Genomic DNA, 54,413 nt, shown 5'->3' on the forward strand with positions numbered 1-54,413 from the left:
CGCCAGCGTTCGTCCTGAGCCAGGATCAAACTCTCCATAAAGTGTTTGACTTGCTCGTTTTTGTGACTAAAAGTCACGTTGACGAAGCTCGCGCTTCATTCATTGTTTGTATCCGAAGATACGTTTTTTGCCTCATCGTTCAGTTTTCAAAGTCCGATATGTCATTTGACGACTTTTAAATCTTACAGTAAAGTATTAACTGATGTCAATTCTTTTTTATAAGTTTTTTTCGTTGTATGACGCTCGCTTTCGGTGTGTGCCTCAGCGACATGTATTAATATATCAACTCTTGTTTTTCACGTCAACTGTTTTTCTAAAAAAACTTTTAAAAAAGATGGACTCGATGGAATAGGTCAGAACAACCATCCCTCGAGTCCTTTTCTTATGCCTGTTTTTGCGACTGTACTTTCGCTGGAGCAGGCTTTTCTTGCAGGCGATGCAACATCAGGATTTGATACGCATTACAAACCAAGAGTGTCGCCAGTGCGGCCCAAAGCATCCGCTTGTCTTGCGTTGCCTGAAGAGCTGGTACCCATTCAATCAACGTGATGACCGTCATTAAGAATAACGTCGGGATGAAAGCACTGAAATTTGTTTCACGGGCTTTCGTACGCGCGACGAGAAATGCGACGAACAATAAGACAACCATTTCACCAATATAGAGGCTTGTTTTATCGAATCCGAACGCAAGTCCACGTAAGTAGACGCCGTCAAACAAGGCGAAGGCAATCAAAACGACCTGAACCCGATTCCATAACTTTGCGCCGCGGAACAGATCAAGTCCGACCCGGTGCAAAATCAAATAAGAGAAAAAGCCCATCAGGCTGATTGCCGTCCATGTACTACTGTATGCCAAGGCCGTAATGTATCCGCTAATCGATTGATTGCGGACGTACCCTGGTTCAGCGACAAGGTTAAACACGAAGCCGGCTAGCGTCCCAATTAGGAGCGTCATCCAGAACAGCTTCAAAAATCCTTTAATCTTCATGTATTATCCCTCTACTTTTTCGATGACACGCGCTGCGAGTTCATTATAGTGTGTTTCAAATGGATGGTCATCGCGATAAATCGATGGTGCAAAGTCCGATTCATTCGCATATGGTTGTCCAAGTGGAATCTTAGCTAGAATATCTGTTTTTAGCGCTTCTGACAACTTCTCTCCGCCACCTGATCCGAAGACATACTCTTTTTCACCGGTTACCTTGCTTTCGAAGTACGCCATATTTTCAATGATACCGAGCAAACGGTGGTTCGTCTTAATCGCCATCGCACCGGCACGAGCTGCAACGAATGCCGCTGTCGCATGTGGTGTCGTGACAATCAATTCCTGACAGCTTGGGAGCATCGAGTGAATATCAAGTGCGACGTCACCCGTTCCTGGCGGCAAATCGAGCAAGAGGTAATCAAGATCGCCCCACTCAACATCCGAGAAGAAGTTATTGAGCATCTTCCCGAGCATCGGTCCACGCCAGATGACGGGTGCATTGTCTTCGACGAAGAAGCCCATCGAGATGACTTTTACGCCAAACCGCTCTGGCGGAATGATCCGGTCATTGACGACGGTCGGTCGTGTTTCAATTCCCATCATATCCGGAACACTAAAACCATAGATATCCGCGTCGATCAAACCGACTTTTTTACCTGCCCGTGCAAGGGCAACTGCGAGGTTGACGGAAACCGTCGATTTTCCGACGCCCCCTTTACCAGAAGCGATCGCGATGAACGTCGTCCCTGACTCCGGTTTAAGAATCGATGGTGTCGTCGCTGCCTGAATCCCGTGATCGCCGAGTGCCTCGAAACGAAGTCCGACCGTCTTGAAGCCTTTTTCTTTTAACTCTTTAACGATTTCTTGTTGTAACGTCAACTGTTCACCTGAACCTGCTTGCGCAAGTGCGATTTTCAGGCTGACGTAGTCTCCTTTGATTCGGACATCACGAATCCCGTTCGTATCTGCAAGCGAGCGTTCGATCGTCGGATCAATTAACTGTCCGACTACCTCGCGAATTTCTTGTTCATTCAACATAGTGCCTTCCCCCTGAGAACGTTCGATTTATTCCATTTCAGTATAACAAAAATAAGATAGCGCTTGCACATTTCGACTCGGAAAGGAGAATATTTCCTGAAGTTTTCGTACTCAGTGAAAGACGACTCGCTTTATGATCGAAAAAGACTACTCTCCTTCGGCATACCCGCAGAAAGAACAGTAGTCATTTCATTAAAACATTCGATTCCAGGTCGCTGGTCCGACAACACCGTCAACCGCAAGCCCTTGCCGTACTTGATAGGCTCTCACCTGCCGTGCCGTCGTCTCGTCAAACCTTTTTGTAACGGGTGCCTTCACAGCGCGCTGGATTCGCTCGATGTCACGTTCATTCATCCCGATCGCCCCCCGGTACAGTGGACGCCCCGGATACGGGACGAGAACATCCGTCGTTGCCTTGAGTAGTTCAAAGTGAGGGTAATCCTGAAACGTCACCCAATCACCGCCCCAAGAAAAGCCTTGCTCTTTCATTGCCTGGACGATTTGTTGAAAGTTGGCATCGGTATTAAAGATCGCTTCCGTTCCGTCCATGGAGTATTGAAACAGATCAACGGCAATCCCGCGGTTATGATTTGATTGTCCTCCACGGGCATGCGTGACAATCGCTCCCGGCGTCGTTCGTCCTTGCGCATAGAGTTTCTCCTGCTCGGCATAGGAACGGAAGCCTTGGGCCACTCCGACATAAATTCCTTTGACATGGAGTTCCCGGATGACTTGGCGTGTCTTTCGGGCGACTTCCGGCGAGAGTCCGGGAACATTCAGTTTTCGATTGGCTCGTTCGAGCAACCAACTGACTGATAGTGTCATCTTTCACCACACTCCTTTCTCCTCTGTTCCCGAAAACAGAATCCGGTATACTTAACGATGGACTTATCCTCACCAAGCATTCGGAAAAAGGAGTTTTTTGATGAAAAAAATGTTAGTCTTCGCAAGCGTCATCACAGTCTTCTTACATATCGGCTATGCGATTTACTTTTATGCAGGGCATGAAGCAAATGTAGCTTATCAACCCGCTCTCCCTGAAAACAGCACGGTGTTAAGTCAGGAGACGTCTTTTACCGGTACAGTCGGTTCACAGACGGCGAATGATCCTCTTGCATTTTTACAGCATCTGTTCCTCTGGAGTATCCCGCTGACGTTTGTTGCTCTCACAGCACTCTTATTCCTCATCCGAACAATACGACGACGTACGTTTTGAACGGCAGACAGTTGCTTGACCGCTTTTTTAATTAGAGAGCGGTCTTTTGGCATAAAAAAACCTCCCACCCGTAAGGATGAGAGGTAAAAACGATTAACGTTTTGAGAACTGAGGCGCACGACGTGCTGCTTTAAGACCGTATTTCTTACGTTCTTTCATACGAGCATCGCGTGTTAAGAAGCCTTTAGCTTTAAGTGTTCCACGGAAATCTGGATCCGCTTGAAGAAGTGCACGTGAGATACCGTGACGGATAGCGCCTGCTTGACCAGTGAAGCCGCCGCCTTTGACCGTTACCATGATATCGTATTTACCTTCTGTTTCTGTGAGTACAAGTGGTTCTTTTGCAGTCATGATTAAAGTTTCATAACCGAAGTATTCGCTGATATCGCGCCCGTTAACTGTGACTTTACCGTCTCCAGCAACGAGGAAAACGCGAGCTGCCGCGTGTTTACGGCGACCAGTGCCGTAGTAACGTACATCTGCCATCGTGTAGTTCCTCCTAAATTCGTATTAACCGCGAAGTTCGTAAACTTCTGGTTGTTGTGCTTCTTGCTTATGAGTATCTCCAGCGTAAACGTGGAGTTTGTTGAACATTTGACGACCGAGGCTACCTTTTGGAAGCATCCCTTTGATCGCGAGTTCAAGCATACGCTCAGGTTTGTTAGCGAGTAAGTCGCGTGCGACAGTCTGCTTCAAGCCGCCTGGATGACCAGAGTGACGGTAGTAGACCTTTTTGTCGAGTTTGTTACCAGTTAATACGATTTTCTCAACGTTGATGAGGATAACGTGATCCCCACAGTCAACGTGTGGTGTGAACGTAGGTTTGTGCTTACCGCGGAGAAGTGAAGCCACTTCGCTCGAAAGACGACCGAGTGTTTTGCCTTCTGCGTCGATAAGGAGCCATTTGCGTTCTACATCAGTAGCTTTCGCCATGAAAGTTGTGCGCATGTAAAATACCTCCTAAGGAATTTAAAAGTTTCTTTTTTGATTTTTCATTTATTCACTGTGTGAATCTATCAGAATCTTAGGTGTACGGGGCTAAGATTGTGGTTTCATAATAAATGAAATGCCAATAAACATTGTATGTTTTTTAGCGGCTAATGTCAAATGCCTTTTTTAGACTCTGGGTAGAAAACTTCCCAAAGGTACAACCCGTGCGGTGGTGCCGTCACACCAGCGACGTTTCGATCCTTCGCGGCAAGCATCTTCTTGATGTCCGTAGCGGCAAAACGTCCGCGTCCGACATCAAACAAAGTCCCGACCATGATACGAATCTGATTATAGAGAAAACCGCTTCCTTTAAACCGAAAGATTAGCTCTTCCCCGTACTCAATCAACTCCGCTTCATAAATCGTCCGGATTCGATTATCCGTTTCCGTCTTCGCGACACAAAACGAACTGAAATCATGGGTGCCGACTAAATACGTCATCGCTTGACGCATCACGTCGAGATCAAGCGCGTACGGAATCAATACCGATTGATGACGTCGAAACGCATCTTCGGTCCAGCGTACGAAGTACCGGTACTCTTTCCCCACTACATCATACCTTGCTTCGAAGTCAGAAGCGACCTCTTTACAGTCCCGGACACGAATATCGTCCGGTAATAACGTATTTAAGGCCTTGACCATGCTGTCCGGCGCAATCGCAAGTTCCGTATCGAAATGGATGACTTGCCCCTGTGCGTGCACACGAGCGTCTGTACGCCCTGATCCAATCACCTTGACCGGGTGCTTGTGCATCCGCGCAAGCGTCTTCTCGACGACCTCCTGGATCGTTACACCATTCGGTTGGACTTGGTAACCAGAGTAACCCGTCCCGTCATATTGAATCGTACATTTAAAACGTCGCATCAGAAACCTCCCCGTAAGTAAACAAGCAGGAGCGCGACGACGACGAGGAGACCCATCAAACCGGTATCACGTGCCGTCCATTTCGATTCCCGGAGACGCGTCCGTCCTTCTCCCCCACGGTAGCCGCGTGCTTCCATCGCAATCGCGAGGTCCTCTGCCCGCTTAAAGGCCGAGATGAACAATGGAATCAAAAGTGGGATGATTGCCCGCAGACGCTCTTTAATCGGTCCTGCCGCTAAATCAACACCACGTGCCTGCTGTGCTTTCATGATCTTCTCCGTCTCTTCTGCCAATGTCGGTAAGAACCGCAGCGAAATCGAGAGCATCAAGGCAATCTCATGCGTCGGAACGCGGACGACCTTGAATGGCTTCAAAAGCAACTCAATTGCATCTGTCAGCTCGATCGGTGACGTCGTCAAGGTGACGAGTGTCGTGATCGAGACCAAATAGAAGAAGCGGAGCGAGACGATGATGGCGAGACGCAGACCTTCCGAATAAATTTTAAACCATCCAAATTCGAACAAGACGGTTCCTTCTCGCGTAAAGAACAGTTGAACGATGAAGGTGAAGACGATTAGGAAAAGAATCGGACGTAAGCCCTTCAAGACGTAGCGGAGTGGCAATTTACTACTCGCTAACGCTAAAAACGTAAAGATGAGTAAAAAAATGTTCGTCGCTGCATTGTTCGCGAGGAACACGAGCGGGATGAAACAAAATGCAAAAATAATTTTTGCAAGCGCAGAAGAACGATGAAGATAGGACGTACCCGGAATATGTTGTCCGACGATCATATACGTCCCCCCTGTACCTGTAGAATCCAATCCACGACTTCCGGTTCCGTTCGTAAGTTCGGACGCGAAAGTCCGAGTCGGTCTGCCACCGGCCAGGCAAGTGCTAAGACGTGCGGCAAATCAAGATGGAACTGCTTCAGCAGCTCCGCCTGTTGGAATAATCCAATCGGCTCTCCATCATACGCGACTTGTCCATGCTCCATGACGACGACACGATTCGTATATTCAAGCACTTGATCCATATCATGCGTGATCAAGAGTAATGTCAAACCCGTTTCCGCATGAAGTCGGGCGAAAAGACTCAGCATTTGCTTACGTCCTTGCGGATCGAGTCCAGCGGTCGGTTCGTCGACGATCAACACGTCTGGTTGACTAGCGAGTACGCCTGCAATCGCAACACGCCTCATTTGCCCACCAGACAAGTCAAACGGCGATCGGGACCAGAAGACTTCGTCTAGCCCTACTGTGCGTAATGCCTCTTTTGCGAGCCGTTCCGCCTCTTCCTGCTCATGCCCGAAGTTCATTGGACCGAACATGACATCCTTTAAGACTGTTTCTTCAAACAGCTGGTACTCAGGATACTGAAAGACGAGACCGACACGTTTTCGTAGTGCCTTTAAATCTTGTTTTCGTTTTGGTTCAATGATGATGTCATCGACTTGGACTTTTCCTCTCGTCGGTTTCAGCAATCCATTGATGTGCTGGACGAGCGTCGACTTCCCAGACCCAGTGTGCCCTACAAACGCAACAAGCGCCCCTGACGGAATCTCAAGATTCACATCACGCAGCGCGACTCGTTCGAACGGACTATTAAGTTGGTACGTATAGTTCAATTCCTGGATTAGGATTGGCATAAGCGGTTCACCAATTCACTTTCATCTAGTATCGTGTCCCCATACGAGAGACCTCGCGCCCGCAATTGCTCCTGAACTCGAACGATGAAAGGAACATCGAGACCGATTTCTTGGAGAAACGCCGATTTCGCAAAGACTTCTTGAGGTGTACCTTCTAATACGATTTTCCCGGCATCCATCACGATGACACGACTGGCCTGTAAGACCTCGTCTAATTCATGTGTAATGGCGACTACCGCCATCGGATGTCGTTCATATAATTCTTGAACGGTCGACATAACCTCTTCACGTGCGAGTGGATCAAGCATCGATGTTGCTTCATCAAGCACGAGAACATCAGGGCGCATCGCAAGTGCCGAAGCAATTGCGACACGCTGCTTCTGTCCGCCGGATAGTTGATGGGGTTCCCGATCAACAAAATCCGTAAGGCCAACGCGCGCTAGACTGTCGTCAATACGACGAACCATTTCCTCGCGTGGCACACCCCAATTTTCAAGGGCAAATGCCACGTCGTCGCGCACGGTCGTGCCAACAAATTGATTATCTGGATTTTGAAAGACGATGCCGATTGCCCGACGCATCTCCCATAGTTGCTCCGGATTCGCACTCGAGAATGTCTCGCCTACGGTCACCGTTCCTGATTCAGGAAGCAACAAGCCATTAAACAATTTAGTCAGCGTTGATTTTCCAGAGCCGTTGTGTCCAACGATGGCGACCCATTCACCAGAATGAATCGTCAGAGAGACATCTTGTAACGCAGCTTGTTCCTGTTCCGGATACCGATACGTAACGTGATCCAGTTCAATTAGCTTCGTCATGTCTACTCCTCCTTCATCAAATCAATTAATTCCATTTGTAACAAAAGGGCAGAAGCGAGTTACGCACTGCCCTTTTATAACGAATCATTTAAAAATTAAACGAGTTCGATGATGACCATTTCTGCGCCGTCACCACGACGTGGTCCCATTTTCATGATGCGTGTGTAACCACCTTGACGCTCAGCAAAACGTGGAGCAACATCAGCGAATAATTTTTGGATCGCGTCTTGTGCTTTGCCCTCTGCGTTTTGACCAGCAGCTTCACGGCGAACGAACGATGCAACTTGACGACGAGCGTGGAGATCACCGCGTTTACCTAAAGTGATGAGTTTCTCAACGACTGGACGAAGTTCCTTCGCTTTTTGTTCTGTAGTTTGGATACGCTCATTGATGATGAGATCAGTCGCAAGGTCACGCAAAAGTGCCTTACGTTGTGAGCTTGTACGGCCTAATTTCGAGTATGCCATGGATGGATTCCCTCCTTCGTGCAATTAATAGTTTTTAGTCTTCTTTACGCAAACCAAGTCCGAGTTCGTCGAGCTTCGCTTGAACTTCTTCGAGTGATTTACGTCCGAGGTTACGAACTTTCATCATCTCGTCTTCGCTCTTATTCGCGAGTTCTTGAACCGTATTGATACCAGCGCGTTTCAAACAGTTGTACGAACGAACTGAAAGATCGAGTTCTTCGATCGTCATTTCAAGTACTTTTTCTTTTTGATCTTCTTCCTTTTCGACCATGATTTCGGCATGGAGCGCTTCGTCCGTAAGACCAACAAAGATGTTTAAGTGTTCTGTCATGATTTTCGCACCGAGTGACACTGCTTCTTCAGGGCGGATTGAACCGTCCGTCCAAACATCAAGCGTCAATTTATCGAAGCTCGCATCTTGACCGACACGTGTTTTTTCAACTTGATAGTTTACACGTTGAATTGGCGTGTAAATCGAATCAATTGGGATCACACCGATTGGCATATCGTCCCGTTTGTTATCTTCAGCCTGAACATACCCACGACCGCGACGAGCTGTCAGACGCATATGAAGTGATGCACCTTCTGCAAGTGTTGCAATGTGAAGTTCTGGGTTGAGGATTTCGACGTCGCTGTCATGCGTAATGTTTGCCGCAGTAACAACGCCAGCGCCTTGAATATCGATCTCAAGTGTTTTCTCTTCTTCCGAGTAAACTTTGAGGGCGAGTTTCTTAAGGTTCAAGATGATTTGGGTAACGTCTTCTACAACGCCATCAATCGTCGAGAACTCATGAAGAACGCCATCGATTTGGACTGCAGTGACTGCAGCACCCGGAAGTGAAGATAATAGGATACGACGCAATGAGTTACCAAGCGTTGTACCGAATCCACGCTCAAGCGGTTCTACTACGAATTTACCAAACGTAGCGTTTTCGCTTAATTCGACCGTTTCAATCTTCGGTTTTTCGATTTCGATCATCTGAACCCCTCCTTGAATATCGTCCTGTTGGCCATCGCGTTCAATCGCCAACCGTCTCGTGTACGTGTCTACTGCTTGATTTGGTCAAACGATCAACAAAAGTCTACTCGATTTCCCGCTTTGCAGTACAAGACGGGTTACACGCGACGACGTTTTGGAGGGCGGCAACCGTTGTGTGGAACTGGAGTTACGTCACGGATCGCTGTAACTTCGAGACCGATTGCTTGAAGCGCACGGATAGCAGCTTCACGACCTGCACCAGGACCTTTAACGTTGACTTCTACAGTACGCATACCGTTGTCCATTGCAGTTTTTGCAGCTGTTTCAGAAGCAAGTTGTGCTGCGAATGGAGTCGATTTACGTGAGCCTTTGAAGCCCATGTTACCTGCAGTTGCCCAAGAGATTGCATTCCCTTGCACATCAGTGATCGTAACGATTGTGTTGTTGAATGTTGAACGGATATGCACGATACCAGACTCAATATTCTTTTTGACTTTACGTTTACTACGAACGTTCTGTTTACGTTTTGCCATATTAGTTTACCCTCCCTTACTTCTTCTTGTTCGCTACTGTACGGCGTGGGCCTTTACGAGTACGCGAGTTGTTTTTAGTGTTTTGACCACGAACTGGAAGACCACGACGGTGACGAACACCACGGTAGCAACCGATTTCGATCAAACGTTTGATGTTGAGTGAGATTTCACGACGAAGGTCACCCTCAACTTTTACTTTATCTAAACCATCACGAAGTTGGTTGAGTTGTTCTTCAGTCAATTCACGAGTACGAGTATCTTCAGAGATACCAGCTTCTTTCAAGACTTTCTGAGCAGTCGTTTTACCAACACCATAGATGTAAGTGAGTGAGATAACGATGCGTTTCTCACGTGGAATATCTACACCAGCAATACGTGCCATGTGTGCACCTCCTTGTTTAATTACCCTTGTTTTTGTTTATGCTTAGGGTTTTCGCAAATAACCATTACTTTGCCTTTACGGCGGATAACTTTACACTTTTCACAGATCGGTTTAACCGAAGGTCTTACTTTCATTGTGAATACCTCCTCCTGAAAAAATCGGAGTTTTTATTTGAAACGGTATGTGATCCGTCCGCGAGTTAAGTCGTATGGTGACAACTCAACTGTTACTTTATCTCCTGGTAAGATCCGAATGAAGTGCATCCGAATTTTTCCTGAGACGTGCGCGAGGACCGTGTGGCCGTTTTCTAACTCCACCTTAAACATCGCATTTGGAAGTGGTTCGATAACCGTACCTTCCACTTCGATTACATCTTGTTTCGCCATCAATTATACCCCTTTCTCTATAAAGTTGATTGGGAGCCCAGACGATTTGTAGCGCTTAGGGGCTTTCTACAGTAGCCGTTGAGAGATCATCGGTCACAAACACGAGTGGATAGCGGCTTATAGAAAGGTGACACCAATAACGCGCACAGCTCACTCTGCATCGACCGTTAAGATCTCGTAGCCGTCGTCTGTGATGGCGATGGTGTGCTCAAAGTGGGCGCACATGCTACCGTCCACTGTCACTACCGTCCAATTGTCGGATAGTGTGCGAACATAGCGTTTCCCGACGTTGACCATTGGCTCAATCGCCAGTGTCATGCCGGTTTTCAGGCGCGGCCCTTTCCCCGGTGGTCCATAATGTGGGATTTGCGGATCTTCATGCAAATTTTGTCCCACGCCGTGGCCCACATATTCGCGGACTACAGAAAAATTCGCTGCTTCGACATGTGACTGAATCGCATGCGAAATATCTGTCAGGTGCACACCAGCTTTGGCGCGCTCCAATCCTTTATACAGAGATTCTTCAGTTACGTCAAGTAACTGCTTTGTCTCTTCAGAGATTGTACCGACCGGATATGTCCAGGCTGAATCTCCGTGATATCCATTATACTCCGCCCCGATATCAATCGAGATGATGTCTCCATCGTGGAGTACGCGGTCACCCGGAATACCATGGACAAGTTCTTCATTTACTGATGCGCAGATGCTACCAGTAAACCCATTATAACCTTTAAACGATGGTGTTGCCCCTTGACTTCGAATATAACGTTCAGCGATCGCGTCGAGTTGCCCCGTCGTGATGCCTGGACGAATGTGAGCTTTAAGCTCCTTATGCGTCCGAGCGACGATTTGTCCTGCCTTACGCATAATGTCGATTTCACGCGGCGCTTTCGTAATGATCATTACTGACCACCAAGAAGTGCTTGAACATCGGAGTAAACTTCATTAATCGGACGATCACCGTCCAAATTACGAAGATACCCTTTTTCAGCGTAAAAGTCAATCAAAGGTTGCGCTTGCGCGACGTTGACTTCAAGACGACGGCGAACCGTTTCTTCTTGATCATCTTCACGTTGAACAAGTGCTGATCCGTCGATATCACAGACACCTTCCACTTTTGGTGGGTTATAGATGACGTGATACGTTGCTCCACATGTCGGGCAAATCCGGCGGCCTGTCAAACGAGGGACAAGTTTCTCCGGGTTGACACCGATGTGAATGACGTGATCGATTTGTTTGTTAAGATCCGCAAGTAATGCTTCAAGAGCATCTGCTTGTTTCACTGTGCGTGGGAAACCGTCAAGAAGAAAACCATTTGCACAGTCTTCTTTGGCGAGACGTTCACGTACGATGCCGATTGTGACTTCATCCGGAACGAGTTCCCCTTTATCCATGTACGATTTCGCTTCCTGTCCGAGCGGTGTTTGATCTTTGATCGCCGCGCGGAACATGTCGCCTGTCGAGATGTGTGGAATGGCGTAGTCTTCGATAATTTTCGCAGCCTGCGTCCCTTTTCCAGCACCCGGCAAGCCCATCAATACAAGATTCATGTCGGTAGCCTCCACTTCTATAGACTCTATAGACACAACAGAAAGGAAAGGGATGGTCCCCTTCCTCCCGCCTTATCGGATAAAGCCTTTGTAGTGTCGTTTAACCAGTTGACTTTCAATCTGTTTCATCGTCTCAAGACCTACACCGATGACAATCAGCAAGCTTGTTCCACCAATTTGCACCGAGTTCGGTAAACCAGCGAACTTAATAAAGAACGTTGGTGTCACCGCGATGACAGCAAGGAAGAGCGAACCGAAGAATGTCAGACGATAGAGGATCTTCGTGATGTATTGTTCCGTTTGCTTACCAGGACGGATACCAGGAATGTACCCGCCTTGTTTTTGAAGGTTCTCTGCCATTTGTTCCGGGTTGACCTGAACGAATGTGTAGAAGTACGAGAACGCGATGATCAACGCAACATAAATCGACATTCCGATTGGACTCGTATAGTCGAAGATGTCACGAATTTTCGTCGCTGTTTCCGGACTCGCAAAGAAACTTGCAATCGTTGGTGGAGTCACCATGAACGACACCGCGAAGATAACTGGGATAACACCAGCAGCGTTCAGCTTCATCGGCAAGTGTGTCGATTGGCCGCCTACTGGCGCACGGTTCACCGTACGCTTAGCGTACTGAATCGGAATCTTACGTGCAGCTTGCTGCACATAGATGACACCGACGATGACCGCAATGATGATTAAAAGCAACAGTACGATATAAAGCACATTGACGAACAAAGCATCCCCTGCATTTTGAAGCTTTGTTTCGTAAATCTGGCGGAACGCGTTCGGGAAGCCTGCGACAATCCCAGCGAAGATGATCATTGATATCCCGTTACCAATGCCCTTCTCCGTAATGAGTTCACCGAGGAACATCAAGAACGCTGTACCAGCCGTCAAAACAAGTGCAATCATAACGTACGTCCAGGTGCCAAAATCTTCATTGACAAGACCTGGATAGATACGGTTAAATCCAAGCGCGATTCCAAACGCTTGGACTAAGCCGAGTACGATCGTTCCATAGCGCGTTACCGTTGCTAACTTCTTACGGCCCGCCTCTCCTTGTTTTGCCCATTCGGCAAACTTTGGAACAACGTCCATCTGTAAGAGTTGGACAACGATCGAGGCCGTAATATACGGCATGATTCCCATCGCAAAGAGTGAGAAATTCTGCAAAGCATTCCCGCCGAAGGAGTTCAAGAATCCGAGAATACCATTCTCGTCAATCTTGAATACTTCAGTGTTTACCATCGGCACTGGGATATGCGCTCCGATCCGGAACACGATAATCAGGGCCAAGGTAAAGAGAATGCGCCGACGGATGTCGGCTACGCGCCACATATTGGAGATCGCTTGAAACATTAGATCACCTCAACCGTACCGCCGGCAGCTTCGATCGCTTGCTTCGCAGCTTCGGAGAACTTGTGAGCTTTTACTGTCAGTTTCTTTTCAATCTTGCCGTTTGAAAGGATCTTAACGCCGTCTTTCATACCTTTGACTGCGCGAGTCTCGATAAGAAGTTCAGGAGTTACTTCAGTTCCTTCTTCAAAACGGTTAAGTGTGTCAAGGTTGATAACCGCGAACTCTTTACGAGTCGGGTTGTTGAAGCCGCGTTTTGGTAAACGACGGAAAAGTGGGTTTTGTCCACCTTCGAAACCTGGACGAACACCACCGCCTGAACGAGCTTTTTGACCTTTGTGACCACGGCCAGAAGTCTTACCGTTACCAGAAGACATACCGCGACCTACACGGTTGCGTTCTGAACGTGAACCAGCAGCTGGTTTCAATTCATGGAGTTTCATAGTGGGGCACCTCCTCATAAAATTATATCGTTCTATTACTCTTGAATTTCTTTAACTGTCAATAAGTGTGACACGTGGTTAATCATCCCACGCATAGCAGCGTTGTCAGGTACGACAACCGTTTGGTGCATCTTACGGAGACCAAGCGTACGAGTAGTAACGCGTTGGTTCTCCGGACGACCGATCATGCTGCGTGTGAGGGTAACTGCGAGTTTCGCCATCTGTATTCCCTCCCTTTCTTAACCGCGAAGTTCTTCGACGGTTTTACCGCGGAGTTTCGCAACGTCTTCAGCACGTTTAAGTGAAGTGAGACCTTTAACAGTCGCACGAACCATGTTGATTGGAGTGCTTGATCCAAGTGATTTCGAAAGAATGTCGTTGATTCCCGCTAATTCGAGAACCGCACGAACTGGGCCACCAGCGATGACTCCAGTACCTTCAGAAGCAGGTTTCAAGAAGACGTGACCTGCACCGAAAATTCCGTTGATTTCGTGTGGAATTGTAGTGTTAACGATTGGAACGTTAACCATGTTTTTCTTTGCATCTTCGATTGCTTTACGGATCGCTTCAGGCACTTCCTGAGCTTTACCCGTACCGAAACCTACGTGACCATTCTTGTCACCTACGACGACGAGTGCAGCAAAACGGAAGCGACGGCCACCTTTTACTACTTTCGCGACGCGGTTTACAGTAACAACGCGTTCTTCGAGTTGATCCATGTTAATTTCTAACTGGCGCATGTAGAGGTTCCCTCCTTTTCTATTAGAATTTGAGACCAGCTTCACGAGCTGCTTCAGCTACAGCTTTGATACGTCCATGATAGAGATATCCTCCACGGTCGAAAACGACTGTTTCAATACCTTTTTCAAGAGCGCGTTCAGCTGCGAGCTTACCGACTGCTGTTGCAGCGTCAGCTGTGTTGCCTTTTTCAAGATCGAGTGATGATGCAGATGCGAGTGTTGCATGTGTTGCATCGTCAATGACTTGTACGTAAATGTTCTTGTTCGAACGGAATACGTTCATGCGTGGACGTGTTGCAGTCCCGATGATTGTACGACGTACACGACCATGACGCTTTTTACGCGTAGCGTTTTTGTCTGCCTTTGAGATCATTTATGCCACTCCTTTCCGGTCAATTCGTATCAACGAATTACTTACCTGTTTTACCTTCTTTACGACGAACGACTTCATCACTGTAACGAATTCCTTTACCTTTGTACGGCTCAGGTTGACGGTACGAACGAATCAATGCAGCAACGTGTCCAACACGCTCTTTGTTGATTCCGCGGATGATGATTTGCGTATTCGTAGGAACTTCGACTTCAATGCCTTGTTCCGGAGTGTACTCGATTGGGTGTGAGTAACCGAGGTTGAGTACGATTTTGTTACCTTGCTTTTGAGCACGGTAACCAACACCTTGGATATCAAGTGTCTTAGCAAAACCGTTGTTTACACCTTCGACCATGTTCGCGATAAGCGCACGAGTCGTTCCGTGAATTGTACGGTTAGCCTTTTCGTCGTTTGGACGAACGACAGTCAATTCATTACCTTCTACGTTGATAGCCATAGTCGGGTTGAACTCACGTGTGAGTTCACCTTTAGGACCTTTTACTGTAACTGTGCTGTTTTCAACTGTTACTGTAACGCCTGCTGGGATAACGACCGGCTTTTTACCAATACGTGACATTTAAGACACCTCCGTTCTTTTTATGCGTGAATTACCAGATGTATGCGATCACTTCGCCGCCGACTTTTTGTTGGCGAGCTTCTTTGTCTGTCATAACACCTTTAGATGTTGAAACGATAGCGATTCCGAGACCACCGAGTACTTTCGGGATTTCATCAGCTTTCGCGTAAACGCGAAGACCTGGTTTCGAGATACGTTTGAGTCCAGTGATAACGCGTTCGTTGCTTGCGCCATACTTAAGGAATACGCGGAGCGTACCTTGTTTGCTGTCCTCGAGATATTCAACATCGCGGATGAAACCTTCACGTTTGAGGATTTCAGCGACTTCACGTTTGATTGTAGAAGCTGGCATTTCCAACTTCTCATGGCGAACCATGTTTGCATTACGAATGCGTGTAAGCATATCTGCAATCGGATCTGTCATAACCATGCGATGTACCTCCTTTCACAACTTTAATGAATTACCAGCTTGCTTTTTTAACACCAGGGATTTGACCTTTATGAGCAAGATCACGGAACTTAATACGGCTGATACCGAATTTACCAATGTAACCGTGTGGACGGCCAGTGATACTGCAACGGTTGTGTAAACGAACCGCTGAAGAGTTACGTGGGAGTTTGCTCAAGCCGATGTAGTCGCCTTGTGCTTTCAATTCTGCGCGTTGTTCAGCGTAGCGCTCTACGAGTGCTTGGCGTTTTACTTCACGTGCGATCATTGATTTCTTAGCCATGTGTGCGGCCTCCCTTATTTTTGGAATGGCATGCCGAGTGCTGTGAGAAGCTCACGAGACTCTTCATCCGTATTAGCAGTAGTTACGATAACGATGTCCATACCACGGACTTTAGATACGCGATCGTAGTCGATCTCTGGGAAGATCAATTGTTCCTTCACGCCTAGCGTGTAGTTACCACGGCCATCGAATGATTTCTTCGATACACCACGGAAGTCACGTACACGTGGAAGTGACACGTTGATCAACTTGTCGAGGAATTCGAACATGCGCTCTCCGCGAAGTGTAACCTTCGCACCGATTGGCATACCTTCACGAAGTTTGAAACCAGCGATTGATTTCTTAGCTTTCGTGATGAGTGGCTTCTGACCAGTGAGGAGCTGAAGCTCTTCTACTGCCATGTCAAGTGCTTTCGTGTTCGTAACAGCGTCACCAACACCCATGTTGATTACGATCTTATCGACTTTCGGCGCTTGCATTACAGAAGTATAGTTGAATTTCTCCATCATTACTTTGACGATTTCGTCTTGGTATTTAGCTTTTAAACGGTTCATCAGAAAGTGGACCTCCTTTCTTTAAATCTTCTTATTTATCTAAAGCTTCGCCCGATTTTTTAGCGATACGTACTTTCTTGCCGTCAACCACAGTGAAACCAACGCGTGTTGGAGTTCCTGTCTTAGGGTCGATGAGCATAACGTTCGATACGTGAATCGGTGCTTCTTTCTCGACAATTCCGCCTTGCGGGTTAAGTTGAGAAGGTTTTGTGTGTTTTTTGATCATGTTAACGCCTTCGACGATAACGCGATCTTTTTTAGGCATAGCAGTAAGAATAACGCCTTGTTTGCCTTTATCTTTACCAGTCATAACCTGAACTTTATCACCTTTTTTGACATGCATCGTTAGAGCACCTCCTTGTAGGAATTCTTTGGAATTAAAGTACTTCCGGTGCCAACGAGACGATCTTCATGAAGTCTTTTTCACGAAGTTCGCGTGCGACTGGTCCGAAGATACGTGTGCCACGTGGGCTTTTATCATCTTTGATGATGACTGCTGCATTTTCGTCAAAACGGATGTACGAACCGTCTTTACGACGAACGCCACGTTTAGTACGAACGACTACTGCGCGTACAACTTCACCTTTTTTGACAACGCCACCTGGTGTTGCTTGTTTAACTGTGCAAACAATTACGTCACCGATGTTAGCAGTTTTGCGACCAGATCCACCGAGGACTTTGATCGTCAAGACTTCACGAGCTCCTGAGTTGTCTGCTACTTTCAAGCGAGATTCTTGTTGAATCATACGATTGTACCTCCCTCCGGATGTTTATTCATCCGAACTAATTAGAGTTTAGATGATTACTGCTTTTTCGACGACTTCTACGAGACGGAAACGTTTGTCCTTAGAAAGTGGACGTGTTTCTTGAATGCGTACAACATCACCGATTTTAGCTGTGTTGCTTTCATCATGCGTTTTATACTTCTTAGAGTAGTTTACGCGTTTGCCGTAGAGCTTGTGCTTTACTTTAGTCTCAACTGAAACAACGATCGTTTTATCCATTTTGTCAGATACGACGCGTCCAGTTAATACTTTGCGGTTGTTAGTGCGTTCCATTGAGTGTTCCTCCTCTCAGAATCCGAGTGAATTATGCGTTGTTGATGCCGAGTTCGCGTTCACGAAGAACGGTTTTCGCGCGTGCAATCGACTTGCGCACTTCACGGATACGAGCAGGGTTCTCAAGCTGACCAGTCGCGAGTTGGAAACGAAGGTTGAACAACTCTTCTTTCCACGAACCGACTTTACCGTTGAGCTCTTCTGTAGTTTGCTGACGGAGATCAGTTGCTTTCATTCGTATCACCACCATTTTCTTCACGTTTTACGAACTTACATTTTACTGGAAGTTTGTGTGATGCAAGACGGAGAGCTTCGCGTGCGATCTCTTCCGATACTCCTGCGATTTCGAACATTACTTTCCCCGGTTTAACGACTGCAACCCAGCCCTCCGGAGCACCTTTACCTGAACCCATTCGGACTTCAAGAGGTTTTTTAGTGTATGGTTTATGTGGGAAAATCTTGATCCACACTTTACCACCACGTTTCATATAACGAGTCATCGCGATACGCGCTGATTCGATTTGACGGCTAGTGATCCAGCTAGCTTCTTGAGCTTGGATACCGAACTCGCCGAAGTGTACTGTAGTACCACGTTTCGCTTTACCACGCATGTTGCCGCGGTGAACACGACGATATTTTACACGTTTTGGTAACAACATGTTGTGTTGCCTCCTTCCCTAGACGGATGTGGATTATTGTTCGTTAGATGCTGCTTTTTTAGTAGGAAGCACTTCACCGTGGTGGAGCCATACTTTTACGCCAATTTTGCCGTAAGTTGTATCAGCTTCAGCAGTACCGTAATCGATGTCTGCACGGAGTGTATGAAGTGGAACTGTTCCTTCTGAATACTTCTCTGAACGAGCGATATCAGCGCCACCAAGACGACCAGAAACTTCAGTCTTGATTCCTTTGATACCTGAACGCATAGAACGTTGGATTGATTGCTTCATTGCACGACGGAAAGATACGCGGCCTTCAAGTTGGCGAGCGATGTTTTCAGCGACAAGTTTAGCAACTGCATCCGGGTTTTTCACTTCAACGACGTTAACGTGAACGCGTTTGCCTTTTGCAAGGTTAGTGATGTCTGTACGAAGTGTTTCGATTTCAGAACCGCCTTTACCGATAACCATACCAGGTTTAGCAGTGTGAAGTGAAATGTTCAAGCGGTTTGCAGCGCGCTCGATTTCAATTTTAGAAACACTAGCGTCTTTAAGACGTTTTTCGATATATTCACGAACTACGTAGTCTTCATGAAGGAGATCAGCATAGTCTTTATCTGCGAACCAACGTGATTCCCAGTCTTTGATGATACCTACGCGAAGACCAGTTGGGTTAATCTTCTGACCCACGGTAATCCCTCCTTATTTTTCAGATACCACGATGTGAACGTGGCTCGTACGTTTGTTGATACGGCTTGCGCGACCCATTGCACGTGGGCGGAAACGTTTGAGCGTTGGACCTTCGTTGACGTAAGCCTCTGTTACTACGAGGTTTTCGATGTTCATGTCGAAGTTGTGCTCAGCGTTCGCGATTGCCGATTTCAATGCTTTTTCAACGATTGGCGTTGCTGCCTTGTTCGTGTAAGCAAGAATCGAAAGAGCTTCGCCGATTTGCTTCCCGCGGATTAAGTCTACTACGAGACGTGCCTTACGAGGAGCAATGCGAACCATATTAGCCGATGCTTTTGATTGCATAATGAGTACCTCCCCTCAGATTAACGTTTCGTCTTCTTATCGTTACCAGCATGTCCTTTATAAGAACGAGTTGGCGCGAATTCACCAAGTTTGTGACCGACCATATCTTCTGTCACGTAAACCGGTACGTGTTTACGACCATCGTAGACAGCGATCGTGTGACCGATGAACTCTGGGAAGATTGTCGAGCGGCGTGACCAAGTTTTGATAACATGCTTGTCACCAGCTTCGTTGGCTTTATCAACCTTAGCGAGCAAATGGTGATCTGCAAATGGACCTTTTTTCAAGCTGCGACCCATAGTTGTACCTCCCTTTGGCATGATTCAGGAACGGTTCCTACGAACCGTTCAGAAATCACGTAATTATTTTTTAGAACGGCGGACGATGTATTTATCGCTCGCTTTGTTTTTCTTACGAGTTTTGTATCCGAGTGCCGGTTTACCCCAAGGAGTAAGTGGGCCCGAACGACCGATTGGAGCACGTCCTTCACCACCACCGTGTGGGTGATCAACTGGGTTCATTACAGAACCACGAACTGTAGGACGTTTTCCGAGCCAGCGTGAACGACCAGCTTTACCGATATTGACGAGCTCATGCTCTTCATTACCGACAGCGCCGATTGTAGCACGGCAAGTAGCAAGGATCATACGTGTTTCGCCTGATTGAAGACGAACAATCGCGTATTTACCATCTTTACCGAGAAGCTGAGCAGAAGTACCAGCTGAACGTACCAACTGACCACCTTTACCAGGCTTAAGTTCGATGTTGTGGATCAACGTACCAACTGGGATGTTTACAAGTGGAAGAGCGTTACCGACTTTAATGTCAGCTTCTGCTCCTGACATGATTTGCATGTCAACTTTCAATCCTTTAGGTGCGAGGATGTAGCGTTTTTCACCATCGATGTAGTGTACAAGAGCGATGTTTGCAGAGCGGTTCGGATCGTACTCGATTGTAGCGATACGGCCAGCGATGCCATCCTTGTTACGTTTGAAGTCGATGATACGGTATTTACGTTTGTGTCCGCCACCTTGGTGACGTACTGTCAAGCGACCTTGGTTGTTACGTCCGCCCTTTTTCGAAAGCTTTTCAGTTAACGATTTTTCAGGACGTGAAGCCGTAATTTCAGCAAAGTCGAGTGCAGTCATGTTACGACGACCGTTAGTGGTCGGTTTAAACTTTTTAATTCCCATCGAGAGTTCCCTCCTTTTCTACAGAGTACCGATTAACCGAGGTAATCGAGTTCTTTGCTATCTGCAGTAAGCGTGACGACCGCTTTTTTGCGGCGTGCTGTGTAACCAGCGTGACGACCTACGCGTTTTGCTTTTGGTTTTGAGATAAGTGTGTTGATTTTTTCAACTTTAACGCCGAAGATCGCTTCAACAGCATCTTTGATTTGAGTCTTAGATGCCTTCACGTCTACTTCGAACGTGTACTTTTTCTCAGCCATTTGGTTCACTGAGCGTTCAGTAATTACAGGACGTTTGATAATGTCGTGTGTATGTGCCATTATGCAAGCACCTCCTCTACTCTCGCAACTGCATCCTTCGTGAAGATGACTTTGTCGTGTCCGACAAGATCAAGGACGTTTACTCCAGCAGCGTCAACGACTGTGACACCAGGAATGTTGCGTGTTGAAAGAACGACTGTCTCGTTGTAATCAGCAGTAACGACAAGAACTTTACGTTCGATTGAAAGAGCAGCGAAGACCGAAATCATATCTTTTGTTTTCGGAGCATCGATTGTCAAACCTTCAAGAACGATGAACTCGTTGTTAGCGACTTTCGAAGAAAGTGCTGAACGTAATGCGAGACGACGAACCTTTTTAGGAAGTTTATAAGCGTACGAACGTGGTGTTGGACCGAAGACTGTTCCACCGCCAACCCATTGTGGCGAACGGATCGAACCTTGGCGTGCACGACCAGTACCTTTTTGTTTCCATGGTTTACGGCCGCCACCGCGAACTTCCGAGCGACCTTTTGTATCATGTGTACCTTGGCGACGTGAAGCTTGTTGCATGACGATTGCATCGTATACGACTGCTTCGTTTGGCTCGATTCCGAAAACGGCATCTGCGAGCTCAATATCTCCAACTTGTGTACCTGTTTGGTTAAGCAAAGCTACTTTAGGCATTCGTTATTCCTCCTTTCCTTGCAAACGGATTAGTTGCCTTTAACCGCAGTTTTGACGACAACTTGGCTCTTACGTGCGCCTGGGATAGCACCCTTGACGAGGAGTAAGCCACGTTCTACATCAACTTTTACGATTTCAAGGTTTTGAACAGTGATTTGTTCTCCACCCATGCGTCCTGGGAGCAATTTCCCTTTGAATACACGGTTTGGAGCGACAGGACCCATTGAACCTGGGCGACGGTGGTAACGCGAACCGTGAGCCATTGGACCACGTGATTGGTTGTGACGCTTGATTGCTCCAGCGAAACCTTTACCTTTCGACGTACCTGTTACATCAACCATTTCGCCTGCAGCGAAAGTATCTGCTTTAATCTCTTGACCGATTTCGAAATCTGTTACAGATGTACGGATTTCTTTAATGAAGCGCTTAGGTGTCGCACTTGCTTTCGCAGCGTGACCTTTTTGCGGTTTGTTTTGACGACCTTCTTTGATATCACCAAAGCCGAGTTGGACTGCTTCGTAACCGTCCACTTCCATTGTCTTCAATTGAAGAACAACGTTACCTTCTACTGAAACGACAGTAACTGGTACTACTTCGCCTGACTCGTTGAAGATTTGTGTCATACCGAGTTTAGTTCCTAAGATTCCTTTAGCCATGAGATACACCTCCTAATATTGAATGATTTTGATCTTCTGGCTAGTATCAACTATTTATAGAAGAAAAATTAAAGTTTGATTTCAATGTCAACGCCCGATGGAAGTTCAAGACGCATAAGCGCATCAACTGTTTTCGGTGTTGGGTTAACGATGTCGATCAAACGTTTGTGTGTACGCATTTCGAACTGCTCACGAGCATCTTTGTACTTGTGAACGGCACGAAGTACTGTGTAGATCGCTTTCTCCGTTGGGAGTGGGATCGGTCCAGATACAGTAGCACCAGAACGTTTTGCTGTGTCGACAATTTTCTCAGCCGATTGATCAAGCACGCGGTGATCGTATGCTTTCAAACGGATCCGAATTTTTTCATTTGCCATGTTGTTTCCCTCCTTTTCGCCTATTTCGTAAATAGACATTCTCCGCGGAAATTTCCACACTAGCCATGGCAATGCCGCCTGGTGTGTCATAACCTCCCGCTTCATCGCGTTGTGTTTGTGACCAACATATTCTAGTTTACTTAATTCCAAGCAAGAATGCAAGCAAAATAAATTAGAACTTGTTTTCAAGTCTCTCACCACTCGCACAAACACTTTCCTCAGTATATAAGATGTCTGACCATGTTGCAAGACTGTTTTTCAGAAAACAAAAAAAGGTCTTCCGTCACGGGAGACGGAAGACCTTTTTGCTTAAAAATTACTCAACGATTTCTGTAACTGATCCAGCGCCTACTGTACGGCCACCTTCACGGATTGAGAAACGAGTTTCTTTTTCAAGAGCGATTGGTGCGATGAGTTCAACAGTCAATTCGATGTTGTCCCCAGGCATAACCATTTCAGTACCTTCAGGAAGTTGGCACATACCAGTTACGTCAGTTGTACGGAAGTAGAACTGTGGACGGTAGTTACCGAAGAATGGCGTGTGACGGCCACCCTCTTCTTTTGAAAGGATGTAAACTTGCGCTTTGAAAGTTTTGTGCGGTGTGATTGTGTTTGGTTTCGCGAGAACTTGTCCACGCTCGATGTCGTCACGTGATACACCACGAAGAAGAGCTCCGATGTTGTCGCCAGCTTCAGCATAGTCAAGAAGCTTACGGAACATCTCTACACCAGTACATACTGATTTTTTAGTTTCTTCGTGAAGACCAACGATTTCGATCTCGTCGTTGACTTTAAGAACTCCACGCTCAACGCGGCCAGTAGCTACTGTACCACGACCAGTGATTGAGAAAACATCCTCAACTGGCATCATGAAGTCTTTTTCAGTGTCGCGAGTTGGCTCAGGGATGTACTCATCAACAGCTGTCATGAGTTCCATGATTTTTTCTTCCCATTTAGCTTCGCCGTTAAGCGCGCCGAGAGCAGATCCTTGGATAACTGGGAGGTCATCGCCTGGGAAGTCATACTCAGAAAGAAGTTCGCGGATTTCCATTTCAACGAGTTCAAGAAGCTCTTCGTCGTCAACCATGTCGACTTTGTTCATGAATACTACGATGAAAGGAACACCTACTTGACGTGAAAGCAAAATGTGCTCACGTGTTTGTGGCATTGGACCGTCAGTTGCAGAAACAACGAGGATCGCGCCGTCCATTTGTGCAGCACCAGTGATCATGTTTTTAACATAGTCAGCGTGACCTGGGCAGTCAACGTGTGCATAGTGGCGTTTTTCTGTTTCGTACTCGATGTGAGCTGTTGCGATAGTGATACCGCGCTCGCGCTCTTCTGGAGCACCATCGATTTGGTCAAACTTAGTTGCAGCTTTACCTTGTGATTTTGCAAGTACAGCTGAGATAGCTGCTGTTAAAGTTGTTTTACCGTGGTCGACGTGGCCAATTGTACCAACGTTAACGTGCGGTTTAGAACGGTCGAATTTTTCTTTACCCATTCTGAATTCCTCCTCTATGTGTCTAATAATTTTTTATAACTAGGAAGGTGAATCGTCGAATAACGTACACCTTCCTTAGCTTACACTAATCAAATAATCGTGACAACCTGTGAAGGATTAGCCGTTTGATTTTTTGATGATTTCTTCAGCAACTGATTTCGGTACTTCTTCGTAGTGATCGAAGTGCATTGAGTACGTACCGCGACCTTGTGTGCGCGAACGAAGTCCTGTTGCATATCCGAACATTTCCGAAAGTGGAATCATCGAGCGAACGACTTGTGCGTTCCCACGAGCTTCCATACCTTCAACGCGTCCACGGCGTGACGTAACGTCACCCATGATGTCTCCCATGTATTCGTCTGGGATGACGATTTCAACTTTCATCATTGGCTCAAGGATAACAGCGCCGCTCTTATCTTTAAGTTGTTTGACTGCCATTGAAGCCGCGATTTTAAATGCCATCTCGTTTGAGTCGACATCGTGGTATGAACCGAAAACGAGTGCTGCTTTAACGTCAACTACTGGATAACCAGCAAGGATACCGTTTTGAAGTGCTTCTTCGATTCCGTTTTCAACCGCTGGGATGTATTCACGCGGAACAACACCACCGACGATTTTGTTGTTGAACTCGAAGCCAGCACCTTCTTCGTTCGGCTCGAATTCTACGACGACGTGACCATACTGACCACGACCACCTGATTGACGAGCGAACTTAGAATCGATTTTCGCCGCTTGGCGAATCGTTTCACGGTAAGCTACTTGTGGAGCACCAACGTTAGCTTCGACTTTGAACTCGCGACGCATACGGTCAACGATGATGTCGAGGTGAAGCTCACCCATACCTGAGATGATCGTTTGACCAGTCTCTGGGTTTGTTTCAGTGCGGAACGTTGGATCCTCTTCAGCAAGCTTAGCAAGTGCTTGACCCATTTTATCTTGGTCGGCTTTCGTTTTTGGTTCGATTGCGACCGAGATAACTGGTTCTGGGAATGTCATTGATTCGAGAACGACGTTGTCTTTCTCAGAACAAAGCGTATCACCAGTAGTCGTATCTTTAAGACCTACAGCTGCAGCGATGTCACCAGCGAAGACCATTGGGATCTCCTCACGGCTGTTCGCGTGCATTTGAAGGATACGTCCAAGACGCTCACGTTTACCTTTTGTTGAGTTCTTAACGTATGATCCTGCCGAAGCTGTACCAGAGTACACACGGAAGAACGTTAATTTACCAACATACGGGTCAGTCATAACTTTGAATGCAAGTGCAGAGAATGGCGCTTCGTCAGTAGACTCACGAACGATCTCTTCATCTGTATCCATGTTAATTCCTGTGATTGCTTTTACGTCGACTGGTGATGGGAGGTAGTCAAGGACTGCGTCAAGCATAAGCTGGACACCTTTGTTCTTGAATGCCGAACCAACGAGTACAGGGTAGAAATCAACTGTAAGAGTCGCTTTACGGATACCCGCTTTTAACTCTTCGATTGAAATTTCCTCGCCCTCGAGGTATTTCATCATCATTTCTTCTTCGTAATCCGCAACTGCTTCGATTAATGATGCACGAAGTTCTTCAGCTTCGTCTGCGAATTCTGCAGGGAAACCATCCGTTACTTCGATATCAGTACCGATGTCGTTACCATACATGTACGTTTTCTTTTCAACGAGGTCGATGATTCCTTTGAATTCATCTTCAGCGCCGATTGGAATTTGGATTGCGTGTGCGTTCGCTTGAAGGCGATCGCGGAGCGTTCCGACCGAGTACAGGAAGTCTGCACCGATTTTATCCATTTTGTTTACGAAAACGATACGTGGTACGCCGTAAGTTGTAGCTTGGCGCCATACTGTCTCAGTTTGTGGCTCAACACCAGACTGAGCATCAAGTACTGCAACCGCACCATCAAGTACACGGAGTGAACGTTCAACTTCAACAGTGAAGTCTACGTGTCCAGGAGTATCGATGATGTTTACGCGGTTACCTTTCCATTGTGCAGTTGTTGCTGCCGATGTAATCGTGATTCCACGTTCTTGCTCTTGCTCCATCCAGTCCATTTGTGAAGCACCTTCGTGCGTTTCACCAATTTTGTGGATACGACCCGTGTAATAGAGGATCCGCTCAGTCGTTGTTGTTTTACCAGCATCGATGTGGGCCATGATCCCGATATTACGGGTGTTCTTAAGGGAGAATTCTCTTGCCATCTTTAAACATTCTCCTTTCGCATTTTAATTTAGTGTCCGTGTGTTGCCACACGTCATGACTATACCCGAAAGCCACCTCATATTTCCATATAAAATGGCATAGATGAGGTGGTTATTTCCGGATTTACCAGCGGTAGTGAGCAAACGCTTTGTTCGCTTCCGCCATTTTGTGCATATCTTCGCGCTTCTTAACAGAAGCACCAGTGTTGTTTGCAGCGTCCATGATTTCATTAGCAAGACGAGCATCCATAGTTTTCTCGTTACGGAGACGTGAGTAGTTCACGAGGTAACGAAGTGCGAGTGTCGTACGGCGCTCAGGGCGGACTTCGACAGGAACTTGATAGTTAGCTCCACCTACACGGCGTGCTTTTACTTCAAGAACTGGCATGATGTTGTTCATCGCCTCTTCAAAAACTTCCATTGCATCGCGACCTGAACGTTCAGCGATAGTTTCGAAAGCTTTGTATAAGATTTGTTGAGCAGTACCTTTTTTACCATCTAACATAAGACGGTTGATAAGGCGGGTAACGAGTTTAGAGTTGTAGATCGGATCAGCCATTACATCACGACGTTCTGCTTGACCTTTACGTGGCATTCCGAGTCCCTCCTTTCATATAGTGAGGTGATATCTTCAGATATCTAGATTATTTTTTTGCTGCTTTTGGACGTTTAGTACCATATTTCGAGCGACCTTGCATACGGCCGTCAACTCCAGCTGTATCAAGTGCACCACGAACGATGTGATAACGTACCCCTGGTAAGTCTTTTACGCGGCCTCCGCGAATAAGAACAACACTGTGTTCTTGCAAGTTGTGGCCGATACCTGGGATGTAAGCTGTTACTTCCATTGTGTTCGTCAAGCGTACACGTGCGTACTTACGAAGAGCCGAGTTCGGTTTCTTCGGAGTCATTGTACCTACACGAGTACAAACACCACGTTTTTGTGGTGAGCTGATGTCAGTACGAGCTTTAATGAAGCTGTTGTACCCTTTGTTCAGCGCTGGCGAATCTGATTTCACAACTTTTGATTGACGTCCTTTACGGACCAATTGATTGATAGTAGGCATCTTTGAGATCCTCCCTTCCTGAATTCATGACAAGTTTCAAAACCACCGAGCCGGGTGGTTCATCGAAAGTCATAATGAAACGTTTTGCGTGGCTCAGGCATTCCATCGCCACACAAAACGTATTATCAAACTTTCTTAATGGCAACAGCAGTTGCCGCGACATCGATTCCACAAACCTTACCAAGCTCAAGCTTAGAAGGCACGTTCACAACCGGAACGTTAGCTTGTTTCGCCGCATCGAGCAATGCTTGTTTTACGTGTTCATCTGCGTCATCCGCGATGATCACTTCCGACGCCTTGCCAGATCGCAATGCTTTGAGCGTTTGCTTTTGACCGACAAACTTCAAATCTGCGCCGACTACTTTTTTGTAAGACATGAAGATATCCTCCAAAATAACACGGCCGGTTGGCAACACTATATCATAGTAGCACCGCCATACCGACGTGTCAAGGCGTTTTATTCTACAGGAGAATCTGCTTCTACAGGTGCTTCACCAGCTACTTCGAGTCCGATTTGACGGTAACGTGTCATTCCTGTACCAGCTGGAACTAGTTTACCGATAATAACGTTCTCTTTCAAGCCGCGAAGGTAGTCGCTCTTCCCTTTGATTGCTGCATCCGTAAGGACACGAGTAGTTTCCTGGAACGAAGCAGCTGATAGGAACGAGTCTGTCTCAAGCGATGCTTTTGTAATACCAAGGAGAACTGGTTTAGCGGAAGCGAGTGCTTTTCCTGCACGGAGCGCTTCTTTACATGCTTCTTTAAAGGTACTGATATCAACGAGTGAACCAGGGAGAAGTGTTGTCTCACCTGACTCGATGACGCGAACGCGGCGGATCATTTGACGAACCATGACCTCGACGTGCTTGTCACCGATTTCAACTCCTTGCATCCGGTATACTTTTTGAACTTCCTGAAGAAGGTAGTTCTGAACACCAGATACACCTTTAACGTTTAAGAGTTCTTTCGGATCAATCGATCCTTCTGTGAACACTTGACCGGCAATGACTTCTTCACCGAGTTGAACACGTAGACGCGATCCGAATGGAATCGTGTATGTGCGTGTTTCGCTCAGACCTTGAATCGTCAATTCACGTTTGTCACGCGACTCTGTAAAGTCGATGACTTGTCCGTCGATTTCCGAGATGACCGCTTGACCTTTCGGGTTACGGGCCTCGAACAACTCTTGGATACGTGGAAGACCTTGCGTGATATCATCTCCGGCAACCCCACCTGTGTGGAAGGTACGCATTGTAAGCTGCGTTCCTGGCTCACCGATTGATTGTGCCGCAATGATTCCGACTGCTTCACCGACTTCAACATCGTTACCCGTTGCAAGGTTACGTCCGTAACATTTCTTACAGACACCATGACTCGTGTTACAAGTGAAGGCAGTACGAATTTCAACGTTGTCGATACCAGCGTCCGTAATTGTACGCGCGATATCTTCGTCGATGAGTTCGTTAACAGAAACAAGAACTTCTCCCGTTTCCGGGTGAACGACTTTTTCGAATGCCGTACGTCCGACGAGTCGGTCGTAAAGACTTTCGATTTCTTCCGTTCCTTCGCGAAGAGCCATGACACGGATACCACGATCCGTTCCACAATCATCTTCACGAATGATAACATCTTGCGCTACATCAACGAGACGACGAGTCAGGTAACCTGAATCGGCAGTTTTCAAGGCTGTATCGGCAAGACCTTTACGCGCACCGTGCGTCGAGATGAAGTATTCCTGAACCGTCAGACCCTCACGGAACGAAGATTTGATCGGGAGCTCGATGATCCGTCCACTTGGAGCGGCCATGAGTCCACGCATCCCTGCAAGCTGCGTAAAGTTTGACGCGTTACCACGGGCACCAGAGTCACTCATCATGAAGATCGGGTTTAGACGGTTGAGGGATTTCATCAGACGAGACTGAATTTCATCCTTCGCGTCGTTCCACGACTTGACGACACGCTCATAGCGCTCGTCTTCCGTGATGAGACCACGGCGGTACGATTTCATAACGCGATCCACGTTATCTTGTGCTTCGACCAGGATTTCCTGTTTGTCCGGAAGTACGATGATATCCGAGATACCAACCGTGATACCGGCACGTGTCGAGTGTTTGAAACCAAGGTTTTTCATGCGGTCGAGCATACGGCTCGTCTCCGTCGTTTCGAAACGTTTGAAGACTTCCGCGATGACATTTCCAAGGAATCCTTTTTTGAATGGCTCAATGATTGGACGGTTCTTGATTTCAGCAGCAACATCCGTTCCATTTTCAAGGAAGTACTTCTCAGGCGTTGCTTCCTGTAAGTTACTCATTGTTGGCTCATTCAAGTATGGGAAAGTCGTTGGGAGGATCTCGTTGAAGATCAACTTACCGACAGTCGTAACCAATAATTTCTCGTTTTGTGATTCTGTAAACGTCGGGTTCTTAAGAACGCCGGCAGGAATCGCAACACGTGAATGGAAGTGAACATACCCGTTTTGGTAGGCGATGAGTGCTTCATTCACAGTCGAGAAGATTTTACCTTCACCGATCGCGTTTTCGCGTTCGAGTGTGAGGTAATAGTTACCGAGGACCATATCCTGCGATGGTGTAACAACAGGCTTACCGTCTTTCGGGTTCAAGATGTTTTGTGCAGCGAGCATGAGAAGACGTGCTTCTGCTTGTGCTTCTGCAGAAAGTGGTACGTGGACCGCCATTTGGTCACCATCAAAATCGGCGTTGTAAGCCGTACATACGAGTGGGTGTAGGCGAATCGCGCGACCCTCGACAAGTGTTGGTTCGAACGCCTGAATACCGAGACGGTGAAGTGTCGGTGCACGGTTCAAGAGAACCGGATGCTCGCGGATGACTTCTTCAAGTACATCCCAGATTTCAGGTTGAACGCGTTCGATTTTACGTTTCGCACTCTTAATGTTTGGTGCGATACCACGTGAGACGAGTTCTTTCATAACAAACGGTTTGAAGAGCTCAAGGGCCATTTCTTTTGGAAGACCACATTGATACATCTTCAAGTTTGGACCAACGACGATAACCGAACGACCAGAGTAGTCGACACGTTTACCGAGTAAGTTTTGACGGAAACGTCCTTGTTTCCCTTTCAACATATGTGAAAGAGATTTTAATGGACGGTTACCTGGTCCAGTGACCGGACGGCCACGACGACCATTATCGATCAAGGCATCAACCGCTTCTTGTAACATCCGTTTTTCATTCTGAACGATGATGTTCGGAGCGCCAAGGTCAAGAAGACGCTTGAGACGGTTGTTACGGTTGATAACACGACGGTATAAATCGTTTAAATCTGATGTCGCGAAACGTCCACCATCAAGCTGGACCATCGGACGAAGTTCCGGCGGGATGACTGGCAATACTTCGAGAACCATCCATTCCGGGTTGTTGCCTGAGTTGCGGAAAGCATCTAAGACTTCAAGACGTTTGATCGCACGTGTACGACGTTGTCCTTGAATCATTCGAAGGTCTTCACGTAAACCAGCTACTTCTTTTTCGAGTTCAACGTCGCGGAGCAATTTACGAACTGCTTCCGCACCCATTTCAGCTGTGAATGAGCTACCGAATTTCTCACGGTATGCACGGTATTCTTTTTCTGAAAGGAGTTGTTTTTTCTCGAGTGTCGATTCGCCCGGATCTGTAACGACGTACGATGCGAAGTAAATGATCTCTTCGAGCGCACGTGGTGACATATCTAAGACAAGACCCATACGACTTGGGATTCCTTTGAAGTACCAAATGTGCGAAACCGGTGCTGCGAGCTCGATGTGACCCATGCGCTCACGACGGACTTTCGACTTCGTGACTTCAACGCCACAGCGGTCACAAATGATTCCTTTATAACGGATTCGTTTGTATTTCCCACAGTAACATTCCCAGTCTTTCGTTGGACCAAAAATCCGTTCACAGAACAAGCCGTCTTTCTCTGGCTTGAGCGTACGATAGTTGATCGTCTCCGGCTTTTTCACTTCCCCGAAAGACCACGAACGGATCTTTTCGGGGGAAGCGAGGCCGATTTTCATATATTCAAATCTATTAACATCTACCAAGGGGTGGACCTCCCTTTCGCTTATTCCTCTTCAGTAACAACTGGTGCGACAGGCGCTTGAACTTCTTCGAGTGCTGGAGTCGCGTTCGGGATGTTGTCCTCGTCGTCGTCCTTCATTTCGATCTCTTCGTCCTCAGCAGACATCATCTTAACGTCCATACCAAGTGATTGAAGTTCTTTAATGAGAACTCGGAACGATTCCGGTACGCCCGGTTGCGGTACATTTTCGCCTTTAACGATCGCTTCATACGCTTTAACACGACCGATCGTATCATCCGATTTGATCGTTAAGATCTCTTGGAGTGTATACGCGGCACCATATGCTTCAAGTGCCCAAACTTCCATCTCTCCGAAACGCTGTCCACCGAACTGGGCTTTACCACCGAGCGGCTGTTGCGTAACGAGTGAGTAAGGACCCGTCGAACGTGCGTGAAGCTTATCATCGACCATGTGGGCGAGTTTAATCATATACATGACACCGACCGAGATGCGGTTATCAAACGCTTCACCTGAACGACCGTCATAAAGAACAGTCTTCGCGTCGCGATCCATACCGGCTTCTTCAATCGTTGCCCAAACATCTTCCTCACGTGCACCATCAAATACCGGTGATGCGACTTTGATTCCGAGTTGGCGTGCAGCCATACCAAGGTGAAGCTCGAGCAACTGCCCGATGTTCATCCGTGATGGTACACCAAGTGGGTTCAACATGATGTCGATTGGTGTGCCGTCTGGCATGTACGGCATGTCTTCTTCTGGCAAGATACGTGAGATAACACCTTTGTTACCGTGACGACCTGCCATTTTATCTCCTTCGTGAATCTTACGTTTTTGAACGATGTACGCACGGATCAACTGGTTGACACCAGGAGATAGTTCGTCGCCGTTATCACGATCGAAGATTTTGACGTCAAGGATGATACCGTCGCCGCCGTGTGGTACACGGAGTGATGTATCACGCACTTCACGTGCTTTTTCACCGAAGATCGCATGTAACAGACGTTCTTCAGCTGTCAATTCCGTTACGCCCTTAGGTGTAACTTTACCGACTAAGATATCCCCATCTTTTACTTCAGCACCGACACGAATGATTCCGCGGTCGTCGAGGTTTTTCAGGGCGTCGTCACCGACGTTCGGAATATCACGAGTGATTTCTTCCGGTCCGAGTTTTGTATCGCGTGATTCACATTCGTATTCCTCAATGTGGATCGATGTGTAGACATCATCTTTCACAAGACGTTCGCTCATGATGACGGCATCCTCGTAGTTGTAACCATCCCATGTCATGAAACCGACGAGTACGTTACGACCGAGCGCAAGTTCCCCACCGTCCATTGATGGACCATCTGCAAGAATCTCGCCTTTATCGACAGGATCGCCTGCTTTGATGATTGGTTTTTGGTTATAGCACGTTCCTTGGTTAGAACGAATGAATTTTTGGATTTTATAACGATCAAGTTCACCTTGAACGATGTTGCCATCGACTTCCGTCGTACGACGGACAAGGATTTCACGAGCCGTTACGCGCTCAGCGATACCCGAGTGTTTTGCAACAACGGCAGCTCCTGAGTCTTTCGCAGACACGTACTCCATCCCAGTTCCAACAATCGGAGATTCTGGATCGAGAAGTGGTACGGCCTGACGTTGCATGTTCGCTCCCATGAGGGCACGGTTCGAGTCATCGTTCTCAAGGAACGGAATACATGCTGTCGCTGCCGAAACAACCTGTTTCGGAGAAACATCCATGTAATCGACACGTGATGGCTCAACAGACAAGTTTTGTCCACGGAAACGTGAGAGGACGTGTGTATCTTGGAACGTCTTCTCTTCCGTCAACAACATGTTTGCCTGCGCAACGACGTAGAGATCTTCTTCGTCTGCCGTCATGTAGTGAATTTCATCCGTGACAACACCCGTTTCCGGATTGACACGGCGGTATGGTGCTTCGATGAAACCATACTCATTGACTTTCGCGAACGAAGACAGTGAGTTGATCAATCCGATGTTTGGTCCCTCTGGCGTTTCGATTGGACACATACGGGAATAATGCGAGTAGTGAACATCTCGAACTTCAAAGCCAGCACGCTCACGTGTCAAACCACCGGGTCCGAGAGCAGATAGACGACGTTTGTGCGTCAACTCAGCGAGCGGGTTTGTTTGGTCCATGAACTGTGATAACTGTGAGCTACCGAAGAACTCTTTAATTGACGCGATAACAGGACGAATGTTGATCAATGCCTGTGGCGTGATCGCATTCTGATCTTGAATCGACATACGTTCCTTAACGACACGTTCCATACGTGAAAGACCAATACGGAACTGGTTTTGGAGCAATTCACCGACAGAACGGAGACGACGGTTACCGAGGTGGTCGATATCGTCTGTTGTTCCTACTTCATGCAACAAGTTGAAGAAGTAGTTGATTGCAGCAATCATGTCAGCAGGCGTAATGTGCTTGATGTCACGATCGATGTTACCGTTACCGATGATATTGATGATGCGTTCACCTTCAGCATCGTCCGGTGCGAACACCTTGATCGACTGTAAGTTGAAGGCTTCGCCTTGTGTTACGCCGCCAGTTGGCGTCGCTTCGATGTAACCGACAGATCCTTCAAGGAATGGCAAGACTTTGTCGAGCATACGACGGTCAAGAACCGTTCCAGCTTCTGCGATTACTTCACCTGTTTCAGGGTCAACGAGCGTTTCCGCAAGCTTTTGTCCGAACAGACGATTCTTCAGATGAAGCTTCTTATTGATTTTATAGCGACCAACGTTTGCCAAGTCGTAACGTTTCGGGTCGAAGAACCGTGACACGAGAAGTGCTTTCGCATTTTCAACTGTCGGTGGCTCACCCGGGCGTAGACGCTCATAGATTTCGATGAGGGCTTTTTCCGTTGATTCTGTATTATCTTTTTCAAGCGAATTCCGGAGGTACTCATCATCTCCAAGGAGATCGATGATTTCCTGATCCGTACCGAAACCAAGAGCACGTAAAAGAACCGTTACAGGAATCTTACGCGTGCGGTCGATTCGGACATATACGATATCTTTCGCATCTGTCTCAAGTTCGAGCCATGCTCCACGGTTCGGGATGACCGTTGCCGAAAATCCACGTTTACCGTTCTTATCTAACTTATTGTTGTAATACACACTTGGCGAACGAACAAGCTGAGAAACGATAACTCGTTCCGCACCATTAATAATGAATGTTCCCGACTCCGTCATAAGCGGGAAGTCACCCATGAAGACTTCTTGTTCCTTCAATTCACCCGTCTCTTTGTTTTGAAGACGGACTTTAACGCGCAGTGGTGCCGAATAGGTCACGTCGCGTTCTTTCGATTCATCAATCGAATACTTCGGCTCACCGAGCGAGTAATCGATGAATTCTAATACGAGATTTCCTGTGAAGTCGGAAATCGGCGAAATGTCATGAAACATCTCACGAAGACCTTCCCGTAGGAACCATTCGTATGAATTCGTTTGAATCTCAATTAGATTTGGAAGTTCTAATACTTCGCTGATACGTGCATAGCTTCTTCTCTGACGGTGACGACCGTACTGAACAAGTTGACCAGTCAACTGATTCACCTCTCAGACCCACTTCTTCTTCTAGAGAAGGACGGGTGTAATATCGAACATTGAAGCCATTTTTTGACCGATAAGCGCAAAAAAGCGACGTCTTGTCTACTCAATCATCTGTAGTCGAGAACGCCAGCTACTTTCAACCTGCTTATCCAAAAATCACTCCAATGGCATTTTATAATACTATCATAGACACAACACAAGGTCAACGACAAATCACCCGATTTGTCAAGACCGAATTGATTTAAATATTGAATACCCTTTATCGCGGGTTACTGTCTCGCAAGAACCGAAGACCTCTTCCATCAGTTTCTTCGCTGATGGTCCCCCTTGTTTTTTCTGAATGACGACCCAGAGGGCGCCCCCTACTACGAGGTGATCATAAGCTTCACGTAAAATCCGATGAACAACTGCTTTTCCTGCCCGAATCGGTGGATTCGTCACGATCGCTGCAAATGTCTCATCACCTACGCCAACATACCCGTCACTTACACCGGTCGTCACGGAAACACCATTCGCACGTGCATTTTCAGCCGCTAGTTCAAGTGCCCGTTCGTTAACATCAACGAGTTTCGCGTCACGCCCGGTCGCTTTTGCCAGTGAAATCCCCATCGGCCCATATCCGCAACCGACATCTAGAATCGCACCCGGTACATCCGGCTCAACGAATGCCTCAATCAATAGACGCGAACCAAAGTCGACGCCACCTTTTGAGAACACACCGTGGTCCGATGTGAAGCGGAACGTTTCGCCGCGTAAGACGAACTCCCATGATTTCGGATCTCGTTTTGAGGAGGGATCATTCGTGTAATAATGGTCTGCCATGTTTCCTTCCCCTCTCTTGATTAAAGATGAAAACAAAAGAAGCCCGCAAAGCGAGCTTCTTTTGTCTGCGGAAGAAGAAAATTACTTAACTTCTACGCTTGCGCCAGCTTCTTCAAGCTTAGCTTTGATTGCGTCAGCGTCTTCTTTCGAAACGCCTTCTTTAACTGGAGCCGGAGTTCCGTCAACGAGTGCTTTCGCTTCTTTAAGACCGAGGCCTGTCAATTCGCGAACTGCTTTGATGACGTTGATTTTACCAGAACCTGCGTTAGTAAGGATTACGTCGAATTCAGTTTGCTCTTCAGCTGCTGCTGCGCCTGCACCTGCTGCTGCTACTGGAGCTGCTGCTGATACGCCGAATTCTTCTTCGATTGTTTTTACGAGTTCGTTAAGTTCAAGAACAGTCATGCCCTTGAGGTCTTCGATAAATTGCTCTTTGTTGAAAGCCATTATGGTTTTCCTCCTTTGATTTAGCCCACGTTGGGGTTTGAAAAATTGTGTGTTTGCCTATCCCGCTAAGCGGACATTAAGCAGATTGTTCTTCTTTTTGCTCTGCGATTGCGTTCGTTGCCACCGCGAGACCGCGGATTGGCGCTTGAAGCACGCTGAGGAGCATTGAAAGGAGACCTTCGCGTGATGGAAGTTCTGCAAGGGCTTTGACATCTTCTACTGAAGTGACTTTGCCTTCGATGATACCACCTTTAAGTTCGAGAGCCTTGTGTTCTTTAGAGAAATTGTTCAAGATCTTAGCTGGCGCGATAACGTCTTCATTGCTGAATGCGATCGCACTAGGACCAGTGAATACTTCGTCAAGACCTTCAAGGTTGCTTTGAACTGCTGCGCGGCGAAGGAGACCGTTTTTGTAGACTTTGAATTCAACACCCGCTTCGCGGAGTTGTTTACGAAGTTCAGTGACTTCGTCTACTGTGAGACCACGGTAGTCGACGACGATTGTTCCAGCGCTCGCTTGCATTTTCTCAGCGATCTCAGATACGAGATCCGCTTTGACAGCGATAACTTTTTCGTTTGCCATTTCTGTTGCACCTCCTGGTAAATAAATTGTACCGGCGCGAGGGGCTGCTCGATTTCAAATAAAAAGCCTCCTTCTGCAGGGCAGAGGAGGCGTAATCGTCAAAAAGGATACCTGAACAAACAGGCTCTCTGAGCAAGAACACCTCGGAAGGGTTTAAGCTCAATCGATGAGCACCTTCTGTCTACGGTATGTCGAATATATCAACGTTTTATACTGTAACAGCGTTCTTAGAACGTTGTCAAGTTCGTTTTAGACGAAATTATTTCGCGAAGTCAGCTGAAGATACTTTAACACCAGGACCCATTGTAGAAGCGATCGCGATGTTTTTAAGGTAAACACCTTTAGCAGTAGCAGGCTTAACTTTTACGAGAGTTTCCATAACGGTAGTGATGTTTTCAACCAACTTCTCGTTATCGAATGATTTTTTACCGACAGGAACGTGGATGTTACCTGATTTGTCGACACGGTACTCAACTTTACCAGCTTTGATATCGTTGATTGCTTTTGTGACGTCAAATGTAACAGTTCCTGTTTTCGGGTTAGGCATGAGGCCTTTAGGTCCGAGAACACGACCGAGTTTACCAACTTCACCCATCATGTCAGGTGTCGCAACGATAACATCGAAGTCGAACCATCCTTTTTGGATTTTAGCGATATACTCAGAATCACCAGCGTAATCTGCTCCAGCAGCTTCCGCTTCTTTCAATTTCTCACCTTTCGCGAAGACGAGAACGCGTTGTGTTTTACCAGTACCGTGTGGCAATACGACTGCTCCACGGATTTGTTGATCTGCTTTCTTCGGATCGACTCCGAGACGAACAGCAAGTTCGATCGTTTCATCGAATTTCGCTGTTGCAGACTTTTTAGTTAAGTCTACAGCTTCAGCGAGTTCGTATGAAACCGTACGATCGATAAGTTTAGCAGCTTCTTTGTACTTCTTACCCATTTTAGGTTCCTCCTTTGTGGTTGTGCGGAAAATCCTCCCACATAATGAAAGGGTAGCAAGGCTTCAATTAACTATCCGCCTGCGACCCTCATCGTTGTTCATTGTAATTCGAAAGACTTAGTCTTCGATTACGATACCCATAGAACGTGCAGTACCTTCAACCATCAACATCGCTGTTTCAACAGATGCTGCGTTGAGGTCTGGCATTTTCGTTTCAGCGATTTCGCGAACTTTGTCACGTTTGACAGTCGCTACTTTCTTACGGTTAGGCTCGCCTGAACCGCTCTCGATTCCAGCTGCTTTCTTCAAGAGAACTGCTGCTGGTGGAGTTTTAGTAATAAACGTAAATGAACGATCTTCAAAAACCGTGATGACTACAGGGATAATCAAGCCGGCTTGGTCTTGTGTACGAGCGTTGAACTCTTTACAGAAGCCCATGATGTTCACACCTGCTTGACCGAGTGCCGGTCCAACTGGTGGAGCTGGGTTTGCTTTGCCCGCAGGAATTTGAAGTTTAACTAGTTTCATAACCTTCTTCGCCACGAGACACACCTCCTTAATTCTTTAATGTGGTTTAATTGGACGTTGCGCGTCCTCCCACTCATTCTATTCGACGAGTTATTTATCGAAATAAGCACAACATCAAACAGGAAAAATTGTACCATTAAAACAAAACATTCGCAATAGGAAACTTAATCGATTTTTTCAACTTGTGAAAAATCGAGTTCTACTTTCGTTTCGCGACCGAACATATCTACAGAAACTTTCATTTTTTCTGTTTCTGTATCAAGCTCTTCAACCGTTCCTTCAAGGTTCTCGAAGGCACCCTCTTTGATTCGGACGATTTGACCGAGTGAGTAGTCATAACGACTCTTCATGTCGACAAGTCCCATTGAACCAAGGATGTTTTCAGCTTCTTCAGGAAGAAGCGGCGTCGGTTTCGATCCACCACCCACTGAACCGAGGAATCCGGTTACGTTCGGTGTGTTACGAACAACATACCAAGAATCATCCGTCATGACCATTTCAACGAGGACATACCCCGGGAAAATCTTAACTTCACGCTCTTTGATTTTTGTTTCGCCTTTTTTATTCGTTACTTCTTCCTGTACCGTTTCAATCGGAACGAGTACACGGAAGATTTTCTCGTCCATGTTCATAGACTCGATCCGACGTTCAAGGTTAGCCTTGACGTTGTTTTCGAATCCAGAGTACGTTTGGACGACAAACCACTGTTTATCCATGGTACGCCACCTCTTCTTTTACTTAATCAACCAACTCATGAGTGCGCTGAGACCAGAATCGATACCAAAGATGAAGACGCCCATGAAGATAACCATACCGATTACCGTCAATGTGTACTTCGTCAATTCTTTTCGTTTTGGCCAGCTCGTCTTTTTCAGTTCATTCCATACGTCACGCAAAAATTTCATCGTACTTTCCCTCCAGGATGTATTAAATCGGGATAGATGAAGCCTTATTTCGCTTCTTTATGAATCGTATGCGCGTTACAACGCCGACAGAATTTTTTCAATTCCAAGCGGACTGTGACATCCTCTTTTTTCATCGTCGTATAATCGCGGGCACCGCAAATATCACAAGCAAGGCCTACTTTCTTCGCCATCTCAAAAGACCTCCTTCTTTGCCGCTCTCTCTCTCGAACGGAGGAGATTCCTCCAAAAAAGAGCGTAAAAAAAAACGCCTATGAGCGGCGTCTCGCTAGTAAGGCGCTATTTATACAGTAGCATACGGTAGTCGGATTGGTCAATCCACCTCGCGGTTAGACAATCAACTCACGTGCCTCGAGGTATCGCTCCAGTTTCCGTTTGACACGCTGTAACGCGTTATCAATTGATTTGACGTGGCGATCGAGATCATCCGAAATCTCTTGGTACGTTCTTCCGTCGAGATAAAGTGCCAACACTTTTCGTTCTAAGTCACTAAGGATTTCATCCATCTTCGTTTCGATGTCTGCATACTCTTCTCGGTTGACGATCAAGATTTGCGGATCCGATGGTGCCGTCGAAGTGATGATATCAAGCAACGTCCGTTCAGAAGATTCATCATCATAAATTGGTTTATCAAGCGAGATGTACGAATTGAGAGGAATATGTTTTTGACGGGTCGCCGTCTTGATTGCCGTGATCATTTGCCGTGTGATGCAGAGTTCGGCAAATCCTTTAAAAGAAGCCAACTTATCAGTCCGGTAGTCACGTACTGCTTTGTATAGGCCAATCATACCTTCTTGAATGATATCTTCGCGGTCCGCACCAATCAAAAAATATGACCGGGCCTTCGCACGTACGAAGTTACGATAGCGCTCGATCAAAAATTCAAGGGCATCGCTATTATCGAATACCTTCGCTTGTTCCACAAGCGCCTCATCAGACATGCACTCAAACTGGTCGAACGAAACCAAACTCATCCTTCATCCCTCCAAGCTTCTATGACGAACTAATCAATTGCCTACAATTATACAATAATTTCCTATCCTGCGACAGTGAAAATTGGCATGACCTCTTTTTATCTGTATTTCGCCCTCAAAAAAACCGCCTTCTCGACAGGTACGTCAAGAAAACGGTTTATTTTTAAGGGGAGACCCCCTTACTGATCTGAATTTTTCCTTCTTCGGATTTGTTCAAGCCGTTCGATGACATCTGCCGGCAAATCGATAGTCGACCGCGGTTTCTTGCTCGTCTTCGACATCGTCGTCTGTCCCTGAATGACGGCGACCGCTGCTTTCCAGTCCCGTCTCAACTCTTGTGCCGAGATGCGGAGTGCGCCGAGCGTAAAGATCACCCATTGTTCCGTGAAGTCGTTCGTCGCGACCGTCAGCTTGACACGGATGTCTTGTAACCACTCGGCTGCCGTTTTTTCTATCCATTCGTCAGCAGTTTCATTCTCGCGTGTATAAATGACCTCGAGTCCACTCTTTTTTAAGCGTGACTCGCGCCCTGGCTGAAGATAGGCATCAAAGACGATGGTGACACTAATTCCTGTCACTGCCTGATATTCCGCCATTGCATCGACCAATCGTTCCCGTGCTAATTCAAAATCTTGCTCCCGCAATGTCCGGAATTCCGGCCATGCGCCAATGATATTGTAGCCATCAACGATCAGACGGTCATATTTCATCGCGCGTACGGCTTTCTCGTCCGGTACACTTCATACAATAAGAGTGACGCGGCAACGGAAGCATTGAGTGACGTGACATGGCCCGCCATCGGAAGGTGGACAAGGAAATCACATTTCTCTCGGACGAGGCGACTCATCCCTTTTCCTTCACTACCAATGACGATTCCAAGCGGCATCGTTCCGTCAAGCGTCCGGTAATCATCACTTTCACGCGCATCCGTCCCGACGAACCAAAGTCCTTTTTTCTTGAGGTCTTCCATCGTCCGCGTTAAGTTCGTCACGCGAACGACCGGAATATGCTCGATTGCACCCGTCGATGCTTTTGCGACGACTTGTGTCAATCCGACCGAGCGGCGTTTCGGAATGATGACCCCGTGCGCACCGACAGCGTCTGCCGTCCGAAGAATCGAACCGAGGTTATGCGGGTCTTCCAGCTCGTCGAGTAAGACGATGAGTGGTGTCTCATCCTTCTTCTCTGCTAGGGCAAAGATATCGTCGAGTTCCGCGTATTCATAGGCGGCAACTGCCGCAACGACACCTTGGTGGTTGTCGCTCCCTGTCAGACCATTCAGTTTTGAACGGGGGACGATTTGAATTTGGACATTCGCTTCTTGCGCCATCGCGTGGATGACGGCGAGTGGACCTTTTTGTTGACCTTCCTGGATAAAGAGTTTATTCATTTCGCGTCCACTTCGTAACGCTTCGAGAACAGGATTTCGTCCGTAAAGGAAATCCTGCCCTTCCGCGAGTGGTTCGATGACGACCGGGTCCTCTTGTTTCTTTTCAACACGTTTTCGTTTTTCGCCAGTCTTAGGGCGCTGTCCTTGATCGACTGGGTTATTTTCCGTCTGTCGTTTCGGCTTCGAGTAATTCGAACGCTTGCCCGATGAGTTCTTCAAGACGATCCCCTCCTTCTGAAAGATAAATGTAGCCTAACAATGCTTCGAACGCCGTCGCGTAGCGGTACGTATGGACATCCGTACTTTTTGGTACAGAACCGGACTTCGCATTTTTCCCACGCCGGACGACGGCTTGTTCCTCTTCTGTCAGTGTTCCCTGATTGAGCCAATGTGTAACGACGGTCGCCTGTGCTTGCGCCCGGACATACTGGACCGCTGCTTGATGCAACTCGCCTGGTTTGACGAAACCACGGTCAAGTAGTCGCTCTCTTACATGCATCTCATAGACGACGTCTCCCATATAGGCGAGCGCGAGCGCGTTCAATTGTTTATAGTTCTTCATCCGCGCTTCCACCGCATCCCTTGTGCTGTATCTTCAAGCAAGATGCCCTGGTCGCGTAACTGATCGCGGATTTCATCTGCCCGTCCGAAATCACGATTTTTCCGTGCTTCGTTTCGTTCTGTGATCAACTGTTCGACTTCTTCGTCGAGCAGTCCGCGGTCGACCGTCAACGTTACACCTAATACGCCCGACAATTCATTGAAAACGGTCAGGAAGCGCTCAAGAACTTCTTTTGACACTTGTGCTTCTGCAAGATAAAGATTTGCTTCTTTCGATAAATCGAACAAATCCGTTACAGCATTCGCTGTATTGAAGTCATCATCCATCGACGTGATGAAATGTTGCTTGATGTCTTCAATCCGCTTCAACCATTTTTCGTTTGCCGTTCCGAGATCTGCCGTCATCGCGAGACGATGCTCGACGTTTGCGACCGACTCCCGAATTCGCGCGAGACCGTTGACCGCTTGATCAATCAGCTCACGGCTGTAGTTGATCGGATGGCGATACTGAACAGACAGCATGAAGAAGCGTAAGACCATTGGATCGACGACTTGAATCGCTTCATGGACCGTCAAAAAGTTTCCGAGTGATTTCGACATCTTCTCGTTTTCGATGTTGACGAATCCATTGTGCATCCAGTAGTTCGCGAATTTTTGAGAATTGCATGCTTCCGACTGGGCAATTTCATTTTCATGGTGCGGGAATTTCAAGTCTTGTCCACCGGCATGGATATCAATCGTATCGCCAAGGTATTTCTTTGCCATCGCCGAGCACTCGATGTGCCAGCCCGGACGTCCTTCACCCCATGGACTTGTCCAAGACGGTTCGTCCGGCTTAACGGCTTTCCAAAGAACGAAATCGAGTGGATCTTCTTTTTTCTCGCCGACTTCAATCCGCGCGCCCGATTGTAATTCATCAATCGATTGCTGACTCAACTGACCATACGTCTCAAAACTCCGTGTCCGGAAGTAGACATCTCCGCCTGAAGCATAGGCATTCCCTTTTTCAACGAGAACTTTGATGAAGTCGATGATATCATCCATCGTCTCCGTAACGAGCGGATGGACGTCCGCTTGTTGGACGTTCAAAGCGCCCGTATCTGCATGATACGCGGCAATGAAACGTTTCGTTAAGTCATGATAATCTTCACCGAGTTCATTTGCCGTCCGAATGATTTTATCATCGACATCCGTAAAGTTCGAGACGTACTGAACCTCATAACCGCGGTACGTAAAGTAGCGGCGGACTGTATCGAAGACAATTGCCGGGCGGGCATTACCAATGTGGATATAGTTATAGACGGTCGGTCCACAGACGTACATCTTGACCTTACCTTCTTCTAACGGTTTAAATGGTTCCTTTTTTCCGGTCATGCTGTTGTAGAGTTGTATCATTCCGAAGTCCTCCTTTGATTCGTTCAATTTCCCGTTTTAGTTCTTCGATTTCAATTTCAATCCGTTCCTGGCACTCACTAACGGGATCCGGTAGACGGTGATCGAGAGGGGCCTCGACTTTCATTCCGTCCTGGATGACGACACGTCCCGGAATCCCGACGACGGTTGCGTTAGCAGGGACGTCTTTTAGGACGACTGAGCTTGCCCCGATTTTTGATGCATCCCCGACCGAAATATCACCGAGTACACGTGCTCCGGCTGAAACGAGCACGCCATTACCGAGCGTCGGATGACGTTTGCCCGTCTCTTTGCCCGTCCCGCCGAGCGTCACGCCTTGAAAAATCGTCACATCGTCGCCGATGATGGCTGTTTCTCCGATGACGACACCCATCCCATGGTCGATGAAGAAGCGACGACCAATCGTCGCACCCGGATGAATTTCGATCCCTGTCAAGAAGCGGCTGAACTGTGAAATGCTTCGCCCCAGTAACTTTAAGTTCAACTTCCATAACCGATGGGCTACACGGTGCATCCAAATCGCATGTAAGCCGGGGTACGTCAAGATGACTTCAATGCTACTGCGTGCAGACGGGTCTTGGTTGAATACATTGCGAATGTCTTCTCGTATACGTGTCATGTTCAATCTCCTCTCCATAAGAAAAAGCGCCTCCGTGCATCGCTGCACAGAGACGCTAATTAGCGCGGTCCCACTCTGTTTGGACGAATCAATCGTCCCTCTCCGTGTCCGTTAACGCCGGAGATACGTCTACGCCTACTCTCACTGATTTCGGGTAGCACTCAGAGGGGCATTTCATGGCAATTTTCTTCAAGCTCTCGCACCACACAAGCTTGTCTCTGGAGAAGAAACATTGACACTACTTTCCTCATCTACGCTTTATTTATACGTCTAGTCGCGCAAGTACGCGGTCTTTTCCTAATAGTTGAATCGTATTCGGAAGTTCTGGACCATGTGTTTGCCCCGTCGTTGCGACGCGGATTGGCATGAACAGATTTTTTCCTTTTTGACCGGTTGCTTTTTGTGTTGCCTTAATTGATGCTTTGATCGCTTCCGGCGTCCACTCTTCAAGTGTCCGCAATTGGTTCGCGAATTCAGCTAAGACGGTCGGAACCGTTTCGCCACTCAAGACAGTGTTTGCTTCTTCATCATACACCACTTCATCTTCAAAAAACATCTCTGAAAGCTCAACGACTTCCGCTCCGTGTGTCATCTGCTCACGGTAAAGTCCGACGAGGTTCTTCGCCCAGTCGAGTTCTTCTGCTGACGGCTCGTTTGAGACGCGTCCTGCTGCTTGAAGGAATGGAAGACTCGCTTCGAATACTTCTTCGAACGATTGATGTTTCATGTACTGCCCATTGATCCAAGCGAGTTTTTGTTGATCGAAAACAGCTGGACTCTTCGACAGGCGGGACGCATCAAAGATTTCGATGAATTCTTCTTTCGTAAAGATTTCTTGTTCTCCGACCGGCGACCAACCAAGCAACGTCACGAAGTTAAGTAACGCTTCCGGGAGATACCCGAGGTCTTTATACTGCTCGATGTACTGAATGATTGATTGATCACGTTTCGACAGTTTTTTATGCTCTTCGTTGACGATGAGCGTCATGTGACCAAATGTTGGATACTCCCAACCGAACGCATCATAAATCATCATCTGTTTCGGCGTGTTCGAGATGTGGTCGTCTCCACGTAAGACATGGCTGATTGCCATCAAGTGATCGTCGACGACAACGGCGAAGTTATACGTCGGAATCCCGTCTTTTTTGACGATGACCCAGTCCCCGAAGTCTTTTGATTCAAACGATACGTCTTCTTTGACGATATCGTTCCACGTATATGTCACGCTTTCCGGTACACGAATCCGAATCGATGGTGTCCGTCCTTCTGCGACGAATGCGTCTTCTTGTTCTTGCGATAAATCTCGGTGTGCACCTGAATAACGCGGTGCTTCACCACGTGCAATTTGTGCTTCACGTTCCGCCTCAAGTTCTTCCGAGGTCATGTAGCAACGGTAGGCGAGTCCTTTTTCAAGTAACTCGTCTGTGTATTTTTGATAAAGATCAAGCCGTTCCATTTGGAAGTAAGGACCGTAATCGCCACCGCGGCCTGGACCTTCATCCCAATCGATTCCGAGCCACTCGAGGTACTTCATCTGACTTTCAACGCCACCATCAATGTTTCGTTTTTGGTCCGTATCCTCAATCCGTAAAATCATTTTCCCGCCCGCATGACGTGCGAACAAGTAGTTGAATAAAGCCGTCCGTGCATTCCCAATATGAAGGTGCCCGGTCGGACTTGGTGCATAACGTACACGTACTTCTGCCATTGCCGATCACTCCTTTAGTCTCAAATTCGCTTAATTAGTATACCTTATTCTTCGATTCGTTTCAGCAGAATCACAGCTTGGCACGCAATTCCTTCTTCGCGCCCTGTAAACCCGAGCCATTCCGTCGTCGTCGCTTTGACATTGATCTGCTCGATGTCCGCTTCAAGCAGTTCCGCAATCCGCGCACGCATCGTATCGATGTACGGGCGTAATTTAGGCGCTTGCGCGATGACGGTCGCGTCTAAGTTACTCAATTCATATCCTTTACGCTTGACGAGTGCATAGACATGTTCGAGCAGTTTAGCAGAGTCCGCATCTTTGAACTCAGGATCGGTGTCCGGAAAATGTTTGCCGATATCCCCTTCTGCAATCGCTCCGAGTGCTGCATCCGCAATCGTATGGAGCAAGACGTCCGCATCCGAGTGACCGAGTAATCCTTTCGTATGTGGGATTTCAATCCCACCTAAAATGAGTTTCCGATCTTCTGCGAATGCATGTACATCAAAACCTTGTCCAATTCGAATCATCGTTATTTCCCTCGTTTCATTAAGATCGCTTCACCAAACCATAAATCATCCGGTGTCGTCACTTTAATATTTTCATACTGACCGGTGACGAGCGTCACCTTTCCTCCGTCCCATTCTATCAAACTTGCATCATCTGTACCTAAATAGTGTTCTGCTGCTTTTTGATGGACGGTTCGGATCGTGTCGAGATCGAAGGCTTGCGGTGTTTGAGCTGCCATCAGTTCGTCACGCGGAACCGTTTCGACGATCGTCTCTCCGATGATCCGTTTGACCGTATCTTTGACCGGGACGGCGAGAATCGCTGCTTTGTGCTCGACTGCCGCCGCGACGACGGCATGAATCGCTGTCTGTTCGATGAATGGCCGGGCGCCGTCATGAATCAACACGATACCGGGTGCTTCGATGACTTCCAGTCCGCGTAAGACACTTTCTTGCCGTTCCCGTCCTCCGGCAACAAGGCGTACAGGCGTTGCGTATCGGTCCGTCACTTGCTCAAACCAGACTTGTTCCGCCGGATTGATGGCAAGAATGATTTCTTCACATAAGGGATCGGCTTCAAACACATCGAGTGTCCACTCAATGATTGAACGGTCCCGTAACAGCAGCATCAGTTTATTACGATCTGCGCCCATTCTTTTTCCGGCACCAGCTGCCGGAATGACGACGCGGTATGTCTGTTCTATCACTGCATTCCCTCTTTTCTCATAAGTAAAGACTGCCACAGTTGTGGCAGTCCCTTATTTTTCTTGTGGCTTCGCAAAAATCATCCGTCCAGCAGACGTCTGAAGGACACTCGTCACGACAACACCAATCGTTTTCGAAATCAAGTGTTTACCACCTTCGACGACGACCATCGTGCCATCTTCGAGGTAGGCAATCCCTTGCTTTTGCTCTTTTCCTTCTTTGATGACAAGCACCATCATCTCTTCACCCGGAATCACAACTTGCTTGACGGCATTTGCTAAATCATTGATGTTCAAGACGGGTACGTTCCGGACTTCACACACTTTATTCAAGTTGTAATCGTTCGTAACGACAATTCCTTTCATCAACTCTGCCAGCTTAATCAGTTTGATGTCGACTTCTGGTACATCCTCGAAGTCACCATCATAAATTTCGACTTCCATCCCAGGGATTGATTGGAGTTCTTTTAAGACGTCAAGCCCCCGGCGTCCACGATTTCGTTTTAATGTATCCGATGAATCGGCAATGTACTGAAGTTCCCCAATCACGAATTGCGGAACGATCAGTTTCCCTTCGACAAATCCGGTCTTCGCGATATCTGTGATCCGTCCATCGATGATAACACTCGTATCGAGTACTTTACTGTTTGATTTTGCGACAACAACGGGTTCCGGTGTCGACTTTTTATCCGAGTTACTACTGTTTGACCGTAAAAAGATTTTCGTCAACTCATGCCGTTTGCGATATCCGACCGTAAAGCCGAGGTATCCGAATAAGGCAGTCGCGAAAATGGTTAAGACATTACTAAGCAGCGGAATCCCGACAAGTTCGATCAACATGCTGACGAGAAATGCCATCACGAGACCTAGCAAGAGACCAAATGTTCCAAAGAATAAATCTGCAGCGGGCGCCTTTACTAGTTTTTCTTCTAAAAATCGGAGAAGTCGAATAACCGCATCCGTAATGAATAATCCAATTAATAAAAATATGAGTGCACCAATCGTTCCGGTTACGTATGTCGTCATCAACCATTCCGGGAAAGTCATCCCTGTCGCCGCTTCAATTAATTGAAATAACTGGGGCAATAACAAGACACCAAGCGCAAGACCGAGTAACGCGAAAAAGATTCGAATGATGATTTTCAATCTTCCCACCTCCTTCTATTATTTTAAGTTCATTGTAACATGTATTTATTTGAATCACCTACGCCTTAAGGTGGGGAAACTGTTTACATATCCATTACAGCCTCCCCATCTTTTCCTACATTTCAGGCGTTTAAAACGGGATGGTTTCGCGTAACGCTTCGTCAACACTTTCGACACCGATGACCGTGATGCCGTCCGGATAGGTCCATCCCCCGAGATTGTTTTTCGGAATGATGGCTCGTGTGAATCCGAGCTTCGCAGCTTCTGCGACGCGTTGCTCAATCCGTGAGACGCGCCGGACTTCTCCCGTCAAACCTACTTCACCAATGACGACATCTGTCGGACGTGTCGGCTTGTCGCGAAAACTCGAGGCAATCGCGACACAGACGGCGAGGTCAATCGCCGGTTCATCGAGCTTGACGCCACCAGCTGCTTTCAAATAGGCATCTTGTGTCTGGAGCAGTAAACCAGATCGTTTCTCAAGCACTGCCATCAGCAAGGCCACTTTATTTTGGTCAATCCCTGTTGCCATACGGCGTGGATTACCGAATGATGTCGGTGAAATCAGGGCTTGTAACTCAACGAGAACAGTCCGTGTCCCCTCCATCGAAGCAACGATTGTCGAACCCGACACACCGGACGTCCGCTCCTCGAGGAAGATTTCCGATGGATTCAAGACTTCTTCTAAACCAGACTCCCGCATTTCAAAGATTCCAATCTCGTTCGTCGAACCAAACCGGTTTTTGACGGCACGGAGGATCCGGAACGTATGGTGACGTTCCCCTTCGAAGTACAGGACGGCATCGACCATGTGTTCGAGTAAACGAGGTCCGGCAATCGAACCTTGTTTCGTGACGTGACCGACGATAAAGATGGCAATGCCGCGACTCTTCGCGATTTTCATCAGCATCGCCGTACATTCACGTACTTGCGTGACGCTACCAGGGGCAGACTGAATTTCATCGATATAGACCGTTTGAATCGAGTCGATGATTAAAAAGCCTGGTTTTTCTTCGTCGACGACCCGCTCAATCATATTCATGTCCGTTTCACTGAGCACGAATAAGTCTTGAGTCGGTAAACCGAGCCGTTCAGCGCGGAGTTTTGTCTGTTTGAGCGATTCCTCACCTGAGATATAGAGGACTTTTTCGCCGCGTTGTGCAAGGCGCGCACTTGTCTGTAACAGAATCGTCGATTTCCCAATCCCCGGGTCACCTCCGACGAGGACCATCGATCCGGGCACAATCCCGCCGCCGAGCACACGGTCAAATTCACTACTCCCCGTGAAGACACGACTTTCTTCTTGTGAGACGATATTTGCGAGACGTTCCGGTTTCAATTGTTTCGTCGTCGTATGGACAAAAGCGGAACCGCGTCGTGCTTTCTTCTCCTCGACGACTTCTTCGACCATCGTATTCCATTCCCCACAGCCGGAGCAGCGTCCCATCCATTTCGGTGACTCCGTCCCACAGCTTTGGCAAACAAATTTCGTCTTCATTTTAGCCACTCTGTTCATCCTTTCTCTATCCAAGAAAAAGCCCAGCTTTCGCTTCGTACTTGCGAAAGCTGGACCCTGTTGATCACTTATTCTGTCGTTGCCGGTTCCACTTGGTGGCGGCGGACGATGAATTCATCGTTTTCTACATCAAGTGCAACACGTTCTCCTTTTTGAATGTCTCCCGCAAGCAATGCTTCCGACAAACGATCCTCAGCTTCTCGTTGAAGTGCACGACGGATTGGGCGAGCTCCGTATTCTGGGTCGTATCCGATGTCGGCAATCTTCGAAAGCGCGGCAGGTGTCAATTCAAAGTGAACCTGTTGTTCCGCAAGGCGTTTTTCGAGAGTCTTCGCCATGAGTTTGACGATCTCTTCGATGTGTTTTTTCTCAAGTGAGTGGAAGACGATCGTTTCGTCAATCCGGTTCAAGAACTCAGGACGGAAGGCTTTCTTCAGTTCGTCCATCACTTTCCCCTTCATGTCTTTGTATTCGCGGTCCGTATCGTCCGACACTGTGAACCCGACGTATTTATTCCGTTTGAGGGCACTTGCACCGACGTTCGACGTCATGACGATGATCGTATTACGGAAATCGACTGTCCGGCCTTTTGAATCCGTAAGACGTCCATCATCGAGCACTTGAAGCAAGATGTTGAAGACTTCAGGGTGAGCTTTTTCAATTTCATCAAGCAAGATGACGGAGTACGGTTTACGGCGTACTTTTTCAGTCAATTGACCGCCTTCTTCATATCCGACATATCCAGGAGGTGAACCGACGAGTCGGCTTGTTGCATGTTTCTCCATGTATTCTGACATGTCGATTCGGATGATGGCATCCTCGTCACCAAACATCGATTCTGCGACGGCACGGGCAAGCTCTGTTTTACCGACACCCGTTGGACCGAGGAAGATGAATGAACCGATTGGACGTTTAGGATCTTTGAGTCCGGCACGTGCGCGACGGATTGCTTTTGAGATTGATTTGACCGCTTCATTTTGACCGATGACCCGACTATGAAGAATTTCTTCGAGACGGAGCAAACGATCGGTTTCTTCTTCAGCGATTTTCGTTACGGGTACGCCCGTCCAGCTCGCGACGACCTGCGCGATATCATCTTTTGTGACTTCAAGCTTCTCATTGCCTTGTTTGTTCTGCCATTCTTCTTTTAAGCGCTCGAGCTCATCGCGAAGTTTTTGCTCAGTGTCGCGTAAGCTTGCTGCTTTTTCGAATTCTTGGCTTTGGACGGCTTCGTCTTTATCTTTTCGGATGCCTTCAAGTTTTGCTTCGACTTCTTTTAAGTTCGGTGGTGCTGTATATGAACGAAGACGAACTTTTGAAGCCGCTTCGTCAATCAAGTCGATTGCTTTATCCGGTAGGAAACGGTCCGAGATGTAACGGTCAGAAAGCGTCACCGCTTCTTGAATCGCTTCATCCGTGATCGTGACACGGTGGTGGGCTTCATAACGGTCACGAAGACCAAACAAGATTTGTGTTGCTTCGTTCGCTGTTGGTTCAGCGACTTGAATTGGTTGGAAACGACGCTCAAGCGCTGCATCTTTTTCGATATATTTGCGGTATTCGTCAAGTGTCGTCGCACCGATACATTGGAGTTCACCGCGCGCGAGTGATGGTTTTAAAATGTTTGACGCATCGATTGCGCCTTCTGCTCCACCTGCACCAATCAATGTGTGCAATTCGTCGATGAAGAGAATGATGTTTCCAGCTTGACGGATTTCATCCATGACCTTTTTCAAACGGTCTTCGAACTCACCACGGTATTTCGTCCCGGCGACGAGCGTCCCCATGTCGAGAACCATGACGCGTTTATTCCGTAACGTTTCCGGCACTTCATTGTTGATGATTTGTTGGGCGAGTCCTTCGACGACAGCTGTTTTACCAACACCTGGCTCCCCAATCAAAACCGGGTTGTTTTTCGTCCGACGACTCAAGACTTCGATGACACGTTGAATTTCTTTTGCGCGTCCGATGACTGGGTCGAGACGTGTCTCACGTGCTTGTTGCGTCAAGTCGCGTGCCAAGCCATCTAGCGTTGGCGTCGCGACGCCTGAGCCTGCTTGTGATGCGTTAGCTGTCGTTTCGCTGTTCCCAAGCAGTTGCAATACTTGCTGACGTGCTTTAGAAAGACTGATTCCAAGGTTGTTTAAGACGCGTGCCGCAACACCTTCACCTTCACGAATCAAGCCGAGTAAGAGGTGCTCCGTGCCGACATACGAATGACCGAGCTTACGTGCTTCATCCATTGAAAGTTCGATGACTTTTTTTGCGCGCGGCGTATAGTGAATCGTCGTCGCACCATCTTGTCCACGACCGATCAATGCTTCGACTTCCATTTGAATTTTATCTGAACTGAGTCCGAGTGCTGTTAAAGCTTTCGCAGCAATCCCGTCTCCTTCACGTACAAGCCCGAGTAAAATATGTTCTGTCCCGATATTATGGTGTCCGAGTCGTACTGCTTCTTCCTGTGCAAGTGCGAGTACGCGTTGGGCACGTTCTGTGAATCGTCCAAACATCATTACGCAAAACCTCCTTGTGTGTGATCCCTGTGTTTCTGTTCGGTTAACATCTGACGAATCACATTCGCTCGCTCGATGTCCCGTTCTCTTGTTGTTAATTGATTCCCGAAATGCTTTTGTAGAAAACCTGTTTGTAAGGATACAAGTAAATGATGAAACACATTCGGTGCGAGATTGACAGCTAATCCTAGCCCATCTGCTAAGCGAACATCGGATAGACGTTCCGTTGCTTCTCGTGCCGTAATTAAACGGGCGGATGTTAAAATGCCATACGACCGGTATAACCGGTCTTCTAGTTCTTCTTGATACATCTCCATTAATCCTTTTCTTGCGGCCTGTTCTGCCTCAATTAATGCTTCAACAGCAAAAAGATAATCCGTAATCAGCATATCTTCACTCGCTCCAAGAGTCCGTTGATTCGACAGTTGAAACATCCGCCCAGAGGCGTCGCTGCCTTCACCATACCGGCCACGAATCGCAAAACCAAGCTGTCTCAAGTGCTTGACGTATCCTTGAATTTGATTCGTCAAGACAAGTCCAGGTAGATGCAGCATGACAGAAGCGCGAAGTCCCGTCCCGACATTGCTCGGACAGGTTGTCAAATAACCGAGTGTATCATCAAAGGCAATCTTAAAACGTTCACTAATCAATTGATCGACTTGTTTCGCGATCCGAAAAGCTTCTTCGAGTTGTAGACCCGGAAACAATGTTTGAATCCGGAAATGATCTTCTTCATTCACCATGACGCTAATCTGTTCATCTTCACTAATGAACAATCCCGTCCGTGGATGGGATGCAAGTGCGGGACTGATTAAATGTTTTTCCACTAAAGCAGTCCGTGTCAGCGCATCCGCCTGGTCGACCCGTCCAAATCGGAATCCTTTTAGTCCACTCAACTGGCGTTCCGTTTCATCAATCAGTTCATTCGCCTCTTTTTCCGACAGCATCGTCGAGAACGGATATTGCATCGCATTTCGAGCTAAACGAATCCGTGTCGAGACGACGATGTCATCATAAGGGGCTTGTTGATTCATTTTTTCACTTAAAGGATGCGTCAATAATTCTTTAAACATGGCGCAAATCCTCCTCGACGCTAACAATCTGTTGTTTAATCAGTTCAGCTTCTTCGTAATCTTCTGACAAGACCTTCCGATTGAGTTGTTCTTTTAACCGGCTTAACTGTTGCTTCAAACGCTTTTCGACTGATTCTTCATCAGGGCGTGATCCATAATGTTTGGAGTGGCCATGCTGGAATTGACGGACCATTCCATCGACTTCATCCTTAAATACGGTGTAACACGTCGCACAACCAACTTTTCTCAAATGCAACAACTGTTGTCGTGTCATACCACAAGAAGGACACGTTGTACCTTGATACTCGCGCGCAAGCTCTCGGACACATACAGAACATAAAACACGCTCTGCTCCTTCCGTTTCTTGTGGAAGTTTGACACGTACGATTGCCTCGCGCTCTAAACAACGTTGACATCGCATATGGCATTCCTCCAATGCTACAATCGCTTGATGGTTTGGAGAAGTGATTGCATCAGATGCGCTCGCATCCGGTGTTGATCTTCTACATCCATCGGTAGACTTTCTTTTCGTAACAACGCTTGGATGATAATCGCTTCACGTCGCGTTAATAATTGTTCATTCATTAATCGAATCAAATAATCTTCAGCAGCCTGTTCGGTTAATTGATCACCGACCCAGGCACTCATCTCGTCTAAGAGATCGTGACTATCTAGCAAAACGATTTTCTGAATCCGGATATACCCTCCACCACCACGCTTACTTTCGACAAAATAGCCTTTTTCGACTGTAAAACGTGTGTTGATGACATAATTGATTTGGGAAGGAACACAATCAAAACGCTGGGCAATTTCTTGACGTTTGATTTCAACTTTTGTTTCATCATTTAAGATTTGTTTTAAATAGGCTTCGATGATATCTGTGATGTTTTGCATGGGCACCACCTCTCTGACCATCTTTGACTATTGTTTGATTTAATAGTAATCATCTTAAAAGTGAATTGCAAATAATTTAACTCTAAATGAACATACACAAAAAGACCGACCTGCAAGATGCAGATCGGTCTTTTTCAATTGCCTGGCAACGTCCTATCCTCACAGGGGGAAGCCCCCAACTACTTTCGGCGT

The 54,413-nt window shown here is 47.2% G+C and carries 70 protein-coding genes and 2 other annotated features; of the genes, 1 reads left to right on the forward strand and 69 read right to left on the reverse strand.

The features are described from left to right. Positions 1-382: 382 nt before the first annotated feature. From KNP96_RS15515 to KNP96_RS15525, 3 genes are all read right to left on the reverse strand, one after another. Positions 383-988, reverse strand: a complete 606-nt coding sequence (locus KNP96_RS15515) for a KinB-signaling pathway activation protein (protein ID WP_088836014.1) — start codon at positions 986-988, stop codon at positions 383-385. 3 nt (positions 989-991) lie between these two features. Beyond that, on the reverse strand, positions 992-2,023 hold the full coding sequence (locus KNP96_RS15520; protein ID WP_029332281.1) for an Mrp/NBP35 family ATP-binding protein: 1,032 nt from the start codon (positions 2,021-2,023) through the stop codon (positions 992-994). Between the two features lie 192 nt (positions 2,024-2,215). Continuing rightward, the gene (locus tag KNP96_RS15525; RefSeq protein ID WP_214771732.1) at positions 2,216-2,848 is read right to left on the reverse strand and encodes a M15 family metallopeptidase; all 633 of its coding nucleotides are present in this window, start codon (positions 2,846-2,848) and stop codon (positions 2,216-2,218) included. 100 nt (positions 2,849-2,948) lie between these two features. On the opposite strand from KNP96_RS15525, the gene KNP96_RS15530 reads away from it, so the two are divergent. Further along, complete coding sequence (locus KNP96_RS15530) at positions 2,949-3,239, forward strand: hypothetical protein (protein ID WP_088836012.1); 291 nt, start codon at positions 2,949-2,951, stop codon at positions 3,237-3,239. 93 nt (positions 3,240-3,332) lie between these two features. Here the strand turns inward: KNP96_RS15530 and rpsI are convergent, their stop codons facing one another. The 66 genes from rpsI to KNP96_RS15860 all read right to left on the reverse strand — a co-directional run bounded on the left by rpsI (position 3,333) and on the right by KNP96_RS15860 (position 54,221). After that, the gene (gene rpsI / locus KNP96_RS15535) at positions 3,333-3,725 is read right to left on the reverse strand and encodes a 30S ribosomal protein S9 (protein WP_012369042.1); all 393 of its coding nucleotides are present in this window, start codon (positions 3,723-3,725) and stop codon (positions 3,333-3,335) included. Positions 3,726-3,749: 24 nt separating this feature from the next. Continuing rightward, positions 3,750-4,187 (reverse strand): 50S ribosomal protein L13, encoded by a 438-nt coding sequence (gene rplM / locus KNP96_RS15540; protein WP_012369041.1) that lies wholly within the window; start codon positions 4,185-4,187, stop codon positions 3,750-3,752. 155 nt (positions 4,188-4,342) lie between these two features. Continuing rightward, a complete protein-coding gene (gene truA, locus KNP96_RS15545; protein ID WP_214767881.1) occupies positions 4,343-5,092 on the reverse strand; it encodes a tRNA pseudouridine(38-40) synthase TruA in 750 nt (249 codons plus the stop codon). After that, positions 5,092-5,883 carry an energy-coupling factor transporter transmembrane component T family protein gene (locus KNP96_RS15550; protein ID WP_088836011.1) on the reverse strand — a complete coding sequence of 264 codons (792 nt, stop codon included), beginning with the start codon at positions 5,881-5,883 and terminating at the stop codon, positions 5,092-5,094. The genes truA and KNP96_RS15550 overlap by 1 nt, the downstream gene beginning before the upstream one ends. After that, on the reverse strand, positions 5,880-6,737 hold the full coding sequence (locus tag KNP96_RS15555) for an energy-coupling factor transporter ATPase (RefSeq protein WP_029332275.1): 858 nt from the start codon (positions 6,735-6,737) through the stop codon (positions 5,880-5,882). Before KNP96_RS15555 ends, KNP96_RS15550 begins: the two co-directional genes overlap by 4 nt. Further along, positions 6,725-7,555 (reverse strand): energy-coupling factor ABC transporter ATP-binding protein, encoded by an 831-nt coding sequence (locus KNP96_RS15560; protein WP_029332274.1) that lies wholly within the window; start codon positions 7,553-7,555, stop codon positions 6,725-6,727. The genes KNP96_RS15555 and KNP96_RS15560 overlap by 13 nt, the downstream gene beginning before the upstream one ends. Before the next feature lie 95 nt (positions 7,556-7,650). Further along, positions 7,651-8,022, reverse strand: a complete 372-nt coding sequence (gene rplQ, locus KNP96_RS15565) for a 50S ribosomal protein L17 (protein ID WP_023466649.1) — start codon at positions 8,020-8,022, stop codon at positions 7,651-7,653. Between the two features lie 34 nt (positions 8,023-8,056). Beyond that, positions 8,057-9,001, reverse strand: a complete 945-nt coding sequence (locus tag KNP96_RS15570) for a DNA-directed RNA polymerase subunit alpha (RefSeq protein WP_029332273.1) — start codon at positions 8,999-9,001, stop codon at positions 8,057-8,059. 137 nt (positions 9,002-9,138) lie between these two features. Further along, the gene (gene rpsK, locus KNP96_RS15575; protein WP_029332272.1) at positions 9,139-9,534 is read right to left on the reverse strand and encodes a 30S ribosomal protein S11; all 396 of its coding nucleotides are present in this window, start codon (positions 9,532-9,534) and stop codon (positions 9,139-9,141) included. Positions 9,535-9,550: 16 nt separating this feature from the next. After that, positions 9,551-9,916: a 30S ribosomal protein S13 gene (rpsM, locus tag KNP96_RS15580; RefSeq protein WP_012369033.1), complete on the reverse strand. Its 366-nt coding sequence runs from the start codon at positions 9,914-9,916 to the stop codon at positions 9,551-9,553. Between the two features lie 20 nt (positions 9,917-9,936). Next, positions 9,937-10,050, reverse strand: a complete 114-nt coding sequence (rpmJ, locus tag KNP96_RS15585; RefSeq protein ID WP_003156543.1) for a 50S ribosomal protein L36 — start codon at positions 10,048-10,050, stop codon at positions 9,937-9,939. Positions 10,051-10,083: 33 nt separating this feature from the next. Continuing rightward, complete coding sequence (infA, locus tag KNP96_RS15590; RefSeq protein WP_012369032.1) at positions 10,084-10,302, reverse strand: translation initiation factor IF-1; 219 nt, start codon at positions 10,300-10,302, stop codon at positions 10,084-10,086. 150 nt (positions 10,303-10,452) lie between these two features. Next, the gene (gene map, locus KNP96_RS15595; RefSeq protein WP_029332271.1) at positions 10,453-11,205 is read right to left on the reverse strand and encodes a type I methionyl aminopeptidase; all 753 of its coding nucleotides are present in this window, start codon (positions 11,203-11,205) and stop codon (positions 10,453-10,455) included. Continuing rightward, positions 11,205-11,852 carry an adenylate kinase gene (locus KNP96_RS15600; RefSeq protein WP_026834297.1) on the reverse strand — a complete coding sequence of 216 codons (648 nt, stop codon included), beginning with the start codon at positions 11,850-11,852 and terminating at the stop codon, positions 11,205-11,207. The genes map and KNP96_RS15600 overlap by 1 nt, the downstream gene beginning before the upstream one ends. A 72-nt stretch (positions 11,853-11,924) precedes the next feature. Further along, the gene (gene secY, locus KNP96_RS15605) at positions 11,925-13,214 is read right to left on the reverse strand and encodes a preprotein translocase subunit SecY (RefSeq protein WP_214767884.1); all 1,290 of its coding nucleotides are present in this window, start codon (positions 13,212-13,214) and stop codon (positions 11,925-11,927) included. Further along, a complete protein-coding gene (gene rplO / locus KNP96_RS15610; protein ID WP_029332269.1) occupies positions 13,214-13,654 on the reverse strand; it encodes a 50S ribosomal protein L15 in 441 nt (146 codons plus the stop codon). The genes secY and rplO overlap by 1 nt, the downstream gene beginning before the upstream one ends. A gap of 35 nt (positions 13,655-13,689) precedes the next feature. Then, positions 13,690-13,875, reverse strand: coding sequence for a 50S ribosomal protein L30 (gene rpmD, locus KNP96_RS15615; RefSeq protein ID WP_012369027.1), 186 nt, complete (start codon positions 13,873-13,875; stop codon positions 13,690-13,692). Positions 13,876-13,893: 18 nt separating this feature from the next. Continuing rightward, the gene (gene rpsE, locus KNP96_RS15620) at positions 13,894-14,394 is read right to left on the reverse strand and encodes a 30S ribosomal protein S5 (RefSeq protein WP_012369026.1); all 501 of its coding nucleotides are present in this window, start codon (positions 14,392-14,394) and stop codon (positions 13,894-13,896) included. 22 nt (positions 14,395-14,416) lie between these two features. Next, the gene (rplR, locus tag KNP96_RS15625) at positions 14,417-14,767 is read right to left on the reverse strand and encodes a 50S ribosomal protein L18 (RefSeq protein WP_029332268.1); all 351 of its coding nucleotides are present in this window, start codon (positions 14,765-14,767) and stop codon (positions 14,417-14,419) included. Between the two features lie 37 nt (positions 14,768-14,804). Then, positions 14,805-15,341 carry a 50S ribosomal protein L6 gene (gene rplF / locus KNP96_RS15630; protein WP_029332267.1) on the reverse strand — a complete coding sequence of 179 codons (537 nt, stop codon included), beginning with the start codon at positions 15,339-15,341 and terminating at the stop codon, positions 14,805-14,807. Positions 15,342-15,372: 31 nt separating this feature from the next. Then, positions 15,373-15,771 (reverse strand): 30S ribosomal protein S8, encoded by a 399-nt coding sequence (gene rpsH / locus KNP96_RS15635; RefSeq protein WP_012369023.1) that lies wholly within the window; start codon positions 15,769-15,771, stop codon positions 15,373-15,375. Positions 15,772-15,802: 31 nt separating this feature from the next. Beyond that, entirely contained in the window at positions 15,803-16,072 is a 270-nt protein-coding gene (gene rpsN, locus KNP96_RS15640) for a 30S ribosomal protein S14 (protein ID WP_012369022.1), read from the reverse strand. A 14-nt stretch (positions 16,073-16,086) separates the two neighbouring features. After that, positions 16,087-16,626 carry a 50S ribosomal protein L5 gene (rplE, locus tag KNP96_RS15645; RefSeq protein WP_029332266.1) on the reverse strand — a complete coding sequence of 180 codons (540 nt, stop codon included), beginning with the start codon at positions 16,624-16,626 and terminating at the stop codon, positions 16,087-16,089. Positions 16,627-16,657: 31 nt separating this feature from the next. Then, the gene (gene rplX, locus KNP96_RS15650) at positions 16,658-16,969 is read right to left on the reverse strand and encodes a 50S ribosomal protein L24 (protein WP_029332265.1); all 312 of its coding nucleotides are present in this window, start codon (positions 16,967-16,969) and stop codon (positions 16,658-16,660) included. Positions 16,970-17,003: 34 nt separating this feature from the next. After that, on the reverse strand, positions 17,004-17,372 hold the full coding sequence (gene rplN, locus KNP96_RS15655; protein ID WP_012369019.1) for a 50S ribosomal protein L14: 369 nt from the start codon (positions 17,370-17,372) through the stop codon (positions 17,004-17,006). Positions 17,373-17,420: 48 nt separating this feature from the next. Then, on the reverse strand, positions 17,421-17,684 hold the full coding sequence (gene rpsQ, locus KNP96_RS15660; RefSeq protein ID WP_014969155.1) for a 30S ribosomal protein S17: 264 nt from the start codon (positions 17,682-17,684) through the stop codon (positions 17,421-17,423). 31 nt (positions 17,685-17,715) lie between these two features. After that, positions 17,716-17,919 (reverse strand): 50S ribosomal protein L29, encoded by a 204-nt coding sequence (gene rpmC / locus KNP96_RS15665; protein WP_012369017.1) that lies wholly within the window; start codon positions 17,917-17,919, stop codon positions 17,716-17,718. Further along, positions 17,906-18,343: a 50S ribosomal protein L16 gene (rplP, locus tag KNP96_RS15670; protein ID WP_012369016.1), complete on the reverse strand. Its 438-nt coding sequence runs from the start codon at positions 18,341-18,343 to the stop codon at positions 17,906-17,908. The genes rpmC and rplP overlap by 14 nt, the downstream gene beginning before the upstream one ends. Positions 18,344-18,376: 33 nt before the next feature. Further along, the gene (rpsC, locus tag KNP96_RS15675) at positions 18,377-19,033 is read right to left on the reverse strand and encodes a 30S ribosomal protein S3 (protein WP_026834299.1); all 657 of its coding nucleotides are present in this window, start codon (positions 19,031-19,033) and stop codon (positions 18,377-18,379) included. 12 nt (positions 19,034-19,045) lie between these two features. Continuing rightward, positions 19,046-19,378: a 50S ribosomal protein L22 gene (gene rplV, locus KNP96_RS15680; protein WP_029332264.1), complete on the reverse strand. Its 333-nt coding sequence runs from the start codon at positions 19,376-19,378 to the stop codon at positions 19,046-19,048. Between the two features lie 20 nt (positions 19,379-19,398). Continuing rightward, entirely contained in the window at positions 19,399-19,677 is a 279-nt protein-coding gene (gene rpsS / locus KNP96_RS15685; RefSeq protein ID WP_012369013.1) for a 30S ribosomal protein S19, read from the reverse strand. Positions 19,678-19,740: 63 nt separating this feature from the next. Beyond that, positions 19,741-20,571, reverse strand: coding sequence for a 50S ribosomal protein L2 (gene rplB / locus KNP96_RS15690; RefSeq protein WP_029332262.1), 831 nt, complete (start codon positions 20,569-20,571; stop codon positions 19,741-19,743). 32 nt (positions 20,572-20,603) lie between these two features. After that, entirely contained in the window at positions 20,604-20,888 is a 285-nt protein-coding gene (gene rplW / locus KNP96_RS15695; RefSeq protein ID WP_029332261.1) for a 50S ribosomal protein L23, read from the reverse strand. Next, on the reverse strand, positions 20,888-21,511 hold the full coding sequence (gene rplD, locus KNP96_RS15700; RefSeq protein ID WP_029332260.1) for a 50S ribosomal protein L4: 624 nt from the start codon (positions 21,509-21,511) through the stop codon (positions 20,888-20,890). Before rplD ends, rplW begins: the two co-directional genes overlap by 1 nt. A 29-nt stretch (positions 21,512-21,540) precedes the next feature. After that, positions 21,541-22,167 (reverse strand): 50S ribosomal protein L3, encoded by a 627-nt coding sequence (rplC, locus tag KNP96_RS15705; RefSeq protein ID WP_029332259.1) that lies wholly within the window; start codon positions 22,165-22,167, stop codon positions 21,541-21,543. A 68-nt stretch (positions 22,168-22,235) separates the two neighbouring features. Next, entirely contained in the window at positions 22,236-22,544 is a 309-nt protein-coding gene (gene rpsJ / locus KNP96_RS15710; RefSeq protein WP_029332258.1) for a 30S ribosomal protein S10, read from the reverse strand. A 316-nt stretch (positions 22,545-22,860) separates the two neighbouring features. Further along, complete coding sequence (gene tuf / locus KNP96_RS15715) at positions 22,861-24,048, reverse strand: elongation factor Tu (protein ID WP_088836007.1); 1,188 nt, start codon at positions 24,046-24,048, stop codon at positions 22,861-22,863. 117 nt (positions 24,049-24,165) lie between these two features. After that, the gene (fusA, locus tag KNP96_RS15720) at positions 24,166-26,244 is read right to left on the reverse strand and encodes an elongation factor G (protein ID WP_029332256.1); all 2,079 of its coding nucleotides are present in this window, start codon (positions 26,242-26,244) and stop codon (positions 24,166-24,168) included. 124 nt (positions 26,245-26,368) lie between these two features. Next, on the reverse strand, positions 26,369-26,839 hold the full coding sequence (rpsG, locus tag KNP96_RS15725) for a 30S ribosomal protein S7 (protein ID WP_023466623.1): 471 nt from the start codon (positions 26,837-26,839) through the stop codon (positions 26,369-26,371). 49 nt (positions 26,840-26,888) lie between these two features. Further along, positions 26,889-27,311, reverse strand: a complete 423-nt coding sequence (gene rpsL / locus KNP96_RS15730; RefSeq protein WP_012369004.1) for a 30S ribosomal protein S12 — start codon at positions 27,309-27,311, stop codon at positions 26,889-26,891. 125 nt (positions 27,312-27,436) lie between these two features. Next, positions 27,437-27,688: a ribosomal L7Ae/L30e/S12e/Gadd45 family protein gene (locus KNP96_RS15735; RefSeq protein ID WP_088836006.1), complete on the reverse strand. Its 252-nt coding sequence runs from the start codon at positions 27,686-27,688 to the stop codon at positions 27,437-27,439. A gap of 80 nt (positions 27,689-27,768) precedes the next feature. Beyond that, entirely contained in the window at positions 27,769-31,368 is a 3,600-nt protein-coding gene (gene rpoC, locus KNP96_RS15740; RefSeq protein WP_088836005.1) for a DNA-directed RNA polymerase subunit beta', read from the reverse strand. Between the two features lie 20 nt (positions 31,369-31,388). Next, the gene (gene rpoB / locus KNP96_RS15745) at positions 31,389-34,946 is read right to left on the reverse strand and encodes a DNA-directed RNA polymerase subunit beta (RefSeq protein WP_088838389.1); all 3,558 of its coding nucleotides are present in this window, start codon (positions 34,944-34,946) and stop codon (positions 31,389-31,391) included. A gap of 231 nt (positions 34,947-35,177) precedes the next feature. Next, a complete protein-coding gene (locus KNP96_RS15750; RefSeq protein ID WP_088836004.1) occupies positions 35,178-35,774 on the reverse strand; it encodes a class I SAM-dependent methyltransferase in 597 nt (198 codons plus the stop codon). Between the two features lie 81 nt (positions 35,775-35,855). Further along, positions 35,856-36,221: a 50S ribosomal protein L7/L12 gene (gene rplL / locus KNP96_RS15755; RefSeq protein ID WP_214767887.1), complete on the reverse strand. Its 366-nt coding sequence runs from the start codon at positions 36,219-36,221 to the stop codon at positions 35,856-35,858. 76 nt (positions 36,222-36,297) lie between these two features. Next, entirely contained in the window at positions 36,298-36,804 is a 507-nt protein-coding gene (gene rplJ / locus KNP96_RS15760; RefSeq protein WP_029332251.1) for a 50S ribosomal protein L10, read from the reverse strand. Positions 36,805-36,854: 50 nt separating this feature from the next. Further along, positions 36,855-37,009: a sequence feature (ribosomal protein L10 leader region), on the reverse strand. A gap of 54 nt (positions 37,010-37,063) precedes the next feature. Next, positions 37,064-37,750 (reverse strand): 50S ribosomal protein L1, encoded by a 687-nt coding sequence (rplA, locus tag KNP96_RS15765; RefSeq protein ID WP_029332250.1) that lies wholly within the window; start codon positions 37,748-37,750, stop codon positions 37,064-37,066. 117 nt (positions 37,751-37,867) lie between these two features. After that, the gene (gene rplK / locus KNP96_RS15770) at positions 37,868-38,293 is read right to left on the reverse strand and encodes a 50S ribosomal protein L11 (RefSeq protein WP_012368996.1); all 426 of its coding nucleotides are present in this window, start codon (positions 38,291-38,293) and stop codon (positions 37,868-37,870) included. Positions 38,294-38,442: 149 nt separating this feature from the next. After that, positions 38,443-38,994, reverse strand: coding sequence for a transcription termination/antitermination protein NusG (gene nusG / locus KNP96_RS15775; protein WP_088836003.1), 552 nt, complete (start codon positions 38,992-38,994; stop codon positions 38,443-38,445). An 18-nt stretch (positions 38,995-39,012) separates the two neighbouring features. Continuing rightward, entirely contained in the window at positions 39,013-39,183 is a 171-nt protein-coding gene (gene secE / locus KNP96_RS15780) for a preprotein translocase subunit SecE (protein WP_029332248.1), read from the reverse strand. Between the two features lie 44 nt (positions 39,184-39,227). Next, complete coding sequence (gene rpmG, locus KNP96_RS15785; RefSeq protein WP_029332247.1) at positions 39,228-39,374, reverse strand: 50S ribosomal protein L33; 147 nt, start codon at positions 39,372-39,374, stop codon at positions 39,228-39,230. Between the two features lie 156 nt (positions 39,375-39,530). Then, positions 39,531-40,175 (reverse strand): RNA polymerase sporulation sigma factor SigH, encoded by a 645-nt coding sequence (gene sigH / locus KNP96_RS15790; protein WP_088836002.1) that lies wholly within the window; start codon positions 40,173-40,175, stop codon positions 39,531-39,533. 179 nt (positions 40,176-40,354) lie between these two features. Then, the gene (locus KNP96_RS15795) at positions 40,355-40,885 is read right to left on the reverse strand and encodes an NYN domain-containing protein (RefSeq protein WP_088836001.1); all 531 of its coding nucleotides are present in this window, start codon (positions 40,883-40,885) and stop codon (positions 40,355-40,357) included. Next, positions 40,882-41,643 carry a 23S rRNA (guanosine(2251)-2'-O)-methyltransferase RlmB gene (gene rlmB / locus KNP96_RS15800; protein ID WP_214771740.1) on the reverse strand — a complete coding sequence of 254 codons (762 nt, stop codon included), beginning with the start codon at positions 41,641-41,643 and terminating at the stop codon, positions 40,882-40,884. Before rlmB ends, KNP96_RS15795 begins: the two co-directional genes overlap by 4 nt. A gap of 79 nt (positions 41,644-41,722) precedes the next feature. Beyond that, positions 41,723-42,127 carry a Mini-ribonuclease 3 gene (locus KNP96_RS15805; RefSeq protein WP_088836000.1) on the reverse strand — a complete coding sequence of 135 codons (405 nt, stop codon included), beginning with the start codon at positions 42,125-42,127 and terminating at the stop codon, positions 41,723-41,725. After that, on the reverse strand, positions 42,124-43,521 hold the full coding sequence (cysS, locus tag KNP96_RS15810; protein ID WP_088835999.1) for a cysteine--tRNA ligase: 1,398 nt from the start codon (positions 43,519-43,521) through the stop codon (positions 42,124-42,126). The genes KNP96_RS15805 and cysS overlap by 4 nt, the downstream gene beginning before the upstream one ends. Beyond that, on the reverse strand, positions 43,475-44,158 hold the full coding sequence (gene cysE / locus KNP96_RS15815) for a serine O-acetyltransferase (protein ID WP_088835998.1): 684 nt from the start codon (positions 44,156-44,158) through the stop codon (positions 43,475-43,477). Before cysE ends, cysS begins: the two co-directional genes overlap by 47 nt. A gap of 45 nt (positions 44,159-44,203) precedes the next feature. After that, positions 44,204-44,421 (reverse strand) — a binding site (T-box leader). Beyond that, positions 44,421-45,866: a glutamate--tRNA ligase gene (gene gltX / locus KNP96_RS15820; protein WP_214767893.1), complete on the reverse strand. Its 1,446-nt coding sequence runs from the start codon at positions 45,864-45,866 to the stop codon at positions 44,421-44,423. (Overlaps the previous feature by 1 nt.) A 44-nt stretch (positions 45,867-45,910) precedes the next feature. After that, the gene (ispF, locus tag KNP96_RS15825; protein ID WP_029332239.1) at positions 45,911-46,393 is read right to left on the reverse strand and encodes a 2-C-methyl-D-erythritol 2,4-cyclodiphosphate synthase; all 483 of its coding nucleotides are present in this window, start codon (positions 46,391-46,393) and stop codon (positions 45,911-45,913) included. A gap of 2 nt (positions 46,394-46,395) precedes the next feature. Further along, a complete protein-coding gene (gene ispD / locus KNP96_RS15830) occupies positions 46,396-47,079 on the reverse strand; it encodes a 2-C-methyl-D-erythritol 4-phosphate cytidylyltransferase (RefSeq protein ID WP_088835996.1) in 684 nt (227 codons plus the stop codon). A gap of 51 nt (positions 47,080-47,130) precedes the next feature. After that, a complete protein-coding gene (locus tag KNP96_RS15835; RefSeq protein ID WP_088835995.1) occupies positions 47,131-48,222 on the reverse strand; it encodes a PIN/TRAM domain-containing protein in 1,092 nt (363 codons plus the stop codon). 130 nt (positions 48,223-48,352) lie between these two features. Next, a complete protein-coding gene (gene radA / locus KNP96_RS15840; RefSeq protein WP_029332236.1) occupies positions 48,353-49,729 on the reverse strand; it encodes a DNA repair protein RadA in 1,377 nt (458 codons plus the stop codon). Positions 49,730-49,806: 77 nt separating this feature from the next. Beyond that, positions 49,807-52,254 carry an ATP-dependent protease ATP-binding subunit ClpC gene (gene clpC, locus KNP96_RS15845; RefSeq protein ID WP_088835994.1) on the reverse strand — a complete coding sequence of 816 codons (2,448 nt, stop codon included), beginning with the start codon at positions 52,252-52,254 and terminating at the stop codon, positions 49,807-49,809. Next, positions 52,254-53,327 (reverse strand): protein arginine kinase, encoded by a 1,074-nt coding sequence (locus tag KNP96_RS15850; protein ID WP_214771737.1) that lies wholly within the window; start codon positions 53,325-53,327, stop codon positions 52,254-52,256. Before KNP96_RS15850 ends, clpC begins: the two co-directional genes overlap by 1 nt. Next, entirely contained in the window at positions 53,320-53,748 is a 429-nt protein-coding gene (locus KNP96_RS15855) for a hypothetical protein (RefSeq protein ID WP_088835992.1), read from the reverse strand. The genes KNP96_RS15850 and KNP96_RS15855 overlap by 8 nt, the downstream gene beginning before the upstream one ends. 17 nt (positions 53,749-53,765) lie before the next feature. Beyond that, positions 53,766-54,221, reverse strand: coding sequence for a CtsR family transcriptional regulator (locus tag KNP96_RS15860; RefSeq protein ID WP_088835991.1), 456 nt, complete (start codon positions 54,219-54,221; stop codon positions 53,766-53,768). Positions 54,222-54,413 lie beyond the last annotated feature (192 nt).

This window comes from Exiguobacterium sp. s133 (assembly GCF_018618595.1).
GTDB lineage: Bacteria > Bacillota > Bacilli > Exiguobacteriales > Exiguobacteriaceae > Exiguobacterium_A > Exiguobacterium_A oxidotolerans.

What these genes read in the sequence shown, in the direction of transcription:
- KNP96_RS15515 (WP_088836014.1), bottom strand. Translation starts at nt 988, where the DNA reads ATGAAGATTAAAGGATTTTTGAAGCTGTTCTGGATGACGCTCCTAATT.
- KNP96_RS15520 (WP_029332281.1), bottom strand. Translation starts at nt 2,023, where the DNA reads ATGTTGAATGAACAAGAAATTCGCGAGGTAGTCGGACAGTTAATTGAT.
- KNP96_RS15525 (WP_214771732.1), bottom strand. Translation starts at nt 2,848, where the DNA reads ATGACACTATCAGTCAGTTGGTTGCTCGAACGAGCCAATCGAAAACTG.
- KNP96_RS15530 (WP_088836012.1), top strand. Translation starts at nt 2,949, where the DNA reads ATGAAAAAAATGTTAGTCTTCGCAAGCGTCATCACAGTCTTCTTACAT.
- rpsI (WP_012369042.1), bottom strand. Translation starts at nt 3,725, where the DNA reads ATGGCAGATGTACGTTACTACGGCACTGGTCGCCGTAAACACGCGGCA.
- rplM (WP_012369041.1), bottom strand. Translation starts at nt 4,187, where the DNA reads ATGCGCACAACTTTCATGGCGAAAGCTACTGATGTAGAACGCAAATGG.
- truA (WP_214767881.1), bottom strand. Translation starts at nt 5,092, where the DNA reads ATGCGACGTTTTAAATGTACGATTCAATATGACGGGACGGGTTACTCT.
- KNP96_RS15550 (WP_088836011.1), bottom strand. Translation starts at nt 5,883, where the DNA reads ATGATCGTCGGACAACATATTCCGGGTACGTCCTATCTTCATCGTTCT.
- KNP96_RS15555 (WP_029332275.1), bottom strand. Translation starts at nt 6,737, where the DNA reads ATGCCAATCCTAATCCAGGAATTGAACTATACGTACCAACTTAATAGT.
- KNP96_RS15560 (WP_029332274.1), bottom strand. Translation starts at nt 7,555, where the DNA reads ATGACGAAGCTAATTGAACTGGATCACGTTACGTATCGGTATCCGGAA.
- rplQ (WP_023466649.1), bottom strand. Translation starts at nt 8,022, where the DNA reads ATGGCATACTCGAAATTAGGCCGTACAAGCTCACAACGTAAGGCACTT.
- KNP96_RS15570 (WP_029332273.1), bottom strand. Translation starts at nt 9,001, where the DNA reads ATGATCGAAATCGAAAAACCGAAGATTGAAACGGTCGAATTAAGCGAA.
- rpsK (WP_029332272.1), bottom strand. Translation starts at nt 9,534, where the DNA reads ATGGCAAAACGTAAACAGAACGTTCGTAGTAAACGTAAAGTCAAAAAG.
- rpsM (WP_012369033.1), bottom strand. Translation starts at nt 9,916, where the DNA reads ATGGCACGTATTGCTGGTGTAGATATTCCACGTGAGAAACGCATCGTT.
- rpmJ (WP_003156543.1), bottom strand. Translation starts at nt 10,050, where the DNA reads ATGAAAGTAAGACCTTCGGTTAAACCGATCTGTGAAAAGTGTAAAGTT.
- infA (WP_012369032.1), bottom strand. Translation starts at nt 10,302, where the DNA reads ATGGCGAAACAAGATGTAATCGAAGTGGAAGGTACGGTTATCGAACCA.
- map (WP_029332271.1), bottom strand. Translation starts at nt 11,205, where the DNA reads ATGATCATTACGAAAGCGCCGCGTGAAATCGACATTATGCGTAAGGCA.
- KNP96_RS15600 (WP_026834297.1), bottom strand. Translation starts at nt 11,852, where the DNA reads ATGAATCTTGTATTGATGGGCTTGCCGGGTGCTGGAAAAGGGACGCAG.
- secY (WP_214767884.1), bottom strand. Translation starts at nt 13,214, where the DNA reads ATGTTTCAAGCGATCTCCAATATGTGGCGCGTAGCCGACATCCGTCGG.
- rplO (WP_029332269.1), bottom strand. Translation starts at nt 13,654, where the DNA reads ATGAAACTCCATGAATTGAAACCAGCTGCTGGTTCACGTTCAGAACGC.
- rpmD (WP_012369027.1), bottom strand. Translation starts at nt 13,875, where the DNA reads ATGGCGAAACTCGCAGTTACCCTCACACGCAGCATGATCGGTCGTCCG.
- rpsE (WP_012369026.1), bottom strand. Translation starts at nt 14,394, where the DNA reads ATGCGCCAGTTAGAAATTAACATGGATCAACTCGAAGAACGCGTTGTT.
- rplR (WP_029332268.1), bottom strand. Translation starts at nt 14,767, where the DNA reads ATGATCTCAAAGGCAGACAAAAACGCTACGCGTAAAAAGCGTCATGGT.
- rplF (WP_029332267.1), bottom strand. Translation starts at nt 15,341, where the DNA reads ATGTCACGTATTGGTAAAAAGCCGGTCGTTATCCCAGCAGGCGTTACA.
- rpsH (WP_012369023.1), bottom strand. Translation starts at nt 15,771, where the DNA reads ATGGTTATGACAGATCCGATTGCAGATATGCTTACACGCATTCGTAAT.
- rpsN (WP_012369022.1), bottom strand. Translation starts at nt 16,072, where the DNA reads ATGGCTAAGAAATCAATGATCGCACGTGAAGTAAAACGCCAAGCACTC.
- rplE (WP_029332266.1), bottom strand. Translation starts at nt 16,626, where the DNA reads ATGAACCGTTTAAAAGCTAAATACCAAGACGAAATCGTCAAAGTAATG.
- rplX (WP_029332265.1), bottom strand. Translation starts at nt 16,969, where the DNA reads ATGCATGTCAAAAAAGGTGATAAAGTTCAGGTTATGACTGGTAAAGAT.
- rplN (WP_012369019.1), bottom strand. Translation starts at nt 17,372, where the DNA reads ATGATTCAACAAGAATCTCGCTTGAAAGTAGCAGACAACTCAGGAGCT.
- rpsQ (WP_014969155.1), bottom strand. Translation starts at nt 17,684, where the DNA reads ATGGAACGCACTAACAACCGCAAAGTATTAACTGGACGCGTCGTATCT.
- rpmC (WP_012369017.1), bottom strand. Translation starts at nt 17,919, where the DNA reads ATGAAAGCAACTGATCTCCGTCAGCAAACTACAGAAGAGCTCAACGGT.
- rplP (WP_012369016.1), bottom strand. Translation starts at nt 18,343, where the DNA reads ATGTTGTTACCAAAACGTGTAAAATATCGTCGTGTTCACCGCGGCAAC.
- rplV (WP_029332264.1), bottom strand. Translation starts at nt 19,378, where the DNA reads ATGCAATCAAAAGCATCGGCTAATATGGTTCGCATTGCTCCTCGTAAG.
- rpsS (WP_012369013.1), bottom strand. Translation starts at nt 19,677, where the DNA reads ATGGGTCGCAGCTTGAAAAAAGGTCCATTTGCAGATCACCATTTGCTC.
- rplB (WP_029332262.1), bottom strand. Translation starts at nt 20,571, where the DNA reads ATGGGAATTAAAAAGTTTAAACCGACCACTAACGGTCGTCGTAACATG.
- rplW (WP_029332261.1), bottom strand. Translation starts at nt 20,888, where the DNA reads ATGGCACATACACACGACATTATCAAACGTCCTGTAATTACTGAACGC.
- rplD (WP_029332260.1), bottom strand. Translation starts at nt 21,511, where the DNA reads ATGCCTAAAGTAGCTTTGCTTAACCAAACAGGTACACAAGTTGGAGAT.
- rplC (WP_029332259.1), bottom strand. Translation starts at nt 22,167, where the DNA reads ATGGCTAAAGGAATCTTAGGAACTAAACTCGGTATGACACAAATCTTC.
- rpsJ (WP_029332258.1), bottom strand. Translation starts at nt 22,544, where the DNA reads ATGGCAAATGAAAAAATTCGGATCCGTTTGAAAGCATACGATCACCGC.
- tuf (WP_088836007.1), bottom strand. Translation starts at nt 24,048, where the DNA reads ATGGGTAAAGAAAAATTCGACCGTTCTAAACCGCACGTTAACGTTGGT.
- fusA (WP_029332256.1), bottom strand. Translation starts at nt 26,244, where the DNA reads ATGGCAAGAGAATTCTCCCTTAAGAACACCCGTAATATCGGGATCATG.
- rpsG (WP_023466623.1), bottom strand. Translation starts at nt 26,839, where the DNA reads ATGCCACGTAAAGGTCAAGCAGAACGTCGTGATGTAATGGCTGATCCG.
- rpsL (WP_012369004.1), bottom strand. Translation starts at nt 27,311, where the DNA reads ATGCCTACTATCAATCAATTGGTCCGTAAAGGACGTCAATCAAAAGTT.
- KNP96_RS15735 (WP_088836006.1), bottom strand. Translation starts at nt 27,688, where the DNA reads ATGTCTTACAAAAAAGTAGTCGGCGCAGATTTGAAGTTTGTCGGTCAA.
- KNP96_RS15750 (WP_088836004.1), bottom strand. Translation starts at nt 35,774, where the DNA reads ATGGCAGACCATTATTACACGAATGATCCCTCCTCAAAACGAGATCCG.
- rplL (WP_214767887.1), bottom strand. Translation starts at nt 36,221, where the DNA reads ATGGCTTTCAACAAAGAGCAATTTATCGAAGACCTCAAGGGCATGACT.
- rplJ (WP_029332251.1), bottom strand. Translation starts at nt 36,804, where the DNA reads ATGGCAAACGAAAAAGTTATCGCTGTCAAAGCGGATCTCGTATCTGAG.
- rplA (WP_029332250.1), bottom strand. Translation starts at nt 37,750, where the DNA reads ATGGGTAAGAAGTACAAAGAAGCTGCTAAACTTATCGATCGTACGGTT.
- nusG (WP_088836003.1), bottom strand. Translation starts at nt 38,994, where the DNA reads ATGGATAAACAGTGGTTTGTCGTCCAAACGTACTCTGGATTCGAAAAC.
- secE (WP_029332248.1), bottom strand. Translation starts at nt 39,183, where the DNA reads ATGAAATTTTTGCGTGACGTATGGAATGAACTGAAAAAGACGAGCTGG.
- rpmG (WP_029332247.1), bottom strand. Translation starts at nt 39,374, where the DNA reads ATGGCGAAGAAAGTAGGCCTTGCTTGTGATATTTGCGGTGCCCGCGAT.
- sigH (WP_088836002.1), bottom strand. Translation starts at nt 40,175, where the DNA reads ATGAGTTTGGTTTCGTTCGACCAGTTTGAGTGCATGTCTGATGAGGCG.
- KNP96_RS15795 (WP_088836001.1), bottom strand. Translation starts at nt 40,885, where the DNA reads ATGAAATATGACCGTCTGATCGTTGATGGCTACAATATCATTGGCGCA.
- KNP96_RS15805 (WP_088836000.1), bottom strand. Translation starts at nt 42,127, where the DNA reads ATGAAGAACTATAAACAATTGAACGCGCTCGCGCTCGCCTATATGGGA.
- cysS (WP_088835999.1), bottom strand. Translation starts at nt 43,521, where the DNA reads ATGATACAACTCTACAACAGCATGACCGGAAAAAAGGAACCATTTAAA.
- cysE (WP_088835998.1), bottom strand. Translation starts at nt 44,158, where the DNA reads ATGACACGTATACGAGAAGACATTCGCAATGTATTCAACCAAGACCCG.
- gltX (WP_214767893.1), bottom strand. Translation starts at nt 45,866, where the DNA reads ATGGCAGAAGTACGTGTACGTTATGCACCAAGTCCGACCGGGCACCTT.
- ispF (WP_029332239.1), bottom strand. Translation starts at nt 46,393, where the DNA reads ATGATTCGAATTGGACAAGGTTTTGATGTACATGCATTCGCAGAAGAT.
- clpC (WP_088835994.1), bottom strand. Translation starts at nt 52,254, where the DNA reads ATGATGTTTGGACGATTCACAGAACGTGCCCAACGCGTACTCGCACTT.
- KNP96_RS15850 (WP_214771737.1), bottom strand. Translation starts at nt 53,327, where the DNA reads ATGTTTAAAGAATTATTGACGCATCCTTTAAGTGAAAAAATGAATCAA.
- KNP96_RS15855 (WP_088835992.1), bottom strand. Translation starts at nt 53,748, where the DNA reads ATGCGATGTCAACGTTGTTTAGAGCGCGAGGCAATCGTACGTGTCAAA.
- KNP96_RS15860 (WP_088835991.1), bottom strand. Translation starts at nt 54,221, where the DNA reads ATGCAAAACATCACAGATATCATCGAAGCCTATTTAAAACAAATCTTA.